Origin of the sequence: Herbaspirillum sp. WGmk3, assembly GCF_023952535.1 — a bacterium.
Taxonomy (GTDB): Bacteria; Pseudomonadota; Gammaproteobacteria; order Burkholderiales; family Burkholderiaceae_D; genus Herbaspirillum; species Herbaspirillum huttiense.
Window position 1 is genome coordinate 230453 of sequence record NZ_JAKYWT010000006.1, and the last position, 56420, is coordinate 286872.

The 56420-nt window shown below is 63.5% G+C and carries 50 protein-coding genes (1 of these 50 cut by a window edge); 18 read left to right on the top strand and 32 right to left on the bottom strand.

The features are described from left to right. Positions 1–507: 507 nt before the first annotated feature. Positions 508–2619, bottom strand: a complete 2112-nt coding sequence (locus MKD49_RS22265) for a TonB-dependent siderophore receptor (protein ID WP_252697398.1) — start codon at positions 2617–2619, stop codon at positions 508–510. A gap of 383 nt (positions 2620–3002) precedes the next feature. Here MKD49_RS22265 and groES point away from each other — a divergent pair, with 383 nt between their 5' ends. Together groES and groL are read left to right on the top strand one after the other, a co-directional pair. After that, entirely contained in the window at positions 3003–3293 is a 291-nt protein-coding gene (gene groES, locus MKD49_RS22270) for a co-chaperone GroES (protein WP_008115200.1), read from the top strand. Between the two features lie 143 nt (positions 3294–3436). Continuing rightward, entirely contained in the window at positions 3437–5086 is a 1650-nt protein-coding gene (groL, locus tag MKD49_RS22275; RefSeq protein WP_134221484.1) for a chaperonin GroEL, read from the top strand. A 254-nt stretch (positions 5087–5340) separates the two neighbouring features. On the opposite strand, the gene MKD49_RS22280 is transcribed toward groL, so the two are convergent. The 3 genes from MKD49_RS22280 to MKD49_RS22290 form a co-directional block, all read right to left on the bottom strand. After that, positions 5341–6549: a porin gene (locus MKD49_RS22280; RefSeq protein ID WP_252697399.1), complete on the bottom strand. Its 1209-nt coding sequence runs from the start codon at positions 6547–6549 to the stop codon at positions 5341–5343. Between the two features lie 227 nt (positions 6550–6776). Next, positions 6777–7034 (bottom strand): type II toxin-antitoxin system YoeB family toxin, encoded by a 258-nt coding sequence (locus tag MKD49_RS22285; protein ID WP_121044516.1) that lies wholly within the window; start codon positions 7032–7034, stop codon positions 6777–6779. Continuing rightward, complete coding sequence (locus MKD49_RS22290) at positions 7031–7273, bottom strand: type II toxin-antitoxin system Phd/YefM family antitoxin (RefSeq protein ID WP_034333913.1); 243 nt, start codon at positions 7271–7273, stop codon at positions 7031–7033. Before MKD49_RS22290 ends, MKD49_RS22285 begins: the two co-directional genes overlap by 4 nt. Before the next feature lie 420 nt (positions 7274–7693). On the opposite strand from MKD49_RS22290, the gene MKD49_RS22295 reads away from it, so the two are divergent. From MKD49_RS22295 to MKD49_RS22305, 3 genes are all read left to right on the top strand, one after another. Then, the gene (locus MKD49_RS22295) at positions 7694–8731 is read left to right on the top strand and encodes a methionine ABC transporter ATP-binding protein (RefSeq protein WP_039789977.1); all 1038 of its coding nucleotides are present in this window, start codon (positions 7694–7696) and stop codon (positions 8729–8731) included. Next, positions 8721–9374, top strand: a complete 654-nt coding sequence (locus tag MKD49_RS22300) for a methionine ABC transporter permease (protein ID WP_034333917.1) — start codon at positions 8721–8723, stop codon at positions 9372–9374. The genes MKD49_RS22295 and MKD49_RS22300 overlap by 11 nt, the downstream gene beginning before the upstream one ends. 63 nt (positions 9375–9437) lie before the next feature. Continuing rightward, complete coding sequence (locus tag MKD49_RS22305; RefSeq protein WP_134221481.1) at positions 9438–10235, top strand: MetQ/NlpA family ABC transporter substrate-binding protein; 798 nt, start codon at positions 9438–9440, stop codon at positions 10233–10235. Between the two features lie 153 nt (positions 10236–10388). Here the strand turns inward: MKD49_RS22305 and ylqF are convergent, their stop codons facing one another. Together ylqF and MKD49_RS22315 are read right to left on the bottom strand one after the other, a co-directional pair. Then, positions 10389–11345, bottom strand: a complete 957-nt coding sequence (ylqF, locus tag MKD49_RS22310; protein WP_083859647.1) for a ribosome biogenesis GTPase YlqF — start codon at positions 11343–11345, stop codon at positions 10389–10391. Positions 11346–11485: 140 nt separating this feature from the next. Further along, positions 11486–12916, bottom strand: coding sequence for an MFS transporter (locus MKD49_RS22315; RefSeq protein ID WP_252697400.1), 1431 nt, complete (start codon positions 12914–12916; stop codon positions 11486–11488). A 191-nt stretch (positions 12917–13107) separates the two neighbouring features. Between MKD49_RS22315 and MKD49_RS22320 the strand changes: the two genes are divergently transcribed. Continuing rightward, entirely contained in the window at positions 13108–14007 is a 900-nt protein-coding gene (locus MKD49_RS22320; RefSeq protein ID WP_209579727.1) for a LysR family transcriptional regulator, read from the top strand. Positions 14008–14122: 115 nt separating this feature from the next. Here MKD49_RS22320 and MKD49_RS22325 read toward each other — a convergent pair whose 3' ends face one another. Next, on the bottom strand, positions 14123–15064 hold the full coding sequence (locus tag MKD49_RS22325; protein WP_034333926.1) for a histone deacetylase family protein: 942 nt from the start codon (positions 15062–15064) through the stop codon (positions 14123–14125). A 215-nt stretch (positions 15065–15279) separates the two neighbouring features. Here MKD49_RS22325 and mltB point away from each other — a divergent pair, with 215 nt between their 5' ends. The 3 genes from mltB to MKD49_RS22340 all read left to right on the top strand — a co-directional run bounded on the left by mltB (position 15280) and on the right by MKD49_RS22340 (position 19909). Then, positions 15280–16443, top strand: coding sequence for a lytic murein transglycosylase B (gene mltB / locus MKD49_RS22330; RefSeq protein WP_252697401.1), 1164 nt, complete (start codon positions 15280–15282; stop codon positions 16441–16443). Positions 16444–16542: 99 nt separating this feature from the next. After that, positions 16543–18714 carry a TonB-dependent siderophore receptor gene (locus tag MKD49_RS22335; RefSeq protein WP_252697402.1) on the top strand — a complete coding sequence of 724 codons (2172 nt, stop codon included), beginning with the start codon at positions 16543–16545 and terminating at the stop codon, positions 18712–18714. Positions 18715–18736: 22 nt separating this feature from the next. Continuing rightward, positions 18737–19909: a phosphotransferase enzyme family protein gene (locus MKD49_RS22340; RefSeq protein ID WP_252697403.1), complete on the top strand. Its 1173-nt coding sequence runs from the start codon at positions 18737–18739 to the stop codon at positions 19907–19909. 116 nt (positions 19910–20025) lie between these two features. Here MKD49_RS22340 and MKD49_RS22345 read toward each other — a convergent pair whose 3' ends face one another. After that, positions 20026–20568 carry a YaeQ family protein gene (locus MKD49_RS22345; protein WP_034333929.1) on the bottom strand — a complete coding sequence of 181 codons (543 nt, stop codon included), beginning with the start codon at positions 20566–20568 and terminating at the stop codon, positions 20026–20028. 166 nt (positions 20569–20734) lie between these two features. Between MKD49_RS22345 and MKD49_RS22350 the strand changes: the two genes are divergently transcribed. Together MKD49_RS22350 and MKD49_RS22355 are read left to right on the top strand one after the other, a co-directional pair. Next, positions 20735–21334, top strand: a complete 600-nt coding sequence (locus MKD49_RS22350; protein WP_252697404.1) for a DUF1415 domain-containing protein — start codon at positions 20735–20737, stop codon at positions 21332–21334. Between the two features lie 338 nt (positions 21335–21672). Further along, complete coding sequence (locus MKD49_RS22355) at positions 21673–22023, top strand: hypothetical protein (RefSeq protein WP_088754773.1); 351 nt, start codon at positions 21673–21675, stop codon at positions 22021–22023. Positions 22024–22236: 213 nt separating this feature from the next. Here MKD49_RS22355 and cysM read toward each other — a convergent pair whose 3' ends face one another. Next, a complete protein-coding gene (gene cysM / locus MKD49_RS22360; RefSeq protein WP_034338429.1) occupies positions 22237–23139 on the bottom strand; it encodes a cysteine synthase CysM in 903 nt (300 codons plus the stop codon). A gap of 264 nt (positions 23140–23403) precedes the next feature. Here cysM and MKD49_RS22365 point away from each other — a divergent pair, with 264 nt between their 5' ends. Next, complete coding sequence (locus MKD49_RS22365; protein WP_252697405.1) at positions 23404–25056, top strand: isovaleryl-CoA dehydrogenase; 1653 nt, start codon at positions 23404–23406, stop codon at positions 25054–25056. A 10-nt stretch (positions 25057–25066) separates the two neighbouring features. On the opposite strand, the gene MKD49_RS22370 is transcribed toward MKD49_RS22365, so the two are convergent. Next, positions 25067–26917, bottom strand: coding sequence for a hypothetical protein (locus MKD49_RS22370; RefSeq protein WP_252697406.1), 1851 nt, complete (start codon positions 26915–26917; stop codon positions 25067–25069). Between the two features lie 201 nt (positions 26918–27118). Here MKD49_RS22370 and MKD49_RS22375 point away from each other — a divergent pair, with 201 nt between their 5' ends. After that, on the top strand, positions 27119–27487 hold the full coding sequence (locus MKD49_RS22375; protein ID WP_252697407.1) for a hypothetical protein: 369 nt from the start codon (positions 27119–27121) through the stop codon (positions 27485–27487). On the opposite strand, the gene MKD49_RS22380 is transcribed toward MKD49_RS22375, so the two are convergent. After that, entirely contained in the window at positions 27481–28311 is an 831-nt protein-coding gene (locus MKD49_RS22380; RefSeq protein WP_252697408.1) for a helix-turn-helix transcriptional regulator, read from the bottom strand. The two genes, MKD49_RS22375 and MKD49_RS22380, sit on opposite strands and share 7 nt — an antisense overlap. Before the next feature lie 88 nt (positions 28312–28399). On the opposite strand from MKD49_RS22380, the gene MKD49_RS22385 reads away from it, so the two are divergent. Then, a complete protein-coding gene (locus MKD49_RS22385) occupies positions 28400–29641 on the top strand; it encodes an MFS transporter (protein WP_305882138.1) in 1242 nt (413 codons plus the stop codon). A gap of 105 nt (positions 29642–29746) precedes the next feature. Here MKD49_RS22385 and MKD49_RS22390 read toward each other — a convergent pair whose 3' ends face one another. From MKD49_RS22390 to MKD49_RS22435, 10 genes are all read right to left on the bottom strand, one after another. After that, on the bottom strand, positions 29747–30403 hold the full coding sequence (locus tag MKD49_RS22390; RefSeq protein ID WP_209579742.1) for a PEP-CTERM sorting domain-containing protein: 657 nt from the start codon (positions 30401–30403) through the stop codon (positions 29747–29749). 125 nt (positions 30404–30528) lie between these two features. Continuing rightward, positions 30529–32349: a methyl-accepting chemotaxis protein gene (locus tag MKD49_RS22395; RefSeq protein ID WP_034338452.1), complete on the bottom strand. Its 1821-nt coding sequence runs from the start codon at positions 32347–32349 to the stop codon at positions 30529–30531. Positions 32350–32891: 542 nt separating this feature from the next. Then, positions 32892–34175 (bottom strand): MSMEG_0569 family flavin-dependent oxidoreductase, encoded by a 1284-nt coding sequence (locus tag MKD49_RS22400; RefSeq protein WP_252697409.1) that lies wholly within the window; start codon positions 34173–34175, stop codon positions 32892–32894. 49 nt (positions 34176–34224) lie between these two features. After that, positions 34225–34512, bottom strand: coding sequence for an MSMEG_0570 family nitrogen starvation response protein (locus tag MKD49_RS22405; protein ID WP_252697410.1), 288 nt, complete (start codon positions 34510–34512; stop codon positions 34225–34227). After that, positions 34505–35701 carry an MSMEG_0565 family glycosyltransferase gene (locus MKD49_RS22410; RefSeq protein WP_252697411.1) on the bottom strand — a complete coding sequence of 399 codons (1197 nt, stop codon included), beginning with the start codon at positions 35699–35701 and terminating at the stop codon, positions 34505–34507. The genes MKD49_RS22405 and MKD49_RS22410 overlap by 8 nt, the downstream gene beginning before the upstream one ends. Then, positions 35702–36703, bottom strand: coding sequence for a sll0787 family AIR synthase-like protein (locus MKD49_RS22415; RefSeq protein WP_252697412.1), 1002 nt, complete (start codon positions 36701–36703; stop codon positions 35702–35704). It abuts the gene before it with no gap. Then, positions 36700–37260 (bottom strand): MSMEG_0567/Sll0786 family nitrogen starvation N-acetyltransferase, encoded by a 561-nt coding sequence (locus MKD49_RS22420; RefSeq protein WP_252697413.1) that lies wholly within the window; start codon positions 37258–37260, stop codon positions 36700–36702. The genes MKD49_RS22415 and MKD49_RS22420 overlap by 4 nt, the downstream gene beginning before the upstream one ends. Before the next feature lies 1 nt (position 37261). Further along, a complete protein-coding gene (locus tag MKD49_RS22425; protein WP_121044812.1) occupies positions 37262–38344 on the bottom strand; it encodes an MSMEG_0568 family radical SAM protein in 1083 nt (360 codons plus the stop codon). Further along, the gene (locus MKD49_RS22430) at positions 38301–39383 is read right to left on the bottom strand and encodes a Nit6803 family nitrilase (protein ID WP_252697414.1); all 1083 of its coding nucleotides are present in this window, start codon (positions 39381–39383) and stop codon (positions 38301–38303) included. The genes MKD49_RS22425 and MKD49_RS22430 overlap by 44 nt, the downstream gene beginning before the upstream one ends. A 15-nt stretch (positions 39384–39398) precedes the next feature. Then, positions 39399–39881, bottom strand: a complete 483-nt coding sequence (locus MKD49_RS22435; protein WP_006463016.1) for an MSMEG_0572/Sll0783 family nitrogen starvation response protein — start codon at positions 39879–39881, stop codon at positions 39399–39401. A gap of 443 nt (positions 39882–40324) precedes the next feature. On the opposite strand from MKD49_RS22435, the gene MKD49_RS22440 reads away from it, so the two are divergent. Then, positions 40325–41719, top strand: a complete 1395-nt coding sequence (locus MKD49_RS22440; RefSeq protein WP_034338469.1) for a PLP-dependent aminotransferase family protein — start codon at positions 40325–40327, stop codon at positions 41717–41719. Positions 41720–41900: 181 nt separating this feature from the next. After that, the gene (locus MKD49_RS22445) at positions 41901–43115 is read left to right on the top strand and encodes an HD-GYP domain-containing protein (protein WP_252697415.1); all 1215 of its coding nucleotides are present in this window, start codon (positions 41901–41903) and stop codon (positions 43113–43115) included. 35 nt (positions 43116–43150) lie between these two features. On the opposite strand, the gene MKD49_RS22450 is transcribed toward MKD49_RS22445, so the two are convergent. The 9 genes from MKD49_RS22450 to glpD all read right to left on the bottom strand — a co-directional run bounded on the left by MKD49_RS22450 (position 43151) and on the right by glpD (position 52758). After that, positions 43151–43300 (bottom strand): hypothetical protein, encoded by a 150-nt coding sequence (locus MKD49_RS22450; protein WP_166675037.1) that lies wholly within the window; start codon positions 43298–43300, stop codon positions 43151–43153. Positions 43301–43446: 146 nt separating this feature from the next. Continuing rightward, positions 43447–44928 carry a glycerol kinase GlpK gene (glpK, locus tag MKD49_RS22455; protein WP_252697416.1) on the bottom strand — a complete coding sequence of 494 codons (1482 nt, stop codon included), beginning with the start codon at positions 44926–44928 and terminating at the stop codon, positions 43447–43449. Positions 44929–45139: 211 nt separating this feature from the next. Next, complete coding sequence (locus MKD49_RS22460) at positions 45140–46888, bottom strand: ABC transporter substrate-binding protein (RefSeq protein ID WP_034331199.1); 1749 nt, start codon at positions 46886–46888, stop codon at positions 45140–45142. Between the two features lie 105 nt (positions 46889–46993). Further along, positions 46994–47278, bottom strand: coding sequence for a DUF2160 domain-containing protein (locus tag MKD49_RS22465; RefSeq protein ID WP_252697417.1), 285 nt, complete (start codon positions 47276–47278; stop codon positions 46994–46996). Positions 47279–47280: 2 nt separating this feature from the next. Then, positions 47281–48099, bottom strand: coding sequence for a carbohydrate ABC transporter permease (locus tag MKD49_RS22470; RefSeq protein WP_088754752.1), 819 nt, complete (start codon positions 48097–48099; stop codon positions 47281–47283). Further along, on the bottom strand, positions 48092–48982 hold the full coding sequence (locus tag MKD49_RS22475) for a carbohydrate ABC transporter permease (protein ID WP_252697418.1): 891 nt from the start codon (positions 48980–48982) through the stop codon (positions 48092–48094). The genes MKD49_RS22470 and MKD49_RS22475 overlap by 8 nt, the downstream gene beginning before the upstream one ends. Positions 48983–48985: 3 nt before the next feature. Continuing rightward, positions 48986–50074, bottom strand: a complete 1089-nt coding sequence (locus tag MKD49_RS22480; RefSeq protein ID WP_252697419.1) for an ABC transporter ATP-binding protein — start codon at positions 50072–50074, stop codon at positions 48986–48988. A gap of 1 nt (position 50075) precedes the next feature. Beyond that, positions 50076–51176, bottom strand: a complete 1101-nt coding sequence (locus MKD49_RS22485) for an ATP-binding cassette domain-containing protein (protein WP_252697420.1) — start codon at positions 51174–51176, stop codon at positions 50076–50078. A 49-nt stretch (positions 51177–51225) separates the two neighbouring features. Beyond that, positions 51226–52758: a glycerol-3-phosphate dehydrogenase gene (glpD, locus tag MKD49_RS22490; RefSeq protein ID WP_252697421.1), complete on the bottom strand. Its 1533-nt coding sequence runs from the start codon at positions 52756–52758 to the stop codon at positions 51226–51228. A gap of 402 nt (positions 52759–53160) precedes the next feature. Between glpD and MKD49_RS22495 the strand changes: the two genes are divergently transcribed. After that, positions 53161–53919, top strand: coding sequence for a DeoR/GlpR family DNA-binding transcription regulator (locus MKD49_RS22495; protein ID WP_252697422.1), 759 nt, complete (start codon positions 53161–53163; stop codon positions 53917–53919). A gap of 382 nt (positions 53920–54301) precedes the next feature. After that, the gene (adhP, locus tag MKD49_RS22500) at positions 54302–55327 is read left to right on the top strand and encodes an alcohol dehydrogenase AdhP (protein ID WP_121044585.1); all 1026 of its coding nucleotides are present in this window, start codon (positions 54302–54304) and stop codon (positions 55325–55327) included. An 86-nt stretch (positions 55328–55413) separates the two neighbouring features. Here adhP and MKD49_RS22505 read toward each other — a convergent pair whose 3' ends face one another. Next, complete coding sequence (locus MKD49_RS22505; RefSeq protein WP_252697423.1) at positions 55414–55722, bottom strand: HigA family addiction module antitoxin; 309 nt, start codon at positions 55720–55722, stop codon at positions 55414–55416. Between the two features lie 119 nt (positions 55723–55841). Beyond that, on the bottom strand, positions 55842–56420 hold the final stretch of the coding sequence (locus MKD49_RS22510; protein ID WP_252697424.1) for a DASS family sodium-coupled anion symporter. 927 nt of this gene lie beyond the right edge of the window; only the last 579 of its 1506 coding nucleotides appear in the window; its start codon lies beyond the right edge, outside the window; the stop codon is at positions 55842–55844.

A 56420-nucleotide genomic window follows, 5' to 3' on the forward strand; every position in this document is an offset into this window, starting at 1 on the left:
GCCTCCCAGTCGCTGACCGGTTCTTGCTTGCGGACTCTGCTACTGCAAAAACCGAGCCATGCCTTGCAGCATCGCCACTCGGGCGCTTTCCCCAGGGGCATCCCCGGATAAAAAGGGACGGAGCCACAGCAGGCAAGCGGCCCGGCCGCAGCGCCAGGCCAGGCGGGGCAGTTCCTCCATTACACCGCCCCGCCGGGCAGAATACACCGTAATGGTGCGGCTGGGAGAGCGAGTTCCGTGCCAACGCAGCGCTTCATTCATATCGCACGTTTTATGCACTTTTTTGAATCGGGATGCGAAGGAGTGCACCAATAAGGGTGGGGAAATAGCAGAAAGCTGCACTTGTAACGAGGCTGGCTCGGGGTGCCAGCCTCATTCCCAGGGATCAATTCTCGTATTGCGGGAATTAATCTTCATTTGACCCTGGATCCGGGACCCTGCTTGCGGAAGCGCCAGATGAACGATGGCCGCGGTGGCCTGTGCGCGATTTCATTCATCCCGGCACGGTCAGAATGTGTAACGTCCTTGGACATACAAGGTCCGCGGCGCACCGACCAGCTTGCCCAGATTGCCATCCACGGTACGGGTGAAGTAGCGCCGGTCCAGCAGGTTGTTGACGCCCGCGGTGAGGTCGAATCCCTTCTTGCCCGGCACCTTCCAGCTCCCCTGCGCATTCCAGAGACGCACGCCCGGGATTTCTCCGATGCTGCCGTCAGCGCTTTCGGCGACGGTGTTGGCTTCATCGGCAAACTGTCGGCCCTGGTGCGTGGTCGACAGGTTGAGCGTCCAGGGACCGGTTTGCAGGCGCACCCCGAGCGTATCGGTAGTGCGTGCATAGAACGGCAAGTCCTTGCCCGGATTGCTGCCTGACTTCTGCAGGGCGCGGGTGTAGGTGTAGTTGGCGAAGACCGACCAGCCTTTCAGGGGGCTGTCCGGAGCGAAGGCATAGTCCATCGCCAGTTCGACGCCATCATGCTGGGTGCGGCCGATGTTGCGGAAGACGTTGGGCGTCGTTCCCTGCACCGACACGATCTGGTTGTCAAAATTGATGTGGAACACCGTGGCTTCGGCGGAGGCCTGTGCGTTCTTCCAGCGCACGCCGCCTTCCATCGTCCGGGCCAATTCGGGGGACAATGGATTGGCGGAAGACATGGTGTTGAGTTGCGAGTTCTGCACCACGCCGAAGGAGGTGTTGTAGTTGCTGAACAGGGTCAATTGCTCCGTGAGCAGATAGGCCAGGTTGATCGAGGGCAGCAGCTTGTCGTTGGCCACCTCGTAAGGATCCTTCTTGCCCATTTCGTAGCGGCTTGACCGCACCTGTTCGAAACGCAGGCCTGGCGTGATGCGCCATCTGCCGAATGCAATCTTGTCGTCGATGTAGCTGGCATGGGCATCGGTACTGTTCTGGAACTGGGTGAATCCGCTCAGCGCGCCGGTGCGGACCGCTTCGTTGTAGATGTTGTCATTCCCGCGCTCGCGGATGGTGCGGTAACCCACGGTGACATCGTGCGTAGTGCCGCCCCAGGCGAATCGCTGCGTGTAGCGGGGTTCGATGCCCAGCGTTTCATAGTTGCGCGGCTGATGCGAGAGGCGCACGCCGGTCACGTTGATCAAGCTGCTCTGGCGGGTCGCCTGGTTGAAGTAGGTCCGGATCTCCAGCTCCTGATGATCCGACAGCGTATTGAGGTAACCGACGTCGAAGCCTTTGCGGGTACCGCTCCAGTTGTCGCGCTGGCGGGTGTTCTGGAACGGGTCGGCGGCGTACTGCGCGGTGGTGAGGCCGCCCGGCGTGCGGCTCAGCACGTCGTAGTAATTGAACTTGGCGTGGAGTTCGGAACGCGGGGAAATTTCGTAGCGTATCTTCAGCGCAAAATCGTTGAGATGTTCATCGCTCTTGTCGCGCCATCCGCTGCCGTCCTGGCCCGAGTACAGGAAGGCCATGCCCAGGCCATTGTCGCTCTGGCCGCCGGCAAAGGCGGTGTACTGCGCATTGCCGCCACCCTTGCCGTAGCTGTTGTAGCGCACCGAGGCATCACCCGAAATGCGCTCGCTGGCGGGAATGGAGCGCGTCTTGAAATTGATGATGCCGCCCACGTTCTGTGGGCCGAAGCGCACCGCGCCGCCGCCACGGATGACGTCGATCGATTCGATGTTGTTCAGGCTCAGGGGCGCAAACGAAAGCTGGGGCTGGCCATAGGGTGCCACCGACAAGGGGATGCCATCCAGCAGGACGGTGGAGCGCGGCGAAAAGCGTCCGGTCAGACCGCGCACGCCGATGTTCAAGGCAATGGCGCTGCCGGAGGTACCGGCGCTGTCGCTGGACTGCACGCCGGGAATGCGGCGCATCACCTCGCCGATGCTGACGGCGCCGGTGCTGTCGATCTCCTGCTTCTTGACCACGGTGCGGGCACCGGGATAGGTCTTCACGCTGCTCTCGAAGCCAGTGCCGAGCCAATCGCTGCTGACCTGGATCGGTTCCAGCCCCGCCGGCCCGTCGGGCGCCGCGGACTGCTGCGCCATGCCGGCCAGCGGGAAGCCGAGCATCACGAGCGAGGCAAGGGTTGAGGTGGCGATACGCAGATCGCGTGCATGGTTGAAAGGGGCCTGATTGTTCTTCATTGCATTTCGGTCCAATAAAAATACTGGCGAACCTCCGCCGTTCATTTCTTATAAAAAAGGCTCTTCCGGACTGATCCGAAAGAGCCGCAATAATAATGATTCGCATTCTATTTTTTACATATTCAGAGCCATGCCTGCATTTCTCTTAACTGGCCTCGAATTTTTTGAGTGCCGGTGCGCGGACCAGGCGCGCAAACACGGCAATTGACGCCTTGAAAATTCCCCAACCCATCCCTATACTTAGCACTCGTCACGGCAGAGTGCTAACAGCGCCGCCGGGCGCAATCCCCTTTTTCATGCGGTGACGTCTGCTGCATTTGGAAGAAAACCGTTGCAGGCATCGCCGCAATCAATGCTAACTTATTGAAAATTAAGGAGTTCTCATGAATCTTCGCCCTTTGCACGATCGCGTTATCGTCAAGCGCCTCGACCAGGAAACCAAGACTGCTTCCGGTATCGTTCTGCCTGACGCAGCGACCGAAAAGCCGGACCAAGGCGAAGTCCTGGCCGTCGGCAACGGCAAGATCCTGGAAGATGGCAAGGTCCGTCAACTGGCCGTGAAGGTCGGCGACCGCGTTCTGTTCGGCAAGTACTCCGGCCAGGCCGTGAAGATCGATGGCCAGGAACTGCTGGTCATGCGCGAAGAAGACCTGTTCGCCGTCGTCGAGAAGTAATTCGGCATCCGGCCTTCCTTTTCCTTCTATATAGATAGAGAAAACGTGAAGGCCATCGGCAACAAGACAGCAGCCGGTGCTCCCTGAATCTTCAGGCCCGAGCCCGGCGACATGAACTGAACCGAATTTCTGGAGAATCCAACATGGCAGCAAAGCAAGTTATTTTCGGCGATGAAGCACGCGCCAAGGTCGTCAACGGCGTCAACATCCTGGCCAACGCAGTCAAGGTCACCCTGGGCCCCAAGGGCCGCAACGTTGTGCTGGAGCGCAGCTTCGGCGCCCCGACCGTGACCAAGGACGGCGTTTCCGTCGCCAAGGAAATCGAACTGAAGGACAAGCTGGAAAACATGGGTGCCCAGCTGGTCAAGGAAGTCGCTTCCAAGACCTCCGACAACGCCGGTGACGGCACCACCACCGCAACCGTGCTGGCTCAAGCCATCGTGCGCGAAGGCTTCAAGTACGTCGCCGCAGGCTTCAACCCGACCGACCTGAAGCGCGGTATCGACAAGGCTGTCACCGCCATCGTCGGTGAAGTGAAGAACCTGGCCAAGCCCACCACCACCTCCAAGGAAATCGCTCAAGTCGGCTCGATCTCGGCCAACTCCGACGCGGACATCGGCGACATCATCGCCAAGGCCATGGAAAAGGTCGGCAAGGAAGGCGTCATCACCGTGGAAGACGGCAAGTCGCTGGAAAACGAACTGGACATCGTCGAAGGTATGCAATTCGACCGTGGCTACCTGTCGCCGTACTTCATCAACAACCAAGAGAAGCAGATCGTCGCTCTGGACAATCCCTTCATCCTGCTGTTCGACAAGAAGATCTCCAACATCCGTGACCTGCTGCCGGTGCTGGAACAAGTCGCCAAGGCTGGCCGTCCGCTGCTGATCGTGGCTGAAGACGTCGAAGGCGAAGCCCTGGCTACCCTGGTGGTCAACAACATCCGTGGCATCCTGAAGACCGCTGCCGTCAAGGCTCCTGGTTTCGGCGACCGCCGCAAGGCCATGCTGGAAGACATCGCCATCCTGACCGGCGGCCAAGTGATCGCCGAAGAAGTCGGCCTGACCCTGGAAAAGGCTACCCTGGCTGAACTGGGCCAAGCCAAGCGCGTTGAAATCGGCAAGGAAAACACCACCATCATCGACGGCAACGGCGAAGCCGCTGGCATCGAAGCTCGCGTGGCAATGATCCGCACCCAGATCGGCGAAGCGACCTCCGACTACGACCGTGAAAAGCTGCAAGAGCGCGTGGCCAAGCTGGCCGGCGGTGTTGCACTGATCAAGGTTGGCGCTGCCACCGAAGTCGAAATGAAGGAAAAGAAGGCCCGCGTCGAAGACGCCCTGCACGCTACCCGCGCTGCTGTTGAAGAAGGCGTCGTGCCTGGCGGTGGCGTGGCCCTGCTGCGCGCTCGCGCCAACGTCAAGGACCTGAAGGGTGACAACCCGGATCAGGAAGCTGGCATCAAGATCGTGCTGCGCGCCATCGAAGAGCCGCTGCGCCAGATCGTCTTCAACGCCGGCGACGAGCCGTCGGTGGTGGTGAACAAGGTGCTGGAAGGTTCGGGCAACTTCGGCTACAACGCTTCCAACGGCACCTACGGTGACCTGGTGGAACTGGGCGTGCTGGATCCGGCCAAGGTGACCCGTTCGGCGCTGCAAAACGCTGCCTCCGTGGCCAGCCTGATCCTGACCACCGACGCCCTGGTGGCCGAAGTGACCGAGGACAAGCCGGCCGGCATGCCTGGCGGCATGGGTGGTATGGGTGGCATGGGCGGCATGGACGGCATGATGTAATTGGCCTTCCGGCTGCGGGCCATGCGTCGCATGGCCTGTGCTGCAAGTAAAAAACCCGCATCAGCGATGATGCGGGTTTTTTGTTGGGCGGCGATCGGAGCGGAGCCGGAGTGCAAGGCTTCCTCCCCGATCTCGCGCAACTGAGTTGACCGAGCATCGACCTCACAAAGGTTTCTGCATAAAAAAAAGACCCGCATCCTTGCAGATGCGGGCCAAAACATCGGGCTCCCACGAGCCCGATGCAGTGCCAGAACTTAGAAGGTGTGGCTCAGGCCGGCGTTGATGCCGGTCTGACTGCGATCACTACCTGGTACGCGGTCGCTGGCCAGGCCAACGCTGTACATGTCGGACGTACGCAGGTTGCGGATGACGGCATAGGTAGAAGTGCGCTTGGACAGGTCATACTTGGCACCCAGGTTGATCTGCACCATGCGGCCATCGACGGTGCGAACGAACTTGGCGCGGGTGTATTGCAGGCTGCTGATCAAGGACAGCGACGGCGAGATCCGATAGTTCACGCCCAGGTCCAGCGTCTGGCTCGACTCGTTGTTGGCACCGCCGATGGTGTAGTCGCCCTTCTCGACAGCGTCGTAGCGCTCGATCTTCTTGTTCGGGTCGGTCCAGGCGGCAAAGCTGTCGAACTTCGGATCGAAGCTGCGACGCGCTGCCGTCAGCGGCAGCTTCACGCGCGAATACGAACCATACACACGCGCCGGGCCGAACTGATAGGCAGCAGCCAGGGTCCAGGTCTTCAGGCAGGTGTCGCCGTACTTGCCGCCACCGTTGCAGGCTGCCGCGCCGTTGACATCGCTGGCGGACTTGCCGCCCATCTTGCTCTGGAAGTAGCCCAGGCCGATGTTCAGCGGACCGTTGGCATAGGTACCGCCCAGGCCGAAGGACTGACCGGCACCGGTATTGCCGGCTTGCTCACCGAAGCCATAGATGACGCTACCGGTGAAACCGTTAAAGTTCGGGGTGTTGTAGCGGATGGAGTTGTTGACGCGCTCGCCGTTGGTACGATCCAGGTTCAGCGAATGAACACGGCTGACCACGCCACCGAAGTCGCCCGGGGAGGTAATGCTGCCCACGTCATCCAACACATCCTTCTGGCGACCGACCAGCACCGTACCGAAGTTGCCCGACAGGCCCACGGTCGCCTGACGGCCCCACAGCAGCTTGCCCTGACCCGCTTCGCCGGTATCGACACTGAAACCGTTCTCGATGGTGAACAAGACCTTGATGCCGCCACCCAGGTCTTCCACGCCCTTGACGCCCAGGCGCGAACCCTTCATCAGGCCGGAATCGAGCGCCATCTGGCCGCCCGTATCCTTGCCGCCGGTGGAGATCTTGTTGGTGTAGGACAGGCTGGCGTCGACCGCACCGTAGATGGTCACGCTGCTCTGCGCGTGCGCCGCGCCGCCGAAGGCAGCCAGCACGGCCAGGGCCAGGATGGACTTTTTCATAGAGTACTCCGTAGTGGTTTGATTGCTGTTGATTGGAGGGTGGACATCACCTTGCGACGAGGGCACCACCCAGGCTTCTGAAAGAAACATCAAGAAGTCACGGCAAATCTAAACCGACTTTTATTTCTCAAATGAATCATTCCTTGAATTGCTATGCTTTATAAGACTTTTCTGTAGCTTTATAGCAACCAATGTCGCGCATAGAGGTCAACGGATTTTGTTGTCCATCAGTAATGAAACCGGCACTGATGAATCACCAGCCTGCCCGCCACCAACTCGATGACGAGCCGGTGTTCACCCTGCACGCGCACCGCGTAAAGTCCGGGCAAGCGCAGGGGCAAGGCCACCCGGCGGGCCGATGGAATGCAAGCTCCTTCACTTAGTCGTCGCATCAAATGAAGTAATTGACGTGCAACCCGGCGGTCATGGCGACGCCACCAGGCCAGGTCCTCGCGCGCCAGCGGGGTCATCCAGAGCGGGGTCAAGGCTGCTCCTTCAGCGGCAGCAGTTCGGCGCGCAGCTGCAACAGGCTGCACAGCAGGCGTTCGGCATTGAGATCGTTGCCCAGCAGGTGCAGGGCTTCCTGCACTCCGCGCCAGACCGGTTCGCGCACCAGCACCAGGTTGTCGGCACCCGCTCGGGTGAGGATGACTTCATCGATATCGGCCAGCTCCAGCAGCGCGTCGAGGCGCTCGGCCAGGTCAGTGACAGGAAAGGCATACATGGGGAGGATTCCGGGGCTGGATCCGGCGCGCTGCAGCACGCCGGACAAAAAATTCAGGAAGATAAGCCCTGGCACCGTCACTGACGGCATTCAGTGAAAAAATGAGGTGAACGACAAAACTTATTCGACAACTTTCTCGCTCAACATCGAGTCAAGGTCGTCTCCCCGGACCGGGCCCACCGTGCAAATCGCCCCGCAAAGCCGCTCTGCACGCGGGTTCCCGCCGCATGCTAAGACGCGCCGGTTATATGCATAGGCGAAAATTTATTTTCCCTATATAACCTTGCCGCCTTAAAATAGCGCCTTCTTATAAAAATATTGATGGCAGTGGAGACCTGAGGTCCTGACCCGCCCGCAGCGTCCCACGATGCCGCGCTGGCGTCGGCACCCGGGGGCCCGCTGCCATTCTTCTTTTCCATCATGATCGAAATACAAGCTGTCACCCAGCGGTTCGGCAATGTCGAAGCGGTGCGCAATGTCGATTTGTCGATCCGCAAGGGCGAGATCTTCGGCATCATCGGCCGCAGCGGCGCGGGCAAGAGCACCCTGGTGCGCACCCTGAACCTGCTGAATCGTCCCACTTCCGGACGTATCGTCCTCGATGGCCAGGACCTGACCTCGCTGTCGTCCTCCCAACTTCGCGAAGCGCGCCGTGGCATCGGCATGATCTTCCAGCACTTCAACCTGCTCTCCTCGCGCAGCGTCTACGACAACATCGCGCTGCCGCTGGAACTGGCCGGCAAGAGCAAGTCGGAGATCGCCGCCAAGGTCGAACCCTTGCTGGAGCTGGTCGGCCTGACCGCCCTGCGCGACCGCTATCCGGCACAGATTTCCGGCGGCCAGAAGCAGCGCGTGGGCATCGCCCGCGCCCTGGCCAACGATCCCAAGGTCCTGCTCTCGGACGAAGCCACCTCGGCGCTGGACCCGGAAACCACCCGCTCCATCCTCGAACTGCTGCGCAAGATCAACAAGGAGCTGGGCCTGACCATCGTGCTGATCACGCACCAGATGGAAGTCATCAAGCAGATCTGCGACCGCGTGGCCGTGATGGAAGCCGGCCAGGTGATCGAACAGGGCGAAGTGCTGGAGGTGTTCCGCCAGCCGCGCCATGAAGTCACCCGCGCGCTGATCGGCGACGTCATCGCCCACGAGCTGCCCAAGGGCGTGCTGGCCCGTCTGCGCGAACGCCTTGCGCGTGCCGACGCCGGCCAGGGCACCGACCACCTGTTCCGCTTCGCCTTCACCGGCAACGATGTGGACCAGCCGCACCTGTCGGAAGCGGTGCGCCGCTTCAACCTGAATTTCAACATCCTGCACGGCCAGATCGACGAGATCCAGGGCCAGGCATTCGGTTCGCTGGCGATCCTCGCCAACGGTACCCAGGACAACATCAACCAGGCCATGCAATACCTGCGCGAGCAGGGCGTGGTCGTCGAGGAGCTCAACCATGTCATCTGAACTGATCGATCTGTTCGTCAGCTCCTTCGGCGAGACGCTGATGATGGTGGTGATCTCGGGCGTGGTCGGCTCACTGCTCGGCATTCCGCTCGGCATCGCCCTGCACATCACCGAATCCAAGGGCGTGCTGCCCAACGTCGCCTTCAACCGCATCGCCGGCCTGCTGGTCAATGCGGTGCGCTCGACGCCCTTCATCATCCTGCTGGTGGCGGTGATCCCGATGACGCGCTTCTTCGTGGGCACCTCCATCGGCACGGCCGCTGCCATCGTCCCGCTGACCATCGCCGCCGCGCCCTTCATTGCGCGCCTGGTCGAGACCGCCCTGCGCGAAGTCGATCACGGCCTGGTGGAAGCGGCGCAAGCCATGGGTGCGACCACCTGGCAAATCATTTACAAGGTCTTGGTGCCTGAAGCATTTGCTGGTATCGTCGCCGGTCTCACGATCACCTTCGTCAGCCTGGTCGGTTATTCGGCCATGGCCGGTGCCATCGGTGGCGGCGGCCTGGGCGACCTGGGCATCCGCTACGGCTACCAGCGCTTCCTGCCGGAAGTGATGCTGGCCGTGGTGCTGATCCTGATCGTGTTCGTCCAGCTGGTGCAATCCCTGGGAGACCTGCTGGTCCGCAAGCTCAGCCACCGCTGAGCGCAGTTACTACAAAAAAACGGCAGCTATCCGCTGCCCACCTCAATGCTCGAAAGGAAAGTCATGAAGCGTCGTCAGTTGATTCAATTCATCGCAGGCCTGGGCCTGGCCGCCGGCCTGGCCTGTGCTCCCGCCATGGCCGAAGACCAGATCAAGATGGGCGTGACCGCCGGTCCGCACGCCGAGATCATGGAACAGGTCAAGAAGCTGCTGGAAAAAGACGGCGTGCAGATGAAGGTCATCGAATTCACCGACTACATCCAGCCCAACGCCGCGCTGGCCGCCGGCGACCTGGACGCCAACTCCTACCAGCACCAGCCCTACCTGGATGCGCAGATCAAGGACCGTGGCTACAAGTTCGTGAGCGTGGGCAGCACCATCACCTTCCCGATGGGCGTGTACTCCAAGAAGATCAAGTCGCTCAACGACCTGAAACAAGGTGCACGCGTGGGCGTGCCCAACGATCCGACCAACGGCGGCCGCGCCCTGCTGGTGCTGCAAGCCAAGGGCGTGATCAAGCTGAAAGCCGATGCCGGCCTGAAGGCAACCCCGCTGGACATCGTGGAAAACCCGAAGAAGATCAAGATCATCGAACTGGATGCCGCCCAGCTGCCGCGTTCGCTGGATGACTTCGACGCTGCCGTCATCAACGGCAACTACGCTGAATCGGCCGGCCTCTCGCCGACCAAGGATGCGATTGCCGTGGAAGCCTCCACCGGTCCCTACGCCAACGTGATTGCCGTGCGTACCGCCGACAAGGACAAGCCCTGGGTCGCCAAGCTGGTCAAGGCTTACCACAGCCCGGAAGTGAAGAAGTTCGTGCTGGAAAAGTACAAGGGTTCCGTGATCACCTCCTGGTAATCCGCAACGCCTGACTTGCCTGCATCAAGGAAAAGGCCAGCTCATCGAGCTGGCCTTTTTCATTGGGCGGGAATTTTTCGCTTGCCGGTAATCCCTCAAAAACTTAGTTTTTGACCTCCGGTTTCTAAGTTTTCCGGAAAGCAAAACTTAGATTCAACGCCCCCGGTGATCCGGAGCGTCTCGCCAGTCGTAATCCTCGTCGTCTTCCTCGTCATCCTCGGCCTGCAGGGCATCGGGATTGTCGGTGGACTGATAGGTCGCCAGCAGCTCGGCACGCGACTGCGGCGTTTCCAGCGAGATGCGGCCCAGTGCGCCGCTGCGGTAATCCTGCAGGAAGGTGTGTGCGGCCTTCTCGAAATCGTACTCGCCGCCCTTGAGACGGAAGCCGCGCTTGGCTGCCACGCCCTCCACCACCGCCACGCCATCCATGCCTTCGGTATTGAAGCCATAGCGCGCCTTGAGCAACTGCGGATAGCGCTGCAGCAGCAGGTCGGCCAGGAAGGTCGCCACTTCCTCTTCGATCAGCGCATTGCTGCCCACCGCATGGCTGGCCGCCAGCATCAGGCCGTCGCTGGGATGCTCGATCTTGGGCCAGAGCATGCCGGGGGTATCGGTGAGCACCATGTTATTGCCCAGGTAGAGACGCTGCTGGGTCTTGGTCACGGCCGGTTCATCACCGACGGCGGCCACGCGCTTTTTCAGCAGCGCATTCATCAGGGTCGACTTGCCCACGTTGGGGATGCCCATGATCATCATGCGCAGCGGTTTCAGGGCAGTGCCGCGATGCGGTGCCACCTGAATCGCCAGCTTGGGCACGCGCGCCACATCGGACGGCTTCTTGCAGGACAGGGCCACGGCCGTGACGCCCTTCTGGCTGTTGTAGTAGTCGATCCAGGCTTGGGTGGCCACCGGATCGGCCATGTCGGTCTTGTTCAGGATCTTCAGGCAAGGACGCTGGCGCGCATTGCGCAGCTGCTCGATCATGGGATTGCAGCTGGCCTGCGGCAGGCGGGCATCGACCACTTCGATGACCATATCGACTTTTTCCATGCTCTCCGCGGCCTTGCGGCGGGCGGAGTTCATGTGACCGGGGAACCATTGGATGGACATGCGGAGCTTCTTTCTGATGCGTATTTCGTTGAAGGCGCTATTTTACGGCCCTGCCCCGCCAATCCCTAACAAATCCCCAAGAAAACGGCCTGCCGCGCACAAGTCGGGGCAGGCCGTTGGACGGGGAACAACACCCGCGCTCACGCGCGGCGCGCCACCCATTGCTCCTTGACAACACCCACGAAGCGCCACACCAGCCACAGGGCGACGCCATAAGCCAGCGCCATCACGCCGAACGCCAGCGGATTGCGCAGGCTCCAGCCCGCCACGCTGTGCAGGATCGCGCCCATCAGGGCCACGCCGACCAGGGCACCGATCTGGCGATTGGCATTGAGCGCCGCCGCCGCACTGTTGGCGTGGGCCTTGCCGGCCACCTGCATGACCACCGTGGTCATGGAAGGAATGGCGGTACTGATGCCCAGGTTGGCCGCCGCGCATACCAGGGCCAGCAGCCAGTACGGCGTCTCGGGACGGAAACTCATGGCCACGGCGGTAAAGACGGTCCCCACCGAGAGGCCCAGCAGCAGCGGCACACGCGGCCCCCAGTGGGCGGCCATGCGGCCTGACATCAGGTTGCCGAAGAAGACCACGGCCATCATCGGTACCAGTTGCAGCCCGGTCTGCAGGGCATCCGCGCCGCGTCCCTGCTGCAGGAACAGCGCCAGGTAGAACAGGTTGCCATAGACGCCGAAGTTGATGAGGAAGCCGATGCCATTGGCCGCCGCAAACTGCGGCGTGGCAAACAGCGCCTTGGGCAACAGCGGCGCAATGCCGCGCAGTTCATGGCGCACCAGCGCCACGGCGGCCAGCACCGCCACTGCCAGCGCCGCCAGGATGCGCGGAGAGGCCCAGCCATACACCGGTCCCTGGATCAGCACGAAGGAAATCCCGGCCAGCATCACCACCCCGGCCAGGTGGCTGAACAGATGCAGCGCACGGGCGTGCCCGACGACTTGGGGAATGAGCTTGCGCGCCATCAGCAAACCCAACAGGCCCACCGGCACGTTGATGAGGAACACGCTGCGCCAGCCCAGCCAGTGGATCAGCACGCCGCCCAGCAGCGGCCCGGCAGCAGCGGCCAGGCCCACGGTCGCCGACCAGACGCCCAGCATGCGGGCACGCACGCGGTCATCCTCATACACGTGTGTGAGCAGGCTCAGCGAACTGGGCATGAAGAAGGCCGCGCCCAAGCCCTGCAGCAGGCGTGCCGCAATCAGGAAGGGGCCGTTGGGTGCAGCCCCGCACAGCAGCGAGGCCAGCACGAACAGGAACAGCCCGGTCAGATAAAGCCGCCGCGCACCGAAGCGGTCGGCCAACGCGCCGCCCACCAGCAGCATGGCGGCGAAGGTCAGCGTATAGCCATCGACGATCCACACCAGCATCGACAAGGGTGCATCCAGGCTGGTGGAAATATTGGACAGCCCGACGTTGACCACCGTCACATCCAGCATGGCCATGACGAAACCGATGGCCAGGGCCACCAGCGGCAGCATGCCGGCATGCGGGGCGGCATCGGCAAGGGGAGGTGCCAGCACCGAGGCTGGCGCACGAGGGCATTGTGTGGAAGACATGGCAACAGGACTTTCTGCACGCAGGGTGCGAGGGAGAACCGCAATCCCGCGACCGGAGAAGACCGGGGCGGGGTTGAATGGGGCAGATTCTAGGCTTGGGCAGTGATGCAATAAAGAGGTATAAAATCAGCGCGCTGATGCAAATTTGCATCACGTCTTCACTGAATCCCCTCTTGCAGCAAAGGCACATCATGGATTGGGACAACGCCCGCATCTTCCTGGCCATCTATCGCGTGGGCACCTTGCGCGGGGCCGCCGAACATCTGGAGATCGACCAGGCCACCGCAGGCCGCCGCCTGGCCGCACTGGAAAGCTCGCTGGGTGCGCGCCTGTTCCTGCGCACGCCCAGCGGCTATGTGCCCACCCCGGCGGGCGAACTGGCGGCTGCTGCGGCTACGCAGATGGAGCAAGGCGCGGAACAGCTGCAACGCCAGATGCAGGGCATGGATGAACGCCTGTGCGGCGTGGTACGGCTGGCGGCCACCGACATCACGGCGCGCCATTTTCTGTTACCGGCCTTGCACCGGCTGCACCAGGAGCATCCGAAAATCCGCGTGGTGCTCTCGACCTCCACCCAGCTCACCAACCTCACCAAGCGCGAGGCCGACATCGCCGTGCGTACCGTGCGCCCGGATGCGCCGGACCTGATCGCGCGCCATCTGAAACGGCTGCATACCGGCATGTATGCCTCGAAAGCCTATGTGAAAAAGCGCGGCCTGCCCGACCCGGGCACCGGCCTGAAGGGACATGACGTGGTGATCTATCCGCGCAGCGTCTCGCCCAGCAAGTCCGAGCAGATCTGCGGCGAATCCATCGCCCACGCCAACGTGGCCATGGAAGTGAGTACCGGGCTGGTCATGGTCGACAGCCTGCAGGCGGGTTTCGGCATCGGCGAACTGCCCACGCATGTGGGCGACAAGGCCAGCGGCCTGGTGCGCATCTGGCCGCAGCGGGCCGAGCCTTACGACATGTGGCTGGTGCTGCACAGCGACCTGAACCGCACGGCACGGGTGCGCGCGGTGGCCGATGCGATCATTGCGGCCTATGAGGCCTATGAACCCTATGAGGCAAATGCGCCTGCAGAGGTTTGAGGAAGCATGCAGCGGGCGGCGGACAGACTGCCCCCTGTGCATAAAAACAAGGCGCGACAAAAACCTTAGTTTTTATCGCGCCATTACTTAAAAACGCCTGTGGAAAACCTAACTCTCATTCCAGGTCGGCCAGCACCTTCAGGTGAGCCACCACACTGCGCCCCAGCGCAGAGAGGTTGTAGCCGCCCTCCAGGCAACTGACGATGCGGCCTTTGGCGTACTGGTCGGCGATCTTCATGATCTGCCGCGTCATCCAGGCGTAATCGGCTTCCACCAGGCCCATCTGGCCCATGTCATCCTCGCGGTGGGCATCGAAACCGGCCGAGATGAAGATCATCTGCGGCTGGTGCGCATGCAGCGCCGGCAGCCATTTCTCGGTCACCAGCTGGCGCACCGCACTGCCATCGGAATAGGCCGGCACCGGCACGTTGACGATGTGCGATTCGGTCGGCCCGTCACCCGAGAAGGGATAGAAGGGATGCTGGAAGAAACTCACCATCAGCACCCGCGGATCATGGGCAAAGATGTCTTCGGTGCCATTGCCGTGATGCACGTCGAAATCGATCACCGCCACCCGTTCCAGCCCGTGCACGTCGATGGCATGCCGCGCCGCCACCGCCACGTTGTTGAACAGGCAGAAGCCCATGGCCTTGGCGGGCGTGGCGTGATGGCCCGGCGGACGCACTGCGCAGAAGGCATTGTCCAGTTCGCCGGCCAGCACCGCATCGGTCGCGGCCACCGCCGCGCCGGCCGCGCGCAGGGCGGCTTTCCAGCTGTGCTTGTTGAGCAGGGTGTCGCCATCGACGGAGTGATACGACTGCCCCGACAGGCTCAGGGCATGGCTGTGCTCGCGCACGTAATCGACGGCGGCGGCAGTATGCACGCGCTCCAGTTCGGCCGGATCGGCCAGCGGGGCTTCGCGGCGGTCGAGGAACTGATCGATGCGGCTCAGGATCAGCTGGTCTTCGATCGCCTCGAGACGAGCGGGCGTCTCAGGGTGCCAGTCACCCATTTCATGGCGCTGGCAATCGGCGTGCGTATAGATGGCGGTAGTCATTCTTGCTCTTGTTGCAATCTCGTTGCGATCTTGTTGCGATGATATTGCCACCCGGCAAACACCAGGCTGGCCGGGTTGTCTCCTCGGACTAGTGTACATTGGCTGTCGCCTATCGTGGTCAAAGCCGCGTCGGCATCATGCACCAGCGCAGGGCGCAGCGGCCGATGCGGTATACTTGCACGCTTGTCTGGCCTCCCCTGCTGCTCATCCTGCTCATGCCCATCTCCCTGCCTCGCCTGACCGCCCTCGCCTCCGCCCTGCTGATCTCCACACTGTGTGCCTTGCCGATGACCGTGCAGGCGCAGGACGGCAAGCCTGTGGAAAAGAAAACCCAGAAAAAGGCGGTGGACAACAAAGACAAGAAGGCAACAGAGAAGAAAGCCAAGCCGCAGGCCAAGAAGAAAGTGGCCGCTGATGACCAGGGCGAGTTCGTCAACTTCAACGAGTGGAAGGATGTCGCCCGCTTCATGGACGAGATGGCCGACCGCAACCAGTTCCAGCGCAGCGATCTCAACGCCCTCTTCGCCCGGACCCGCTACGTGGACAGCGCCATCCAGCTCATCAAGCCGGCCCCCAGCACCAAGCCCAAGAACTGGGCGGCCTACCGCGCGCGCTTCGTGGAACCGGTGCGCATCAATGCCGGTGTCGATTTCTGGAACACCTATGGCGTCGCGCTGGCCCGCGCCGAGGCGCAATACGGCGTGCCCATGGACATCATCGTCGGCATCATCGGCGTGGAAACCGTCTACGGCCGCAACACCGGCAACTTCCGCGTGATGGATGTGCTGACCACGCTGGCCTTCGACTACCCCAACACCCCCAACCGTGACGCGCGCATGGCCTTCTTCCGGGGCGAGCTGGAAAACACCCTGCTGCTGGCGCGCGAGGCCGGCATCGATCCGATGTCCTTGCGCGGTTCCTATGCCGGGGCCATCGGCTGGCCGCAGTTCATGCCGGGCAGCATCCGCGAATACGCGGTGGACTTCGATGGCGATGGCAAGATCGACCTGCGCAATTCGCCGGTGGACGCCATCGGCAGCGTGGCCCACTACCTGGCCGTGCACGGCTGGCAGCGCGGCGAACCGGTGGCCTTCCCGGTCGCGGTCTCGAATGACAACCGCCAGTGGGAAGCCATGCTCAACCAGGGCCTGGAAGCCAAGTACACCGTCGAGGAACTGCAAGCGGCCGGTATCTCCACGTCCGCCCTGCCGGCCGGCCTGCGCTATGGCCTGGTCGACCTGCAGAACGGCACCGGCCCGACCGAGTACTGGGTGGCCACCAACAACTTCTACGCCATCACGCAGTACAATCGCAGCTACTTCTATGCGATGTCGGTGGCCGATCTTGGCCGTGCGGTCGCGGCGGCACGCAACCGCTGACCTGCCGTCTCGCCCACCCGGATTCACCCTTGATGGCACTGTTGATGAGGGAGCGCGCACTGCGTGCTCCTGCTCCTTTCTTTCCACGATAGAACCACGATGAAACGCATTGCACCCCTGGCCTCCACGCTCATGCTGACGCTGGCCGGCACCTCGCTCGGCCTACCGGCCATCGCCCGTGCGGCCGACGCCGCCGACGACAAGGGCGAGTCCCTGCCCACGGTCAACGTCACCGCCAGCGGTACCGGCCGCGACGCCGGCCGCGTGCGCTCGGCGGGCGTGGCCGGTTTCGACGATGCGCCGCTGATCGATACGCCGGCCTCGGTGGCGGTGGTCACTGCCGCGCAGATGCAGGACCAGCAATCGCGCCTGCTCTCGGATGTGGTCAAGAACGATGCGTCCATCAACGAGAACTATGCGCCGGTCGGTTACTACGAAAACTTCAGCATTCGCGGCATCACGCTGGACCCGGCCAGCGCCTATCGCATCGATGGCCTCACCGTGGCCGGCGAGCAGACCATCGCGCTGGAAAACAAGGAGCGCGTCGAATTCCTCAAGGGGGTGGCCGGCCTGCAGGCCGGTGTGAGCAGCGCGGGCGGCATCGTCAACTACGTGACCAAGCGTCCGGCCGATGTGCGTTCGATCACGCTGGGGACCGACTCCTATGGATCGCGCTATCTGGCCACCGACCTGGGCACGCTCTTCGGTGAACAGAAACAGTTCGGCCTACGCATCAATGCCGCACATGAAGACATCCACTCCTACGTCAACAATGGCGATGGCTGGCGTGACTTCGCTTCGCTCTCGGCAAGCTGGGCGCTGTCGTCGAAGACGCTGGTGCAGTTCGATGCCGAATACCAGCAGAAGGCCCAGCACTCGGTGGCCGGGTACCAGCTGCTGGGCGGCACCACGCTGCCCTCGGGCGTCTCGCCCAGGACCATGCTGACGCCCCAATCGTGGGCGCAGCCGGTGCGTGACAGCTCGCTCAACTATCGCCTGCGCGTGGACACGGATTTCAATGCGGACTGGCATGGTTACGTGCAGGCGGGCCGCAGCCGGGCCGTCATCGATGATTACCTGGCCTTCCCTTATGGCAGCGGTGGCGGGGCATCCTCGACGTTTGCGGCCAATGGCGATTTCGATGTGTATGACTATCGCGTGCCCAATGACGAACGTCGCAACGATGAAGCGCAGGCGGTCATGATCGGCAAGTTCGCGACCGGCTGGCTCAAGCATGAGCTGACCATGGGCGTGGCCATGTCGCGCCGGGTGGTGGATAAATCGGATGGCATCAGCGTGCTGGTCGGCAGTGGCAACATTTACAGCGGAACGCCTGCACTGGCACCGGCCACCGATGTGCCCGGCGCGGCGTATCGCAATCTGGACAGCCGCCAGAAAGCCCTGTTCTTCAGCGACCGCCTGCAATTCTCCGAGCGCTGGCAAGCCATTGCCGGGGGCCGACAGGTGTGGCTCAACGAGCAGGCCTTCGCTTCGGACGGCAGCGTCACCCGTGCGACTTCGCGCAACCTGTTCCTGCCGCAACTGGCGCTGATCTTCAAGCCGCTGCAGAACGTCTCGCTCTACGGCAGCTATGCCGAGACGCTGACGCTGGGCACGTCTGCGCCCTTCTGGGTCAGCAACTTCCCGACCACGCTGCCGCCCTCCGTGGCACGTCAACTGGAAGCCGGCGTGAAATATGACGTCTCGCCGGACATGGCGCTGACCGCTGCCGTATTCCGCATTCGCAAGGCCTACGAGTACCAGCAACCGGACAACAGCAGCAGCGGCTTCACCTATGTCCAGCACGGCCAGCAAACCAACACCGGCCTCGAACTCGGTGCCAGCGGCAAGCTCACCCCGCGCCTGGCCGTCGGTGCCAGCGTGACGGCCACCCGCGCGCGCGCCAGCGATACCGGCACTGCTGCCTACGATGGCCAGCAAGTGGTCAACGTACCGCGCCTGCGCAGCAGCGTCCATGCCGACTATGCCCTGCCGGGCGTGGAAGGCGTGAACCTGATGGGCAGCTGGCTCTACAGCGCCAGCAAGCCCGCTACCCGCGACGGCAGCGTGAGTCTGCCGGCGGTGCATGTGTTCAATGCCGGCCTGCGCTACAAGCTGCGCATCAGCGGCCACACCGCCACCTTGCGCGCCAACCTCGACAACGTCTTCGACAAGCGTTACTGGAAGGATGCCGGCCAGTACCTCGGCGACGGCTATGTGCACCTCGGCGCGCCGCGTACCGCGCGGCTGTCGCTGCAATATGATTTCTGATCTGCCGCCCTGCTGAGTCGCCATGGACGCCGCTTCCCATCATCTCACCCGCGTCATCAGCCACGGCATGGGCGTGGAGCCGGTCATCTCCGACTGGCCCGCGCTGACCTCGGCCGAGGTGGCGCGCGTGCTGCGCCACTATCCCGACGTGGGCCAGCCGCTGCGGCTGGAGTGGCACAGCCCGCGCCCGTTCTCGGCGGCCTGCGTGATGCAGACCGAGAGCGGCCCCATCATTGTCAAACGCCATCATGCGCGCGTGCGCGATGTGGCGGCGCTGGCCGAAGAACATCGCTTCGTCGCCCACCTGCAGGCGCGCGGGCTGCCGGTCAGCAGCGCGCTGGCCACCCGTGAGGGCGCGACGGCACTGGCCGATGAGTACTGGACCTATGAGGTCTTCCCGCTGGCACCGGGCGTGGATCTGTATCGGGAAGCAATGTCGTGGACGCCCTTCACCAGTTGCGCCCATGCCCGCTCAGCGGGACAGATGCTGGCCCGGCTGCACCTGGCCTCGGCAGGTTACGATGCGCCGGCACGTCCGGCGCGTCCGCTGGTGTCGAGCTTCACCATCTTCTCGCAGGAAGATCCGGTCCGTCCGCTGCAGCATTACATCGAGCAGCGCCCGGCCATTGCCGACTATCTGGAAAACCGTCCCTGGCGCGGTGAAGTGGCACAGCACCTGCTGCCCTGGCATGCCGCGCTCAAGCCGTATCTGGATGAATTCGTCCCGCTGTGGACGCACAATGACTGGCACGCCTCCAACCTGCTGTGGAGCGATGCCACGCACGAAGCACAGGTGCAGACCGTGCTCGATTTCGGTTTGTGTGACCGCACCTGCGCCCTGCACGACCTGGCCACGGCGATCGAGCGCAACATCGTAGAGTGGCTGGCCATTCCGCAACGTGCCGTGCAGTTGGTCCACCTCGATCTGCTGGATGCGATGCTCGATGGCTATGCCGCTACGCTGCCTCTGACGGCACGCCAGATGCGCGCCCTGGCGGCATTGCTGCCGCTGGTGCATGCCGAGTTCGCGCTGGCCGAGCTGGATTATTTCCACGGCGTCACGCAGTCGCCACAGAATGCCTCGCTGGCTTATGACACCTACTTCCTCGGCCATGCCGACTGGTTCCACTCCGAAGAAGGGCAGCGGCTGCTGGGGCATCTGGAACAACGCGCGCAGGCGCTGGAAAAAAACTAAGTTTTTGCTTGCCGCAGATTAAAAAAACGCGTCCGGAAAACTAAGTTTTCGGACGCGTTTGTTTTGTCAGCCGAGACTGCTGTGCTACTTGCTGACCCGTTGCATCAGGCAAGGTATCAGGCAAAGTCCTTCACCGTTTCCGGCTCGATCAACACCATGTTCTCATTGGCACCGAGCCAGATTTGTCCATCCTGGATCGTGCATTGCAGCTGCATGGTGCGCTGGGCCAGCGCCGCCAGGGCCTGGCTGGCTTCGGCCGGGATGTTGATGACCTTGAGGTTCTTGGCGCGGTCGACGCGGCTGCCGGTCTGGCCCCACCAGATGTGCGAGGTGCTGCTGTAGCTGTAGACCAGCACCTTGTCGGCACGGCCACAGGCCTTGAGGATGGCACGGTCATCCGGCTGGCCGACTTCCACCCACACTTCGATGGCACCGGTCAGGTCCTTCTGCCACAGGTCCGGCTCGTCGGTATCGGACAAGCCCTTGCCGAAGGCCAGCGCCTCGCTGGCATTGAGGGCGAAGGCCAGCACGCGGATCATCATGCGCTCGTCGGTCTCGGAGGGATGGCGGGCGATGGTCAGTGCGTGCTGCTGGTAATAGTGCCGATCCATATCGGAAATCTGCAGGTCGGCCTTGAAGATGGTGGATTTGAGCGCCATGGGAATCTGTTCGTGCAAGGGAAAGGCGGCCCGGCGTGGCGGGCTGCCGTCAAAGGTTGGCAAGCATAGCCGATCTGGCGCGGCTGTGGGCGTTTGTGATGGGACAGATCAAGCCGGTGGCCTGTCACCGTGGCTGCCCCCGCCATGGCCGTGCGACAATGCCTGTATGAGCACTTCTTCACCTTCCCTTGCCCCTTCCCTGACAACTCCGAGCGACGACGCTGTCGTGGCGCTGACACGCGCCTGGCTGGAACAGGCCGTGATCGGCCTGAATCTCTGTCCATTTGCCAAGTCCGTGCATGTGAAGAATCAGGTCAGATACCACGTCAGCCGGCAGCAGGATTGGAATGATCTTTCTGTTGAGCTAGAACAAGAACTGAGCTTTCTGGCAAAAGCCGACCCGGAACAGGTCGACACCACCCTCTTCATCCTGCCGCTCGCATTAGCCGATTTTCACGAGTACAACGATTTCCTGGACTGGGCCGATCGCCTGCTGGAAAGAATGGAGCTGGACGGGGAATTGCAGATCGCCAGCTTCCATCCGGATTACCAGTTTGCCGACGCGGGACCGGACGATATCGAGAACTACAGCAATCGCTCGCCTTTTCCCATCCTCCATCTGTTGCGAGAAAGCAGCATCGACCGGGCGGTGGCTGCCTACCCCGACGCGGCCGCCATCTTTGAGAAAAACATGGCTACCTTGCGCAATCTGGGGCTAAGTGGCTGGAATATGCTTCCATTTGTCGTATCAAAAGAACAACAATAGCAACTGCGCAAAAAATCCTGTTAATATCTGTTACAAATTCGAAAATGAGTTTCTGCAACTATTGTGGAATAGAATTTTCTGACTGCATGAAAAATGTGCAATTATTTCTATATAGACATAGAATTATTGTTGTGCTGCTGCTTCAGGCGCACTAGGTCAGAGAACAGAGAACTTGAACCGTGTTGTTTTGAAGCCGTTCTTTGATAGGGCTTTCGATATCTTGCAGAAAGAGGCAACGCCTTCTCGGATAACGTCAGTCGCGTTTTGCAGTTTTACAAACAATTAATGCATAGGCGCAATGCCTTCCACAAACATCTGCATAATGGAACGTCCCGATCATGAATACCCACGATACTGCTGAATCCAACTCGATCACCGATCACGTCAACTACGATCCCAACCATCTGCTCGATGCGCTGATCGAAAAGCTGCATCTGAAGAATGATGCCGCCCTGTCGCGCGCGCTGGAAGTGGCACCGCCGGTGATCAGCAAGATCCGTCACCGTCGCCTGCCGGTGGGCGCATCGCTGCTGATCCGCATGCACGAGGTGAGCGAACTGTCGATCCGCGAACTGCGCGAACTGATGGGCGACCGCCGCGAAAAATTCCGCATCAGCGACAAGCAGTTCAAGCCGAAGCCAGGCGCAGCGCCCGGCGCACCGGCACCGACTGGCGGCACCCCGGAGTAATCCGCTTCTGTCCGGCAGCATCGCCCCCGCGGTGCTGTTGCTGAGGCAGAGCTTGAGGAAAACTTAATTTCCATACGGAAAAAACTAAGTTTTCCTTGCGCCCGACCATATAAAAAACGGAGCCATCGGCTCCGTTTTTCATTGCATCCTGTTGTGCGCACCGTGCGCATCGTGCGCGTCCGCTGCTGCGGACCACGCACTGCCTTCACCGCCTCAAGCCGGGAACACGCCAGTCGACAGATAACGATCCCCGCGATCGCACACGATGAAGACGATGGTCGCATTCTCCAGCTGATGCGACAGGCGCACCGCAACTTCACAGGCCCCGGCTGCGGAGATGCCGCAGAACAGGCCTTCCGTCACGGCCAGCTTGCGCGCCATGTTTTCGGCATCGGCCTGGCTGACGGATTCCACCTGGTCCACGCGGGAGCGGTCAAAGATCTTGGGCAGGTAGGCTTCCGGCCACTTGCGGATGCCGGGAATGGACGAGCCTTCTTCCGGCTGCGCGCCCACGATCTGCACCTGGGCATTCTGTTCCTTGAGGTACTGCGACACGCCCATGATGGTGCCGGTGGTACCCATGGCGCTGACGAAGTGGGTGATGCTGCCCTTGGTATCGCGCCAGATTTCCGGACCGGTGGTCTCATAGTGCGCCAGCGGATTGTCGGCATTGGCGAACTGGTCGAGGATCAGGCCTTCGCCGTTCTTCTGCATCTGTTCGGCCAGGTCGCGGGCGTATTCCATGCCGCCGCTCTTGGGTGTCAGCACGATCTTCGCGCCATAGGCGGCCATGCTCTGGCGACGTTCTTCGGAAAGATTTTCCGGCATCAGCAACACCATCTTGTAGCCGCGCATGGCCGCCACCATCGCCAGGGCGATGCCGGTATTGCCGCTGGTGGCTTCGATGAGAGTATCGCCGGGCTTGATCTGGCCGCGCGCTTCGGCGCGGGTGATCATCGAGTAGGCGGCACGGTCCTTGACCGAACCGGCGGGATTGTTGCCTTCGAGCTTGCCGAGGATGAGGTTGTTGCGGCGCTTGGCTTCTTCGCCGCCGATGCGCGGCAGCTGGATCAGCGGGGTATTGCCGATGGTGGATTCGATGGTCGGATAAGACATCTGCTTGGCTTCCTTGCGCAGCCGTGCGCAGGCACGGGGCGATCTTTGGTCGAAAGGGGCATTCTAATATGACTCCACCGCATGTGCCGGCGGCGCGGCCTAACAAGATGCTTATAAGGATATAGCCAAATCATTTAAAGGAATGTTGCCCTGTCCGCCCATCGACGATGCCCTACACTGTAGTGAACGGTAGTGAACACGCCCCCATCACAACTCCAACAGGGCGTACTCATCGGCAAGCGGCTGCGCAACCATGGAGACGACATGCACACCCATGACATCACCAATCAGGTCCCCGACCTGTGCGACTACAACCTCTACCGCAGTGACCTCGCCCTGAGCGAAGCGGTACAGCGCGAAGGCGCACACTGGCACGACTGCACCCTGGCCAGCCAGGGCGAGCTGCTGGGCCGGGCCGAGATGCGTGAACTGGCCACGCTGGCCAACACGCACACGCCGGTGCTGCACACGCATGACCGCACCGGCCATCGCATCGACGTGGTGGAATTCCACCCGGCCTGGCATACGCTGCTGGAACAGCTGCGCCGCGCCGGCCTGCATGCGCTGCCGTGGATGCAGCCGGGCGATGGTGCCCACGCCGCGCGCGCCGCCGGCTACTTCCTGCATGCGCAGATCGAAGCCGGTTCGCTCTGCCCGACCACCATGACCTTCGCCGCCATCCCGGTGCTGCAGCAGGAACCGGCGCTGTTCGAACAATTGCGCAGCCGCCTCTTCTCGCGCGAGCACGACGGGCGCGACCTGCCGATCACGCAGAAGCGCTCCATCCTGATCGGGATGGGCATGACCGAAAAACAGGGGGGTTCCGACGTGCGCAGCAATGCCTCCATCGCCATGCCGGCCGATCCGCTGGAAGACGGGCGCGGCAAGGCTTACCTGCTCTCCGGTCACAAGTGGTTCTTCTCGGCACCGATGTGCGATGCGCACCTGATGCTGGCGCGCACCGAGAACGGCCTGTCCTGTTTCTTCGTGCCGCGCTGGCTGCCGGATGGCACGCGCAATCCCATCCTGATACAGCGTCTCAAGGACAAGCTCGGCAATCGCTCCAACAGCAGCAGCGAAGTGGAATTCGAGGAAGCCATGGGCATCATGGTCGGCGAGGATGGCCGCGGCATTCCGACCATCATCGAGATGGCCAACCACACGCGCCTGGATTGCATCATCGGCAGCGCCGCGCTGATGCGGCAGGCCTTGGTGCAGGCCATCCACCATGCGCGCCACCGCAGTGCCTTCGGCCGCCGGCTGGCCGAACAGCCCATCATGCGCGCCGTCCTGGCCGACCTGGCCCTGGAGAGCGAGGCCGCCACCCTGCTGATGCTGCGCGTGGCGCATGCCTTCGATGCGCCCGATGATCCATTGCAACGCGCGTGGAAGCGCATCGTCACGCCCGCCGCCAAGTTCTGGATCTGCAAGCGCGCGCTGGAATTCACCGGTGAATGCATGGAAGTCTGGGGCGGCAACGGCTATGTGGAAACCGGTCCGATGGCGCGGCTCTATCGCGAAGCGCCGGTCAATTCGATCTGGGAAGGCTCGGGCAATGTGATGTGCCTGGACGTCCTGCGTGCCATCAGCCGCGAGACCGAAGGCTTCGCGCAACTGCTGATGGCACTCGACGATGCGGCCAGCACCCATCCTGCGCTGGCACAGCGGGTGCGCTCACTCAAGCAGATGCTGTCGGCAACGGAGGAAGAACGGGAAGCCTGTGCCCGGCGTCTGGTACAGCAACTGGTGCTGGCCCTGCAGGGCATGCTGATGGCGCACCATGCCCCGGGCGGATCGGCCGATGCCTTCCTGGCCAGCCGCGCCGACGGTGATGGTGGACGTGTCTACGGTACCCTCGGCGGCACCAGCCTGGCGGCGCAGCAAGCCATCCTGCAGCGCGCCTGGCCCGACGCATGAGGCCACTGTCTCAGCCCGGCAGCGAGGGCATCAACGGACTGCGCTCGGCCCACGCCACGAAGAGTTTTCCACGGCGTGCGCGCACGCGGCGCTTCTTCATGGCGGAGTAGACCAGCTCGGCCAGCGTGCGCTGTTCGGCCGGGCTCATGGTCAATGACATGCGATACATGCGCAGCAGCATCAGGGCATTGTTCATGAAGGCGTTGTCGGCAGCATCGCTGCGCGCCAGCGCCGCCATCTGCGCGGCCAGCGTGAGCGTACGCGTGCCCTCGGCGGCGGCTTGCGCGGGCTGGCGCAGCCACTGCGGTTCCTGATCCTGCAAGGCAATGCGTTCGAGCACCATGCGATAGGAGGCTTCCAGTTCGCCGGACTCGCCCAGGCTGTCGCCGATGGCCACCCCGGCCAGTCCGGCCAGCAATTTTTCCAGCGCGCTGAAATTGCTGGCATGGCCGCTCAGTTCGCCATCGCGCCAGCCACCGCCGGCAGGGTCCAGCAGCCAGGCCAGGAAACCATGATCGAGTTGCGTCTGGCTGGCCGCACGGCTGGCCAGCAGACGGCGCGCGATCACGGCCTCTTCGCTGCTCATGCGCGCGGCATGCGACAAGACCTGTTCCACCGCCTCCATGCCGCCGTCTCCCGACTGGCCCACGGCCGCCAGGCCCGCCGCTGCGGCACGCCAGCGGCGATAGGCCGCCAGGTCGCGCGCCAGGGCATCGATGTCTTCCAGCGCCATTGCATGCGACTGCGCATAGGCGTAGGCCTCGGCCAGGAGGCGGCGATCCCCATAGGCGAGGAAGTCACGTGGATTGGTCCCTGCCGCAGCACGGCGCACCGGGGAGGGCTCGTCCTCGCGGCGCGTGACGCCGAAGACGCGTTGCAGCAGCACCAGATAGGCGCTGTCCTGCGCCGCATGGGCGCTGTTGCTGATCTGAACCAGATCGGCCAGGCGCGGTGCGGCGGCGATCAGTTCGGCCAGCGAGGGGCCGAGACGGGGCAGCATCAGTCCGCGAATCACGCCGCCGGCCAGCGCCAGCGGACCGAGCGGCAGCACCAGGGTTTCCAGCATGCGCGCCAGGTCGGCTTGTTGTTGCGGCGGTAAAGCATTCGGCGAGGAAGGCGACTGCAACTGGTAGAGATCGAGATACTGCTGCAGCAGTTGCGCGTAGTTGTCCGGATAGGCGGTCTGCTCCAATGCAGACAAGCTGGCATAGAACACCAGCGCCGCCGTGATGACCGGCTTCCAGTCACCGCTCTCCAACGCGCGCTGGAACACCGGTGCCCAGTACTTCTGATCCAGCGAAGTGCGCTGGTTGGCCGCTGCGTAGCGCTCGTTGGTGGTGTAGGCGCCGCTCTCGTCATAGACGATGGCCGACAGCTCGGCGCGCGACATGTAGGTAAACGGATTGTCCGCGCGTCCATACAAGGACTCGGTGGCCTGGCGTGCCTGGCGCAGCCGCTGCGGATCATTCGACGGTGGCAGCTCGGCATCGGCGGCCGCAATCGCATCGGCCCCGCGGCGCGCGGCCACCAGCCGTGCTTCGATCGCAAAAAGCGTGTCACGCGTGATCGGGCGCGCGGCATCGATGAGGGTCTTCACCACGCCTTGCATGGGACTGGCCTGGGCCGCCTCGGTCGAATCGACCGCCGCCGTGGTCACGCTATCGACCGCCGTGGCCAGGGCCGCCATCAATTTGCCCTGGGCCGACAGCGACAGCGTCACGCCTTCTTCGGGCAGCGCGGTGACGGTCGCCACGGGCGCGCCCGGCGGCGCAGCATTGGCCTCGTTGCGCGGCTGTTGTTGCTGGGCCAGTTGCGTGAGCGCATCGCGCGCCGTGATGGCCAGATCGGTTTCCATTGCCATGTCCACTCTCCTGGTTCGGAGTTCTCATGACTTGATTACGGTAAAAGATCGGCAATCTTTACACTTGCAAACCGGCATCATCCAGGCGGGACGCGGCGTCTCGGGCGATTGAGACGATTGCGGCGAACGTGGCGGCTCAGGATTTCTCCGATGCGCAGGTGCATGGCGAAGCGCTACATTAGGGCGGAACAGGAGAATCTCATGAACAAGACCCATGCCGTCGTCGCGCTGCTGGCGCTGATGCTGACCTGGCAAGCAGCCCGCACCGAGCGGGCCCTGGCCGCCAATGCCGGTGCGCTGGATATCTCGGTAGTGGTGGCGGAGAAGTGCCGCGTCGATTTTTCCGAGGGCAGCGCCGATTTCTTCCAGGTCTGTTCCGTCGGCGAAGGCGCAGCCAATGAACGCGCCCAGCAGATCATGGGGGCCGTCACGGCCCTCGCCCCGCAGGATGATCCCTACTTCCTGGAGCGTGACCCGCAGCGTCCCGAGCGCGCCGCAGGGGCCGACCGCGCGCAGGCTTCCGCGCCTGCGCTCCGGCGTGGGCCCAAGGTGGTGGTCATCAACTACTGAGCGGGTGAGTCCAGCGTGATGCGCCGCCGGTCCTGGCGCGGCAGGTAGTGATTGGGCGAGCTGCGCAGAGCCTTGCGGAACATGTTGGAAAACGCGCTCTGGCTGCGATAGCCCAGTGCCTGCGCCACCACCCCCACGGCATCCCCGCGCGCCAGCCGCACCAGCGCTTCGCTCAGGTGCACCTGCTGCACCCAGTGGCGAAACTGCAAACCCGTTTCCTTCGGAAACAGCCGGATCACCGTGCGCACGCTGGCCCCGCCCATCCCGGCCCAGTCGGCCAGCGAAAACTGCCGCCCGGGATCGTCCAGAATGGCTTCGCAGATGGCCTGCAGGCGACGGTCGCGCGGCCACGGGATGGCCACCGGAATGGCCGGCGCACGGGCCAGTTCCGACAGGATCAGTTCGGCCACATGGCCGGCCCGGCTGCGCGGCGCATACTCGCGCGGCTCGGCCAGCAAGGCCAGAATCAATTCGCGCAGCAGCACCGACACTTCCAGCAGCCGGCATTGCGCGCCCAGCGCCTGGCCCTGCCGCTCCTCGATGTAGAGGGTGCGCATGCTCACGCGCGTGAGCATCAGGATCTCGTGCTCCACCTGTGGCGGCACCCACAACGCCCGCTGCGGCGGTACCAGCCACACGCCTTGCGGGGTGCGCACCTGCATCACCCCGTCCACCGCATAGAGCAGTTGGCCACGCCGGTGCGAGTGCGCCGTCAGCAGGTCGCGCGCCGACAGCTCGCGGGCAAAGGCCACCACGCTGCTGGGCAGGTGCTGGAAGGCATCCACTTCGGCGCTGGGGCAGACGGAAGTCAGGTGGGCACGCATGGCATTTATTCGACAACAAGTGTCATCAGCATGAATAGGTGCCAATGATACGCTTCGGGTCTTCCTCGTGCTTGCCATCCCCGACACCATGACCAGTGCCACCGACTCCAATGCCACCCTGCCTTCCGGCGCGACGGCCTCCACCGATTCTCCTGCGGCCATCGCCGCCCAGCCGCTGGTGATGAGCATCATCCTGGCCTGCGGCGGCGCGCACCTGATCAATGACATGATCCAGGCGCTGCTGCCCTCGATCTATCCCATGCTCAAGACCGGCTACGGGCTCACCTTTACCCAGGTCGGGCTGATCACGCTGACCTTCCAGGTCACCGCCTCCCTGCTGCAACCCTGGATCGGCATGTATACCGACCGCCATCCCCAGCCCTGGCTGCTGCCCACCGGTGCCGTGGCCACCCTGGTCGGCATCGTGCTGCTGGCGCTGGCGGGCAGCTTCACTGCCTTCCTGCTGGCCGCCGCCCTGATCGGCATCGGCTCCTCGACCTTCCACCCGGAAGCCTCGCGCATCGCGCGCATGGCCTCCGGTGGCCGCTTCGGCCTGGCCCAGTCGACCTTCCAGGTCGGCGGCAATGCCGGTTCGGCCTTCGGCCCGCTGCTGGCGGCGGCCATCGTGGTGCCGTATGGCCAAGGCAACGTGGCCTGGTTCGTGCTGCTGTCGGTGCTGGCCATCGTGGTGCTGTCGCGGGTGTCGGCCTGGTATCGCGGCCATCTCGCCGCCAACAAGGGCAAGGCCAGGCCGCGTGCGGCGCAGGCACTGCCGGCGGCTACCGTGCGCCGCGCGCTGGTGGTGCTGGCGCTGCTGGTGTTTTCCAAATACTTCTACATGGCCAGCTTCACCAGTTACTTCACCTTCTACCTGATCGAACGCTTCCAGATGTCGGTGGCCTCCTCGCAGCTGTTTCTGTTCCTGTTCCTGGGCGCGGTGGCGGTGGGCACCTTCGTCGGCGGCCCGATTGGCGACCGCATCGGCCGCAAGCTGGTGATCTGGATCTCGATCCTGGGCGCCGCGCCCTTCGCCCTGATGCTGCCGCACGCCAACCTGTTCTGGACGGCCGTACTGTCGGTGGTGATCGGACTGGTCATCTCCTCGGCCTTCGCCGCCATCGTGGTCTATGCGCAGGAACTGGTGCCGGGCAAGGTCGGCATGATCGCCGGCGTGTTCTTCGGTCTCATGTTCGGCTTCGGCGGGATCGGCGCGGCCCTGCTGGGCCATCTGGCCGACCTCTACGGCATCGCCTGGATCTATGGCCTGTGCGCCTTCCTGCCGCTGGCGGGCGTGCTGACGGTGCTGCTGCCGGATGTGCGCGAGCGTTGAACTTCACAAATCCGCTGCTCCACAAGACAAAAAAAAACGCGCTGGCCCGCAAGCCAGCGCGTTTTTCTTCCTATGTCGCGCCTGCTGGCGCAGCCACTAACCTGATCAGGCCGCAGCCAGCGGCGCTGCGGCGGCAAACTTGCTGCGGCGACGCATGGCCATCCAGCCCACCACGGCCAGACCGGCCAGCAGCATGGCATAGGTCGAGGGTTCCGGGACCGCCGCCACGTTGCGCAGCGCAGCGTTGGAGGTGAACAGGGTCACGTTGGAGAAGGCCGGTATCTGGCCGCCGTTGTTTTTCCAGTTGATGGCAAAGGTGCCGCTCTGGGTCTGGCCGGCAGTCAGCACCAGATTGTCAAAGAGGAAGGAACCGGTGGCATTGCCGGCGTGGATGCCCAGCACCAGGTCCATCTGCAGGCTCTTGCTGGAGGTGATGGTCCAGGTGCCGGTCTTGCTGCCGCTGGCCAGGCTGAAGCTCAGCGTCAGGTTGGAACCCAGCACCGGATTGGTGGAACCCGACAGCGCGCCGGTCGAATCCACCTTGCCCAGCAGGTTCCAGGTGCCGCCACCGAAGGAACTGCTGAACAGCGAGCTGTCGCCATTGGGGCCGGACTGCGCATTGCCGGTCGACCAGACGAAGTTGTTGGCCTTCTGCCCGGCCAGGGTCACGTCATTGATGCTGGCAGTGCCGGCGCTCGCACCCGGGGCTGCGACCGCGATTGAACTGGCTACCAGAAGGATGGCTGCAATCAGGGCTTTCATGGGGTTCCTCTTTGTTGTCGAATTGATATCTTTACAGGTTCGATTTTAATCAAACGACAACAAAAAGTTTAGCTTTTTTTACAACTAGTTGTTATTTCAACCACAATTTCTTACTGGTGTGAAATTCATTGCCGTGCTGCATCCCGCAAGCGGAACAGGGCCACCACTTCCGCCAGGCGCGCTGCCTGCTCCTGCAGTTGCTGCGCCCCGGCGGCGGCCTCTTCCACCAGTGCCGCGTTCTGCTGCGTGGCCTGATCCATGTGGGCCACGGCGTCGTTGGTCTGCTGGATCCCCTGGCTCTGCTCGCGGCTGGCGGAGGTGATCTCGGCCACCACGTCGCTGACCTTGCGCACGCTTTCCACCACGCTGCGGATGGTGCTGCCCGCTTCGCTGACGGTCTGCTCGCCGGCGCGTACCTGCTCCACCGAATCGCCGATCAGGACCTTGATCTCCTTGGCGGCCGTGGCCGAACGCTGGGCCAGCGAGCGCACTTCCGATGCCACCACTGCAAAGCCGCGTCCCTGCTCGCCGGCGCGGGCCGCTTCCACCGCTGCATTCAGGGCCAGGATATTGGTCTGGAAGGCGATACCGTCGATCACGCTGATGATGTCCACGATTTTCTGCGAGGAGGCATTGATGGCGCTCATGGTCTGCACCACCTGCTCCACCATGGCACCGCCACGGCCGGCGATCTCGGAGGCGGACTGCGAGAGCGTATTGGCTTCCTGGGCATTGTCGGCGTTCTGGCGCACGCTGGAGGTCAACTGCTCCATGGCGGCGGCGGTCTGCTCCAGCGAGCTGGCCTGCGATTCGGTACGCTGCGACAGGTCCATGTTGCCGCTGGCGATGTCGCGCGTGGCGGCATGGATGGTGTGGCTGGCTTCGCGGATGTCGAGCATGACGTGCTCGACCTTGTCGACGAAGCGATTGAAGGCGGCACTGATGCGGCCCAGCTCATCGGTACTGCCGTGGGTATCGAGGCGGCGGGTCAGGTCGCCATCGCCATCGGCGATTTCTTCCAGCGCACGCTGCACCACCGACAGGCGGCGCAACACGCGCGAGATCAGGGCACCCAGCACCAGCGCCGCGAGGATGGTCACCAGCACGGCCATGACGCCCGAGCTGGCCAGCATGGCGGTCAGCGAAGCCAGCGCATCGGCGCGGTCCACCGCCACCACCAGCAGCCAGTCGGTGCCGGCCACACGGGCAGCGAACAGCATCTGCTGGCGGCCATCCAGGGCCAGTTCCTGATGGCTGTTGGCGGCCATGGCGGCGGCCAGCGATTGCGGGGTGATGGCGGCATCCAGGTCCGACAGCGGCTTCAGGCGCAGCTTGTCATTGGGGTGGGCGATGATCTTGCCGCCCAGGTCGACCAGGAAGGCGTAGCTGTTGGGAGTCGGCTTGATGGCCACCACGTCGGCCACCACGCTGTCGAGCAGCACGTCGGCTGCGGCCACGGCAGTGACCTGGCCATCCTTGCTGATGGCTTCGGCAAAGGTCACCAGCAGCTTGCCGGTACTGGCGCTGGTGTAGGGCGCGGTCAGCACCGGTCCTTTGCTGGAGGCGGCCAGTTGGTACCAGGGACGCTTGGTCGGATCGTAGTCGGGGGCCCGGTTGCGCTGCTGCGAGAACACCGCGTGCTTGTCGGCATAGCCGATGTAGGCCAGGTCGAAGCCACCGGCGGTCTCGGCCGCCTTCACGAAGGGCAAGGGCTCGGCGGCATCGGCCGCCTGCTTGATGGAAGACACCACCAGTTTGCGGGCGTCGGACCATTCGGCAATGGCAGACGCCTGGCTTTGCGCCAGCTGGGCCATCTGGCCATCCAGCGCGCTCATGGTGCGCGATCGCGCCGTGAGGAAGTTGGTCAGCACGATGGCCAGCATGGCCAGCACGACGATGCCGGCACAGAGGGCGATGAGTCGGGTACGCAGGGAGGAAGATGTCATGATGTGTGGATCTGGAAAAACTGTGGATGATCGGCAAACGCCGGCCCCGGCCACAGCAAGGCTGCGGTCGGACCTGAAGGCGGATGGAATGTCGTTATGACCCCGGTCTGGCCGGAGTGCAGGGAATGGTGCCGTCCGCAGTCATGAGCCCGGCCGCTGCCGTGGCTCGCCCCGTTCTGATGCGGATGACGCCATGTCGGATCCTTCCCCCGTTGTAGTCACGCGATCCGATTGATTGCAAGCGTAACAGCGGGCGATGCGGGCGTTTCACAAAATCGTGAAGTTCCCGGCACATGCAGATGAAGTGATGCGCGCATGCCACGTTGCCATGCGGAAACGCCCACCCTGCTTGCCGCACGGCGGGCGCTGCACTTTTCTTGCGATTTAAGTCTGGCTTAATTTTCGGGGCCTAGAGTACGCACATCGGGATCTCCTCTTTCCCCTTGTCCGCTGCGACGACATCCAGCGGATCTTTCAGCCCGTCCCTCCCCCGGACGGGCTTTTTTTCGTGACGGCGCGCTTGGCCAGTGTTCCGGGGGCTCTCAGGCCGCCTGCGACAGGTCCGGCTGACCAGCCTGCGCCCGCAGCGCACTGATGTGATCGAACAGGTAGCGGGCATCGCGGTCGATGCCCGAGAAGCGGCCCGAGCCCCAGGTGTATTGCCAGGGCAGGCCGAGGAAATACAGACCCGGTGCAGCCGTCACGCCGCGCTCATGGCCGGGGTAGCCGCGCCCGTCGAAGATGGGTTCGGCGATCCAGCTGAAGTCGGTACGGAATCCGATGCACCACACCACGGCCGAGACACCCCGTGCGCGCAGGTCGAGCGTGCGCACTTCCTCAGCGGGCGGCTGCCAGACGGGCACATAGCGGGCCTCCGTCGGGGCCTCGATCTGCTGCGCGGCGATGAACTTGTCGATGCTGTCCTTGATGCTTTCGGAGACTGCATCGGCCTCGTCGAGATAGCCCTTGAGGCCGCCACCGAAACGCACCACCTCGCCCTCCAGCGTGTCGAACTTGCCGTAGAGCTGCATGCCTTCCAGGGCGAACTTGCGCAGGTCGATGTCGCGCCCGCCATCCCGGCCCGTGACGTAGTGATTGGTCTTCTCGCGCACCCCGGTGCCCAGCGGATGCTGGTCGACCGGCAGGTCGTAATACTTCATCTTGTCCAGCCACTCCACCACATCCTTGCCGCGATAGGTGCGCGCCACGCGCGGAGCTTCACCCACGCCCAGATGCACGCGCCGGCCGGCCAGGTGCAGGTCCTCGGCGATCTGGCAGCCGGACTGGCCGGTGCCGACCACCAGCACTTCGCCCTCGGGCAGCGACTGCGGATTGAGATACTGGCTGGAATGGATCTGCACGATATCGGCAGGCAGGCGCTCGGCCGCGCGCGGCACCACCGGGATGTGGTAACCGCCGACGGCCACCACCACCTGGTCCGCCGTGTAGGCGCCATCGCTGGCGCTGAGATGCCAGCGCTCCCCCACGCGCCACAGCTTCCCGACCGTCACGCCTTCGCGCACCGGCGGCTGGAAGCTGGCCACGAAACCATCGAGGTAGGCCACGATCTCGTCCTTCTTCATGAAGCCATAGGGATCGTCGCCGCGATACGGATAGCCGGGCAGGTTGCATTGCCAGTTGGGCGTGACCAGGCAAAAGGTATCCCAGCGTTCATGCCGCCAGGCGTGGCCGACCTGGTGTTTTTCCAGTACCACGTGATCGATGCCGGCTTGCTTCAGGTACCAGCTGATCGACAGGCCGGCCTGGCCGCCGCCGATGATGATGACGCTATGGTGGCGCGCCGCGCCTGAGACTTGGTTGGACATGGTGTACCTCGTGCAGTGATGTCGTGTTGGATAAGGCGTGATGGAGCGATCAGGGCATGAAGGACTCGACCCTGACCACCGGATCGGCATTGGCCTCGAAACGGGCCGCCATCTCCTCGATGCGGCGCAGCTGGTCCAGCGCCGAGGAACAGGCGAAGCCGTATTTCGCCCGGACCCGCTCGCTGCCGATGTTCAAGGCCGTGGCGCTGCGCTGAACAAAGTCGGCCAGCGCGTAGCTGCGTCCCTCCTCCAGATGTTCCTTGACCACCAGCGAGGGGGAATAGCAGTCGGTGACGGTGTCGTCCGGCCAGCGGACACGAAAGTGCATTTCAGGCATGGTGTTCCTCTTGGAATGACGCTGCCACGGGCTGGCAGCGGATGAAATCTGCATACAGCTCCACATGCCGGCGTGCCGAGCGCTGCCACGAGAAACGCGCACAGACTTCCAGGCCTGCCGCGATCAGGCCAGGCCGCGCCGCCGGCGCCAGCGCATGCGCGATGCCGGCGGCCATCGAGGCCGGATCGTGCGGATCGACCCAGGCACAGCAATCGCCATCGAGGTATTCCGTGAAGGGCGCGATGCGCGACACCACCACCGGTACGCCACTGGCCATGGCCTCCAGCACCACCAGCCCGAAGCCTTCCTTCAGCGACGGAAAGACCAGCACATCGGCGCAACGGAACAGCGACGGCATGTCGGCATCGTCTACTTGCCCGAGGATGCGCACGGCGTCGGCCGGCAAGGCGGCGGCCGCCAGCTCGGCCTGGAAAGCTCGCTGATAACCGGCATGATCCAGCACGCTCGCGCCCCCGGCGATGACCAGTTGCGCCTGCGGATAAACGCGGCGCAGGCGCACGAATGCCTGCAGGATGCCCAGCGTATTCTTGCGTGGCTCCACGCCGCCCACCGCCAGCAACAGCGGCTTGCCGGTCAGGCCCTGCGAGCGCCGCACGGCCTGGTCACGCGGATCCGGCCGGGGCGAATGGCGCAGCATGTCGACGCCGTTGGACACCAGCTCGGCGCGCACGCCATGCTCGCGCTGCAGGATGTCCTGCCAGGTGCGGCTGACGCACAGCAGCCGGTCGGCCATGCGATAGCCGCGTTCCTGCCAGGCATGCAACTGCGGATCATCGAACTGGTCGAGGTGATGGACGGTGCGCACGTAGCCCCGGATCACGCCCCGCTCCACCAGCGTGGCCAGTGCATTGGCGCTGATGGAATCCTGGGCGTGACAAAGATCGAAGGCGTGCATGTCGGTCTGCTCAAAGCAGCGCAGGTAGTCCTCGATACGCTGGCGCACCATGCCGACGACACCCTCGCACTGCACCGGCCCCGGCACCGGATGGAAGGTGCAGGCTGCCGGACGGAACAAGCCCTTGCCGCGCGCATCCGGCGCAAACAGGCTGACCTCATGGCCAAGCGCCTGCAGACCCTCGGCCAGTTGCAGGGCATGCACCACGCCGCCGCGCGGATTGACGGAGTGGGTCAGCATGGCGATGCGCAGCGGTGTGCGTGACGTCTCCATTCATGCCTCCCGGCGCGGACCGCAACCGATCAGCGCTTCCTCAGCCAGGTTCCAGAAGGGCAAACGCTGTCCGTGCCAGCACAGATCGAGCTGGCGGCTGTCATCGATGCGGCCGATGGATGCTGCCGCAATCCCGCGCGCAGCAAAGCGGGCCAGCACCTCCGGCAGGTCATCATCGGCCACGCTCAACAGGAATCCATAACTGGGAAAGGCGCTCAGCCAGCGCTGGAAATCGACACCAGGCGGACACGGTATGGCCTCCAGATCGATCACCGCGCCCTTGGCGGAGCACTCCAGCAGCATCAAGGCGGTGCCGACCACGCCGGCCATGCTGATGTCCTTGGCGGCACGCGCCAGCCCCGCTTCGGCCAGTGCGGGCAACACTTCGAGGTCGCCGCGCAGACGTTCGGCAGGAGCGCCAGTACTGGCATTCCAGTAGGCATACGGTTCCTGGAAGCGCCCGCGCAGATCGATGGCGGCCACCAGGTGTTCACCGCTGCGCGCATCAAAACTGGTCAGCAGGCGCGTGGCCCGGCCGATGATGGAGACGGAGAGCTGCTCGCGGTCGTTGCGGCGATTGCTGTGGCCGCCCACCAGCGGCACTCCATAGACGCGCGCGCCCTCGGCCAGTCCGTCGAGGATGGGCCGCGCGGCCTCGCCACCACGGCTCCACAGGGCATCGACCACCGCCAGCGGACGTCCGCCCATGGCGTAGATGTCGCTGACGTTGACCATCACGCCGCAGTAGCCGGCAAACCAGGGCTGCTGTTCGACGAACTCGTTGAGGAAACCTTCGATGGCAAACAGCAGATAGCCGTCGCCATCCGGAATGGCCGCGCAGTCGTCGCCTACGGCCAGCGTATGGCCCTGGTGCTGCATGGCCGGGGCCGGCGGCAGCGCCTGCATCACGGCATCGATATCGCGCTTGTGCGCGATGCCGCGCGAGGCACGCAGGGTCTCGATGATCTGCGCCAGCGTGGGCGAACTGTCGCGCGCATTCATGGCGTGCGCTCCTCGCGGCCCACGACGAAACCGACATCGCCATCGCTGATCGGTGGATAGAACGACAGGTCGGCCTGCATCAGGTGATGCGGCAGACCATGGACTTCAATCTCTGCCAGCGTATGCCAGTGCAGGCGGTGGAACAGCGGCGCATTCTGGCTCTGCACCTGGGCCAGGAAGGTGTGGCAGCCGTGCGCATGCGCGGTGCAGACGGCCAGCCGGATAAGACCGCTGCCGACTGACCCGACGCGGCGCGCATGCCGTGCCACGGCCAGCCGCGAGCCATGCCACACGCCTGGCGAAGATTCATGGATTCGCACCGTTCCTATGATTTCCCGCCAACCCTCATCGCGCTCCAGAACGGCCACGATGGGCATGGCGATGGCATCGGTAGCGTCGCCATCGTCCTCCTGAAATACGTTCTGTTCGGCGCAAAATACGGCACGGCGCAGGCGGCGCGCTGCTTCGCGCTCCACTGTCTCCAGCGCCAGCTTGATGCGCACGCCCCGGGCCAGGATCTCGGGGGCCAGCGATGCGTGTTCGGCGACGTCGCTCATCTCACTTCCTTTCGAACGAAGACAGCGAAGAGCAGGCACCGCACTTGCCGCACCCGGCCTTGGCATCGCCCGATCGCATGCCGGCGTGCTCCAGCATGGCCGCCAGCGGTGCCAGCAGGCGGCGCATGGCGACGGCATCCGGCGAGGGATGGTCTTCCAGCGGCGTGCCCGAGATCGGTACAAACGGCACCACGAAGGGATACACGCCCAGCGCGATGAGCTGCTCGCTCATTTTCAGGATGGCCTCGTCGCTGTCGCCCAGGCCGGCCAGGATGTAGGTGCTGACCTGCCCGCGCCCGAAGACCTCGACGGCAGCGGCGAAGGCTTCCATGTAGCGCTCGACAGGTACGGTGGCCTTGCCGGGCATGATGCGTTTGCGCACTTCCGGCGTGACCGCTTCCAGATGCATGCCCAGGGTATCGATGCCGGCATCGGCCATGCGGCGGAACCAGGCATTGTCGTCCGGCGGCTCGCACTGGCCCTGGATCGGCAGGTTCACCGCCGACTTCACGCCGAAGGCGCTTTCGCACAGCAGCTGCGCGCCGCGATCGGTGGCATTGGGCGTGCCGGTGGTCATGACCATATGCTTGACGCCATCGAGCAGCACCGCCGCGCGCGCCACCTCGCCCAATTGCTCGGGGGTCTTGCGCAGGATGGTGCGGCCGGCCGCCAGCGACTGGCCGATGGCGCAGAACTGGCAGGACTTGCGGCGGCTCTCGTAACGGATGCAGCTCTGCAGGATGGTGGTGGCCAGCACATCGGCGCCATGCAGCGTGGCGATCTTGCCGTAGGGGATGCCATCGAAGGTCTGCATCTTGTAGAAGCGCGGCTGATGCGGGAAGGACACCACGCCCACCTCGACGCCATCGCGCAGGATGCGGGCAGCGCCATCGGCACCCGGCTGCGTGGCCACGTAGGGCGAGGACCAGGCCCCGGCGGTATGCACCGGGATCATCACGGTGTGGCCATCGACGGTCACCGCCTTGTGATCCGACGGCCCTGCCCCGCCCCGGCGGCTCTGCGCGCCGGCAGCGGGATCGTCAAGACGCAGTCCCAGGGACTGCAGTTCCGAGATCAGCTCCACGGCCGCCTTGCGGCTCGGGCGCTGGGGATGCAACTGGATGACGGCTGTCTGCATGAGGGAACCTCGCGGAAGGATGAGTGACGGGAGCAGGCTGTTCGGCCGGGAACAGCGAGGACATGGGAGACGTGCGGCGATCATCGATCACCAGGTGCAGCAGTTCCGGGCGCGCATAGTGGCCCACCGAATCCATCATGCGCTTGCGCTTGGTGACCAGCTCCATGTCGAGGTCGGCCACCAGGATGCCTTCGCCGCTGCGCAGGGGCTCGGCCAGCAGCTTGCCTTCGGGCGACACGATGGCGGTACAGCAGCCACCGCGCAGCGCCTTCTGCGCCTGGGGATCGGGCTCGATGGCGGCGATCTGTTCATCGCTGAGCCAGCCGGTGGCATTGATGACGAAGCAGCCCGATTCGAGGGCGTGATGGCGGATGGTCACCTCCATCTGGTCGGCAAAGATCTGCCCCACCATGGAGCCGGGGAATTGCGCGCAGTGGATTTCCTCGTGCTGCGCCATCAGGCTGTAGCGCGCCAGCGGGTTGTAGTGTTCCCAGCAGGCCAGTGCACCGAGACGGCCGACGGCGGTCGGCACCACCTTCAGGCCGCTGGCATCGCCCTGGCCCCAGATCATGCGTTCGTGATAGGTCGGCGTGATCTTGCGGCGCTTCAGCACCAGCGTGCCATCGGCATCGAAGACCAGCTGCGCGTTGTAGAGCGTGCCGTGGTCGCGTTCATTGACGCCCAGTACCACCACCGTCCCGTGTTGGCGAACGGCGGCGGATACGGCCTGGGTCACGGGACCGGGCACCGTCACGGCGCGCTCGTAGAGCAGCAGGTGTTCCGGCCCCGAAGCGAAGGGCGGCCGCACGAACGAGAAATACGGATAGTAGGGAACGAAGGTCTCCGGGAAGACCACCAGTTGCGCACCTTGGGCCGCAGCATCGGCGATGGCCTGGCACACCTTGGCCACGGTGCCGTGTTCGCTGTCGAGGTCGGGCGCGATCTGCACCGCCGCCGCCCGTACCGTTCTCTTGTGCATGCTCATGGGCCGCCCTTCCGCTTACAGGGTCCAGGTGTCGAGAATGAAGGCGTTGTCGCGACGATGCAGCAGCACCAGGTCCAGCACGTCCAGCGGATTGATGGGACGGATGCCCGGGATCAGCGAGGGCTCGCCATGGCCGTACAAAGCCTGCAGCGCGAAGCGGCAGGCGTAGACCTTGCCACCCTCTTCCATGAACTTGACGATCTGCTTGTTGAAGTTCTGGTGACCGGGAAAAGCCTCATCCCCCAGGGTCGGGAAACCGCGCTGCACGCCCAGGGTCACGCCGGGGCCATAGAGCAGGATCGAGGTCTCGAAACCCTTGCGCTTCAGGCGCGTGGCCTGCAACAGATTGACGAAACCGATCGAGCCTTCGAATGCCACGGTGTGGAAGGTCACCAGCGCTTTTTCGCCCGGCTGGGCTTTGACGTCTTCGAATACCTTCTCTTCATAATCCACCAGGAAATCGCCGGGGGCGTGGGCTGCTTTGGTGACTGCGGGCATGGTGATACTCCTCTCGATTGCTGTGGGTCGGCACTTGGGGAAGTGGTCCGGCGACCTCGCCGCGACGCTGGCATTGAATGCATCAGGCGTGCCACCGGCACCCCGTCAATGCAGGAATTGACTGCATAAAAATCCCGTCAATCTCTCCACGCGAAGGCGCAGGCCAGCATCGGTGCGGCTTGGCGAATCATGATCGGCGAGGTGTTTTTTGACCCTGGCGAAGCAATCCATTCAATCGCTCCATACAATTCGCCAACACCGCGCAAACCCGCTTGCACTCTGGCGCGGCGAGATGTGTTGAGTTGGTGCGCAAGGGTGCGCGACGTGATGCACGACGGTGCAATTGGCGACAACCGCGGCGGCGATTGGATGGAATGCAACTTGCATTCAATGAGATGTTTCGATGCAGTCAATATTGAACGCCGGCAATCAAGGAAAGCACCATGTCCAAGCACAGCAGCGTATGGGTTCCCAAGTTGAAGAAGGGCGGCGGCCCGCTCTATCTGGCCATCGCCAATGCGATTGCCGAGGATGTCGCCACCGGCCACCTGCAACCCGAACAGCGTCTGCCGCCGCAGCGCAAGCTGGCCGAGTTGCTGGACCTGGACTTCACCACCGTGGCCCGCGCCTATACGGAAGCGCATCGGCGCGGCCTGGTGGATTCGGTAGTGGGACGCGGCACCTTCGTCTGCGGCAAGCGGCGGCCGCGCATTCCGCGCGTGACCGAAGGCCGGCCCAACGTCGACATGTCGATGAACATGCCGCCCGAGCCGGAGTCGCCGGAGCTGATGGAGTTGATGCAGGCGGGCTGGAACAAGGTCAACGGGCGCCTGCGTGATCTGCTGCGCTATCAGGATTTCGGCGGCTCGACTGAGGATCGTGAGGCCGGCGCGCTCTGGCTGCGCCGGCGCGCGCTGGTGGTGGAACCGGAACGGGTGCTGGTGACGCCGGGCGCACAATGTGCGCTGCTGGCCATCCTGACCATGCTGGTCGGACCGGGCGGCGTGCTCTGTTGCGAGGACGTGACCTATCCCGGCCTGCGGGCGCTGGCCGGCCATCTCAACATCAAGCTGGTCGGCTTGCCGATGGACAACGAGGGCATCGATGCCGTGGCCTTCGCCGGTGCCTGCGCGCAATATGCGCCCAAGGCGCTGTACTGCAATCCCACCCTGCTCAATCCGACCACCTGCACCACCTCGCTGTCACGCCGCCAGGCGCTGGTGGACATTGCACGCCACTATGAAGTGGCCATCATCGAGGATGACGCCTATGGGTTCCTGCCCCGCGCAGCGCCACCGGCCATCGCCAGCATCGGCAGCGAGCTGACCTACTATGTGACCGGCCTGGCCAAAAGCGTAGGCGCGGGTCTGCGCATTGCCTACATGGTGGCCCCCGACGCTGCCGCCGCCGCGCGCCTGACCGCAGCCCTGCGCGCCACCACGGTGATGGCCTCGCCGCTCACCTCGACCCTGGCCACGCACTGGATCCGCGACGGCGTGGCCGACCTGGCGCTGGCCAACATCCGCAAGGAATCGATGGCGCGGCAGAAAATCGTGGCCCGCATCCTGCCCGAGCACAGCTATGCCTCGGAAGCGGAGGCCTTCCATCTGTGGCTCAAGCTGCCCGGCGGCTGGCAGGCCAGCAGCTTTTCGGCGCAGATGCGCAGCAACGGCGTGGCCGTGGTGGGCGTGGACGCCTTCTCGGTGACGGCGGCCCCGCTGCAGGCGGTACGGGTGTGCATCGGCGGCATCGCCAGCCGCAGCGACCTGCAGCACGCCCTGGGCCTGATCCGCAGCACCCTGGCCGAGCAGCCGCTGATCAAGCCGGCGGTGGTCTGAGCGGCCCGTCCGGGGCGAAATTGGCGAAATTGCAACAAGCAGAATCTTTCACATATGGTCATGCATATGAGATCATTAACGACCGGCAATCCTGACCGCACTGCCCTCGGCGCTCCACCGCCTGCGGCCCAGGGATGCCACGCCAACCCGTTCCCCGGTGCGCCGGAAAGATGTTCGAGAAATGTTGAAAAAAATTAAAACGGAGGATCTGGTCCTCGGGATGTATTTCTGCGGCTTCGAAGCGGCCTGGCTGGACCATCCGTTCTGGAAGAACAAGTTCCTGCTCAAGAACGAAGCTGACCTCAAGCAGGCGCATGCCAGCGGCATCGAGCACTGCTGGATCGATCCGGAGCGCGGCCTGGATGTGGCCGAAGCGGCTGCCGAGACCGGGCAGGATGAAGCCGCAGCGCCCGCCGAGCCGAGCCCCGAACTGCCGCCCGGCCCCGACATCGACACCACCCTGCTGGACGCCGAAGCCCTGCGCGAGAACGCCAAGAAGGCGACCAAGGCCATGTTCAGCGAAGCCCGGCTGGGCAAGGCGCTGGACATGGAGCGCTGCGTCACGGTGGTGGAAGAAATTGCCGGTGCAGTCCTGCAAAGCCCGAATGGCACACTCAGCGTGCTGCGCCTGAAGCTGGCCGATGAATATACCTACCTGCACTCGGTGGCGGTTTGCGCCCTGATGGTGGCCTTGGGCCGCACCCTGGGCCTGGATGAGACGGCCTGCCGCGAAGCCGGCCTGGGCGGCTTCCTGCACGATGTGGGCAAGGCCTTCCTGCCGCATGACCTGCTCAACAAGCCGGGCAAGCTGACCGACGAAGAATTCACCCAGATCAAGAAGCACCCCGAGCTGGGCTACAAATACCTGAGCCAGGACCCCAACGTGCCCGATTACGCGCGCGATGTCTGCCTGCACCATCACGAGAAGATGGATGGCCACGGCTATCCGGAACTGCTGCGCAGTGGCCAGATCAGCCTGTATGCGCGCATGGCGGCGATCTGCGACGTGTATGACGCGCTCACCTCGGACCGTCCCTACAAGCGAGCCTGGGACCCGGCCGAAGCGATTTCCAGCATGGCGTCCTGGACCGGCCACTTCGACCGCGCCATGTTCCTGGCCTTCGTCAAGACCCTCGGCATCTATCCGGTGGGTTCCATCGTCAAGCTGGAATCCGGCCGCTCCGGCTTCGTGATCCGCCAGAATGCGCAGGACCTGACGCGGCCGGTACTGAAGGTGTTCCGCTACAACGACGACATGGAAATGAGCGACACCGAGATCCTCGACCTCATGGCCACGCCCGAAGCCGATACCATCGTCGCCCGTGGCGGCGAGGAATGGGCGCGCCTGAGCCATCTCGATACCATGCGCATGCTCAGTACGGGCACGCCCTCCTGAGTCTGAGCCTGAGCCCGCTGACCGGTCCGGCCTGATCAGGCCATCCCCAGCACCGTCATGAAGTGACGCCCGTGTGCCTCGTGCGAGGCCGCGGGCACGCTGATGTCACATGCCATCAGGAAGGTGGTGGCAGCCTCGATGAAGCCATCGGCCAGTTGCATCGCGTCCAGCAGCAGGTGTTCCATGATCCGCTCCTTGTCTCATGCCCGGCAGCGGGATGCGCCGGGCTTGAGAGGATCATGGCGCAGTGTTGTTATCGTCCTGTGTCAAAAGGCGTGCGCCCTGTTTCAATTGAAACCGGCGGAACCAACGCCCCCGTTCCGAGAGCGCCTCAACCTGCACTGACCTGCCGAATCGCCGCTTCCCACGCGTGGATACGCTCCTGCGCCTGCTCGCGCGTGAAGCGCGGCTCGAAGGTACGCTCCATGCGCCACTGCGCGGACAGCTCCGACAAATCACGATAGACACCGGTGGCCACTCCGGCCAGATAGGCCGCACCCAGCGCGGTGGTTTCGGTGACCTGGGGACGGATCACCGGAATGCCCAGCAGATCGGCCTGGAACTGCAGCAGCAGGTTGTTGGCCGCCGCCCCGCCATCCACGCGCAATTCGGTGATGGGCGAGACCGCATCCTTGACCATCGCATTGAGCAGGGCAGTACTCTGGAAGGCAATCGATTCCAGCGCCGCACGGGCGATGTGGGCCACCGTGCTGCCCCGGCTCAAGCCGACGATGGCGCCCTTGGCACCCGGGTTCCAGTAAGGCGCCCCCAGTCCGGTGAAGGACGGCACGAACACCACGCCCCCCGAATCTTCCACCGTGCAGGCCAGGCCCTCGACGTCGGTGGAAGTCTTGATGGCCTTGAGGCCATCGCGCAGCCACTGCACCACGGCACCGCCGATGAAGACACTGCCTTCGAGCGCATATTGTTTGCGTTCATCGACCTGGCAGGCAGCGGTACTGATGAGGCCGTTGTGCGAAGTGGCGCACTGGTCGCCGGTATGCAGCAGCATGAAGCAGCCGGTACCGTAAGTATTCTTGGCCATGCCGGGACGCACGCAGGCCTGGCCGAACAGCGCCGACTGCTGGTCGCCGGCGATGCCGCCGATCTTGACCGCCGCGCCCAGGTGCCGCGCATCGATCTCGCCATAGAGGTGGGCCGAGGCATGCACCTGCGGCAGCATCGCGGCGGGAATATCGAGCCATTGCAACAGCTCTTCATCCCAGGCCCCGGTGTGGATATTCCACAGCATGGTGCGCGAGGCATTGGACACATCGCTCACGTGCTGGCGGCCCCCGGTCAGGTTCCAGACCAGCCACGAATCGACGGTGCCGAACAGCAGTTCGCCCCGTTCGGCACGCGCACGCAGGCCGTCGACATTGTCGAGGATCCAGCGCAGCTTGGTGCCGGAAAAATAAGGATCGAGCACCAGCCCGGTCTTCTTCTGGATGGCCTCGCCCAGGCCACGGTCACGCAGCGCCGCGCAGACCACTTCAGCGCGGCGGTCCTGCCAGACCACGGCGTTGTAGACCGGCTTGCCGGTGGCGCGCTCCCACACCACGGTGGTCTCACGCTGGTTGGTGATGCCCAGGGCGGTCAGTTCTTCGGCCTTGATGCCGCTTTGCGCCAGCACCTTCTGTGCCGTCTGCAACTGGCTCTGCCACAGGTCCATGGGGTCGTGCTCGACCCAGCCCGGCTGCGGGAAGATCTGCGGGAATTCCTGCTGGGCCGTGGCGACGATGGCGCCACTCTGGTCGAAGATGATGCTGCGCGAGCTGGAGGTACCCTGGTCGAGGGCGAGCAGATAGGCCATGATGATTCCTTGCAGACGACTGAAATACTAAAGTTTGAAAATGGAATAACACATTCCTGCGGGCCGCAACCGCAATCCAGATGCGGCCATTCTCGGGAGAGACTAAGGTTCAACCCGAAACCAAGTCAACACGCACCCGATCAACGTGAAGACGCCACCCCGACACCGGCCGGGATGGCGTCATCTCACGCGTGATGGCGATCAGGCTGCATCAGCGGACGCGGCCATCCTTCCAGGCTTGCAGCAGCTTGTCGTAGGGGATGGTCTCGCCCTTCGGCTTTTCGTTGGCCAGCTTGGCCCACGGTGCGCCCTTGTCGGACAGCCAGGTGGCCGGATCCTTCTTCGGATTCAGCTTGGGCGCGCACTGCTTCATGCCGGCGCGCTGCAGGCGGGCCATGATACCGTCCATTTCATCGGCCAGATTGTCCATGGCACCTTGCGGGGTCTTCTCGCCGGAGATGGCCGAGGAGATGTTCTTCCACCAGATCTGCGCCATCTTCGGATAGTCAGGCACGTTGGTACCGGTCGGGGTCCACGCCACCCGGGCCGGGCTGCGGTAGAACTCGATCAGGCCACCGTACTTGGCAGCGTTCTTGGTGAAGTAGTCGGAGCGGATGTCGGAGTCACGGATGAAGGTCACGCCGACGATGGACTTCTTCAGCGAGACGGTCTTGGAGGTCGTGAACTGCGCATACAGCCAGGCTGCGGCCATCTGGTCGGGCGGGGTGCTCTTCAGGAAGGTCCACGAACCGACGTCCTGGTAGCCGTTCTGCATGCCGTCCTTCCAGTACGGACCGTGCGGGCCGGGGGCCATGCGCCACTTGGGCGAACCGTCGGCGTTGACCACCGGCAGGCCCTGCTTGGTCATGCTGGCGGTGAAGGCGCTGTACCAGAAGATCTGCTGCGCGATGTGGCCTTGGGCAGGCACCGGGCCGGCTTCGGAGAAGGTCATGCCCAGCGCTTCGGGCGGAGCGTACTTCTTCATCCAGTCCAGATACTTGGTCAGGGCGTAGACCGCTGCAGGCGAGTTGGTGGCACCGCCGCGCGAGGTCGAGGCACCGACCGGGGTGCACTTGTCATCGGCCACGCGGATACCCCACTCATCGACCGGCAAGCCGTTGGGCAGGCCCTTGTCGGCGGCACCGGCCATGGACAGCCAGGCATCGGTGAAGCGCCAGCCCAGCGACGGATCCTTCTTGCCGTAATCCATGTGGCCGAAGACCTTCTTGCCGTCCAGTTCCTTGACGTCATTGGTGAAGAAGGCGGCGATGTCTTCGTAAGCCGACCAGTTCTGCGGCACGCCCAGTTCATAGCCGTACTTGGCCTTGAACTTGTCCTGCAGGTCCTTGCGCGCGAACCAGTCGGCGCGGAACCAGTACAGGTTGGCGAACTGCTGGTCGGGCAGCTGGTAGAGCTTGCCGTCCGGCGCGGTGGTGAAGCTGGTACCGATGAAGTCCTTCAGGTCCAGGCCGGGGTTGGTGTATTCCTTGCCGGGGCCGGCCATGTAGTCGCTCAGCACCACGGTCTGGCCGTTGCGGTAGTGAGTACCGATCAGGTCGGAGTCGTTGACCCAGCCGTCATAGATGGACTTGCCCGATTGCAGCGAGGTCTGCATCTTCTCGACCACGTCGCCTTCCTGGATCACGTCGTGGATGACCTTGATGCCGGTGATTTCCTCGAAGGCCTTGGCCAGGGTCTTGGATTCATAGGCGTGCGTATCCAGGGTCTCGGAGACCACGTGGATTTCCTTGACGCCCTTGGCCTTGAGCTTGGCGGCGGCGTCGATGAACCATTGCATCTCGGTGACCTGCTGTGGACGCGACAGCGTGCTGGGCTGGAATTCCGAATCCACCCACTTCTCGGCGGCCTTGATGTCGGCCCAGGCATTGCCCGCGATACCGGCCATGGCCATGGCGGCGGCCAGCACGGTCAGTTTGATTTTCCGCATGTTCTGCATCATGTCTCCTCGTCACCTTCCCCTGAGTTGGCGTGCCGGGTAGGGAAGGAGAATCCCCGGACGTCCATTGTGATTACAGATCTGTTGCCTGCTGCCTGAAAATTCGTCTTAGCCCTTGCGCATGATCAGCACCAGCGCCACGAAACCCAGCGCCGCTGCATACCACTGGTCCATATCGGTCAGTCCGACCCAGGCCAGGTTGATGTAAGCGGCCGTGAGCAGCCCGATGAACAGGCGGTCACCGCGCGTGGTGCGCATGGGCAAAAAGCCCTTGCGCTCGATGGTCGGCGAGCGGATCTCCCACACCGTCATGCCGATCAGCATCAGCACCACGCAGACGAAAAAGATCGCAACCGGTGGCGTCCACGACATCCACGACAAAGCATTTCCCATGATCACACTCTCCCCATTGCGAAGCCCTTGGCGATGTGGTTGCGCACGAACCAGATCACCAGGGCTCCCGGAACAATCGTCAGCACGCCGGCCGCGGCCAGGATGCCCCAATCCATGCCCGCCGCCGATGCGGTACGCGTCATGATGGCGCTGATGGGCTTGGCGTTGACCGAGGTGAGCGTGCGGGCCAGCAGCAGTTCCACCCAGCTGAACATGAAGCAGAAGAAGGCCGTCACGCCCACGCCTGACTTGATCAGCGGCAGGAAGATGCGCAGGAAGAAACGCGGGAAGGAGAAGCCATCGATATAGGCCGTCTCATCGATCTCGCGCGGCACACCCGACATGAAGCCTTCCAGGATCCACACCGCCAGCGGCACGTTGAAGAGCATGTGCGCCAGCGCCACCGCGATGTGCGTGTCCGACAGGCCAATGGTCGAATAGAGCTGGAAGAACGGCAGCAGGAACACCGCCGGCGGTGTCATGCGGTTGGTCAGCAGCCAGAAGAACATGTGCTTGTCGCCCAGGAAGCGATAACGCGAGAAGGCATACGCGGCCGGCAAGGCCACCAGCAGCGACATGACCGTGTTCATGGCCACGTAGATGATGGAGTTGATGTAGCCCGAATACCAGGACGGATCGGTGAAGATCGTCTTGTAGTTGTTCAGCGTCGGCGCATTGGGCCAGAGCGTGAAGACCGACAGCGTCTCCTCGTTGGTCTTCAGCGACGTGTTCAGCAGCCAGTACAGCGGCACCAGCGTGAAGGCGATGTAGACCAGCATCACCAGGGTGCGGGTGAAGGTCTTGTCCTGGGTCTTATTCATGTTGGCCACCCGAAGCATTGGCGTTGTTGCCGGCGCTCTGCATCCAGTTGTAGAGCACGAAGGACAACAGCAGGATGATGAGGAAGTAGATCAGCGAGAAGGCGGCAGCCGGACCAAGGTCGAACTGGCCCACGGCTTTCTGCGTGAGGTACTGGCTCAGGAAGGTGGTCGAGTTGCCGGGACCGCCGCCGGTGAGCACGAAGGGCTCGGTGTAGATCATGAAGCTGTCCATGAAACGCAGCAGCACCGCGATCACCAGCACGCCGCGCATCTTGGGCAGCTGGATGAAACGGAATACCGCCCAGCGGCTGGCACCGTCGATCTGCGCCGCCTGGTAATACGCGTCCGGAATCGAACGCAGACCGGCGAAGGCCAGCAGCGCCACCAGCGGCGTCCAGTGCCACACGTCCATGAGCAGCACGGTCAGCCAGGCGTCCACCGGATTGGATGCGTAGTTGTAATCGATGCCCAGCACGTTCAGCAGGTGGCCACCCAGCCCGATGTCGCCACGGCCGAAGATCTGCCAGATGGTGCCGACCACGTTCCATGGAATGAGCAGCGGCATGGCCAGAATCACCAGCGTGGCGGAGGATTTCCAGCCCTTGTGCGGCATGGCCAGCGCCAGGCCGATGCCCAGCGGCAGCTGTACCAGCAGCACGCAGAAGGAGAAGATCAGCTGGCGCAGCAGGGCCGCATGCAGCTCGCTGTCGCGCATGACGTCGCGGAACCAGTCCAGGCCCACGAAGACTTTCTGTTCGGGGCTGATGATGTCCTGCACCGAATAGTTGACCACCGTCATCAGCGGAATGATGGCCGAGAAGGCCACTGTCAGGAAGACCGGGAGGATGAAGAACCAGGCCTTGTTGTTGTAGGGCTTGTTCATGGCTTAGCGTCCAATTCTCTCGTCGTTGCTGAAGTAGATCGTCTCCGGCTTGGCCAGTCGCAGCCACTGTGCGCCGGTGGCGATCTTCAGTTCGGGCGCCACGCGCGCCTTCACGCTCATGCCCTCGAACTGCGCGGTCACCAGCTGGCTGGTGCCCAGATGCTGGACCTGAGTGACCTCGGCACTGACGGCACCGGCCGTACCGGGTGCGGCCAGCTCGACGAATTCGGGACGGATGCCCAGCTTCAGCTCACCGCTGCTGTTCTTCAGGGCCTGCAATTGCGCGGCCTCGACCTGCAGGCGCTGTTGGCCCAGCAGGACCGCATCGCCCTCCACGCGCACCGGGCAGAAGTTCATGCCGGGGCTGCCGATGAAGTAACCGACGAAGGTGTGATCGGGGCGCAGGAACAGCGCCTCCGGCTTGCCCTGCTGCACCACCTTGCCCTCGGTCATGACCACCACTTCATCGGCGAAGGTCAGCGCCTCGACCTGGTCGTGGGTGACGTAGATGAGGGTCAGCTTCAACTGGTGATGGATTTCCTTGAGTTTCTGGCGCAGCTCCCACTTCATGTGCGGATCGATCACCGTCAGCGGTTCATCGAAGAGGATGGCCGCCACGTCCTTGCGCACCAGGCCACGGCCCAGCGAAATCTTTTGCTTGGCATCGGCCGAGAGACCGGCGGCGCGCTGCTTGAGGTCGCGGGTCAGGTCGAGCATCTCGGCGATCTCGCGCACGCGCGCCTGCACTTCGCGCTCGGCGATCTTGCGGTTGCGCAGCGGGAAGGCCAGGTTGTCGAACACGCTCATGGTGTCGTACAGGACCGGGAACTGGAACACCTGCGCGATGTTGCGATCGCGGGTGGCCATGCGGGTCATGTCGCGGCCATCGAAGAGCACCTGCCCTTCGGAAGGCTGCAGCAGGCCGGAAATGATGTTCAACAGCGTGGACTTGCCGCAGCCCGAGGGGCCCAGCAGCGCATAGGCGCCGCCGTCTTCCCACACCATGTTCATGGGTTGCAGGGCATAGTCCTTGAGGCTGGCCGGGTTGCCACTGTAGGCGTGGCCCAGGTTCTTGAATTCGATGCGGGCCATGTCAGCGGGTCTCCAGCGGGGCGCTCAGCAGGCGTCCCTGTGTATCGAACAGGAAGGCCTTGGCGGCGGCGATGCTCACTTGCACCGTGCTGCCGATGGCCACTTCATGCACGCCCGACAGCTGTGCCACCAGGGGCACATCGCCATGGCGCAGGTGCAGGTAGGTTTCGGAACCGGAGAGTTCGGCCAGGGTCACGCTGCAGCCCAGGCTCACGCCCGGTGCAGTCAGCGCCTCCAGGCGCACGTCATTGCAGCGGATGCCCAGCTTGCAGGGCTGGCCTTCCGACAGGGACAAGCTGCGTCCGGCGATCTCCAGCACGCTGCCATCGTTCATGCGGATGGCAGCCACGCCCTGGCCGGTGGAGATGGCCGTGGCGTCCAGCAGGTTCATCGGCGGATCATTGAAGATCGCTGCCACGCGGGTGGAGGCCGGGCTGTTGAACAGCTCCAGCGTCGGCGCGAATTGCAGCAGACGGCCCTCGTGCATCACGGCGGTGTGGCCGCCCAGCAGCAGCGCTTCCTGCGGCTCGGTGGTGGCGTAGACCACGGTGGTGCCGCCGGTGGCGAAGAGCGAAATCAGTTCGCTGCGCAATTCCTCGCGCAGCTTGTAGTCGAGGTTGACCAGCGGTTCATCGAGCAGCACCAGCGGGGCGCGCTTGATGAGCGCACGCGCCAGCGCGCAACGCTGCTGCTGGCCACCGGAGAGTTCCAGCGGCAGGCGTTGCAGCAGGTGGGTGATGTGCAGCTTGTCGGCGATTTCCTTGACGCGCTTGCTGATCTCCTGCTCGGGCTGCTTCTGCAGGCGCAGCGGCGCGGCGATGTTCTCGAACACCGTCAGGCCGGGATAGTTGATGAATTGCTGGTACACCATCGCCAGGTTGCGCTCGCGCACCCCCACGCCGGTGACGTCCTGGCCATCGACCAGCACGCGCCCTGCGGTGGGCTTGTCGAGCCCGGCGATGATGCGCATCAGGGACGTCTTGCCGGCCTGGGTCGGGCCCAGCAGGACGTTGATGCCGCCTTTGGCGAGATGGAGGTCAAGCGGGTACAGGTGCGTTTCGGCACCGACCGTCTTGGCCACTTGTTTCAGTTCCAGGGTCACGCTGTCTCCTCGCTACATTTTTGATTGATCTGGTATGCGGTGACCTGGCTCAGTGGGGCGTGGCGTCCGGCAAATTCGCCAGCCACGCCTCCAGCCGTCCTCTGTGCTGCGGCCCGCAGTGCAGGCCCAGCTTGCTTCGCCGCCACAGGATGTCATCCGCACCGCGCGCCCACTCGTGTTGCACCAGGTAGCGCGCTTCGGCCTCGTAGAGGCCCGGTGTCAGTTCTTCGCCCAGCGCCGCCAGGCTGTCGGCCTGGCCGATGATCTGGTCCACGCGTGAACCATAGCTGCGCGCATAGCGATGGGCCAGCCCGGCCGGCAGCCACGGAGTCCGCGCCTGCAGCTTGCGCAGGTAAGCATCGAAGTCGTAGCGCGCCACCATCTTGCCGGGCTGTTCCAGGTCGCCGCCGGGCAGCGGCGCACCGGCCGTCCACGGCTGGCTCGATGCACCCAGGTGCGGGGCCAGCATGGACAGCGCTTCTTCGGCCAGCTTGCGATAGGTGGTGATCTTGCCGCCCCAGACGTTCAACATGGGCGCACCGGCATCGTCGCATTCGAGCAGGTAGTCGCGCGTGATGGCCGAGGCATTCTCGGCGCTGTCGTCCAGCAGGGGACGCACGCCCGAGTAGGTCCAGACCACGTCTTCCTTGCCGATCTGGCGCTTGAAGTAGCGATTGGCCATCTCGCAGAGATAATCGATTTCTTCCGCATCGATCTCGACCTTGCCGGCATCGCCGTGGTATTCGAGATCGGTGGTGCCGATGAGGGTGAACTCTTCCTGATAGGGAATGGCGAAGATGATGCGCTTGTCCGGGTTCTGGAAGATGTAGGCGTAGGGGTGGTCGAACAGGCGCTTGACCACAATGTGGCTGCCCTTGATCAGGCGCAGGCTGCGCCCGGTCTTGGCCTGCGGCACCGACTGCGCAAAGCGCGCGGCCCAGGGACCGGCGGCGTTGACGATGGCGCGGGCACGCACTTCTTCCTGTTGCACGCCGCTGGCGTGCTGGTGTTCCAGCACCGCATGCCAGGTATCGCCTTCGCGGCGGGCGCTGATGCACTTGGTGCGGGTGAGGATGCGGGCACCGCGTTCCTGGGCATCCATGGCGTTCAAGACCACCAGGCGCGCATCGTCGACCCAGCCGTCGGAATAGACGAAGCCCTTGCGATAGTCGCCCTTCAACGGCTGCCCGCCCGGGTGGCGGGCAAGGTTCGCGCCTTCGGAGGCGGGCAGGATCTCGCGCTTGGCGAGGTAGTCGTACATGAACAGGCCGGCGCGGATCATCCAGGCCGGACGCTGGTTGGCGTCGTGCGGCATGACAAAGCGCAGCGGCCAGATGATGTGCGGTGCCGAACGCAGCAGGACTTCGCGTTCCTGCAGGGCCTTGCGCACCAGCTTGAATTCGTAATATTCGAGGTAGCGCAAGCCGCCGTGGATGAGCTTGGTGCTGGCCGAGGAGGTATGCTGGGCCAGGTCATGCTGCTCGCACAGCAGCACGCGCAGGCCGCGTCCGGCCGCATCGCGCGCAATGCCTGCGCCGTTGATGCCGCCGCCTACCACCAAGAGATCATATTCGAGCGTCATTCGCCGCTTCTCCGTATTGGATCCGTATGGGTTCCGGGTTGTAACTGTATTGGTGCCGTAGCAAAACTGTACTGGCCGCGCCAATGACACCGTACTGCTGTCGGGGCTGCCACTGTATTGCTGCCGTGTTTTCGCTGTATTACTGCCGTATTGGTGCCGTGTTGGTGCCGTGTTGCTTGTGTGCGGTAACCGTATTGCCGTCTCAGCGGTTCCGCTGTGTTTGCGTGCAACAGCTGCCGGGCCAACCCCGCACTTTCCCGGGAGTTGCCAATGCACCGTAAGATAAGCGACATCCCGAAAGTAAATCAACAATTATTTGTTGTTTTATGTTCGTTTATGTTTTTTAATGTTCATATCCAATCTAAATTGTTTCCCAAAAATCAACGGATTTCGATCACCTCCATGCTCAATCCCAGGCAACAGACGCTGCTGGAATGCGTTCGCAAGCACGGCACCATTTCGGTGGAAGAGCTGGCCCACCAGTTGAACGTGACCACCCAGACCGTGCGCCGCGACGTCAAGGCGATGGTCGATGCCAGTTTGCTGGCGCGTTATCACGGCGGGGTCGGGCTGCTGTCCTCGACCGAAAACATTGCCTATCCCGAACGCCAGGTCATGCATGCCGACGCCAAGCGCCGCATCGGCCGCACGGTGGCGGCGCGGGTGCCGGATGGCTGTTCGCTGATCCTGAACCTGGGCACGACTACGGAAGAGGTGGCGCGCGCCCTGCAGCAGCACAAGAACCTGCACGTGGTGACCAACAACCTGAACGTGGCCAATTCGCTGGCCAGCAATCCGGCGCTGGAGGTCATCATTGCCGGCGGCGTGGTGCGCGCGCGCGATCGCGGCATCGTGGGCGAGGCCACCATCGATTTCATCCGGCAGTTCAAGGTGGACATCGGCATCATCGGCATTTCCAGCATCGAGATGGATGGCGTCTTGCGCGACTTCGATGCCCGTGAAGTCAAGGTCGCCCAGACCATCATCGAACAGTCGCGCCAGGTCTGGCTGGTGGCCGATGCCAGCAAGTTCGGACGGCAGGCGCTGGTGAAGATGGCGCACCTGTCGCAGATCGACGTGCTCTTCACCGATGCCCCGCCCCCGCCGGAACTGGCGACCCTGCTGGCGGAAACCGATGTGGAAGTGGTGATCGCGAAGTAAGGACAAGCAGCCAGGGCAACCCCGCTGAACATCCACAAACCGTTCGGACTGAGTAGGCCCTTCAGGGCCGTATCGAAGGCGCTGCGCGGGTGGCACGATCAATGCGCTGACAGGCTTTCATGATTCTTCGACACGCTCAGGAGCGGCTTCGATACGCGGCTATGCCGCTACTCAGCACGAACGGTCAGCAGAGTCGCAAACAGCTCAACAACATCGAGTTTTTCAACGATGGGCGACATGGATCAATCCATGCGCAATCATCGATTGTCGTCGTGCGGCACGCGGAGGATATTGACGCTTGCAGGCAGGAACAACAGTTGGCCATTGCAGCACAAGGCCGCGTCCTGCCCTGGCATCCCGTTGATCCCCCCGAGGAGTGCATATGACGCAAATGATGAAAGCGGCCGTCGTCCGCGAATTCGGCAAGCCCCTGTCGATTGAACAAGTGCCTGTTCCCACGCCTGGTCCGGGCCAGATCCTGGTCAAGTTCGAAGCCAGCGGCGTCTGCCATACCGACCTGCACGCCGCCCATGGCGACTGGCCCGTCAAACCAACACCCCCGTTCATTCCCGGCCACGAAGGCACCGGCTACGTCGCTGCGCTGGGCGCTGGCGTGAAGCACGTCAAGGAAGGCGACCGCGTCGGCGTGCCCTGGCTGCATACGGCCTGTGGCTGCTGCTCGCCCTGCCGCACCGGCTGGGAAACCCTGTGCGCCGAACAACAGAACACCGGCTATTCCGTCAACGGCAGCTTTGCCGAATATGGCCTGGCCGATCCCAACTTCGTCGGCCACCTGCCCGCTGGCCTGGACTTCGGCCCGGCAGCCCCCGTGCTGTGCGCAGGCGTGACCGTCTACAAGGGCTTGAAGGAAACCGAGGTGCGCCCCGGTGAATGGGTGGTGATCTCCGGCATCGGCGGCCTGGGCCACATGGCCGTGCAATATGCCAAGGCCATGGGCATGCACGTAGTCGCTGCCGACATCCACGAAGACAAACTGGCGCTGGCCAAGAAGCTGGGCGCAGACCTGACCGTCGATGGCCGCGACCACAATGCGGTGGCCGAAGTCCAGCGCATCATCGGTGGCGCCCATGGTGCGCTGGTGACGGCGGTGTCGCCCAAGGCGATGGAACAGGCGTTCGGTTTCCTGCGTGCACGCGGCACCATGGCACTGGTGGGCCTGCCACCGGGCGACATCAGCCTGCCGGTGTTCAATACGGTGTTGAAGCGCATCACCGTGCGCGGCTCCATCGTCGGCACGCGCCAGGATCTGGAAGAGTCACTGGTCTTTGCGGCCGAAGGCAAGGTGGCGGCGCACTTTACCTGGGACAAGCTGGACAACATCAATGCCATCTTTGCGCGCATGGAAGAGGGCAAGATTGATGGGCGGATTGTGCTGGACTTGAAGTAAGCAGTCCCGGCGTACGCAGAACTTTGACGCAATAAAAAATGACGGCTTCTCGGGAAGCCGTCATTTTCGTTGAAGCCGCTGCCTGCTCAAACCGGGCTCGGCTCCTTGGGTTGCCACTGCTTGATACCAGCGAGCACATCACGCATCTTTTCACGCGCGACTTCGGTGTCATACGCGACTTGCGCGCGCAGCCAGTATCCGGCGGAGAGGCCGAAGAAGCGTGCGAGTCGCAAATCGGTATCGGCTGTCACGGCACGCTTGCCATTGACGATCTCGCTGATGCGCAATTGCGATACGCCGATTTCCTTGGCCAGGCGGTATTGGGTAATACCGCAGGGCTTCAGAAATTCGATCTTGAGCAATTCGCCGGGCGATACAGCCCTGATCTCTCGCATGATGCCTGTCTCTCGGAAGTAACGAAGGGAGCAGCATTCTGCCCGAGCCGAATCACGAAGCGAAGCAGCATCGCGAACAACTGATGACAATCTGGCTTCGCTTCGATCTCACCGCACTTTTACCAATACCCCAACACCTTCCACCAAACCATCCCAACGGTAGCAAACACCAGCAATTCCACCACCGCCATCACGAAACCCACGCCCCACCACTTGCCCATGGAGACGTAACCGCTACCAAAGATGATCGGCGAAGTGCCAGTAGCGTAATGCGTCAGCGTCATCATCACGCCCGAGCCCGCGGTCATCATCAGCATGAAGGGGACCACGTACTGCGGCGGCAGCAATTGCGCGCCCACCGTGAGGAAGGCCAGCATCATCGCGCTGATGTGCGCGGTGGTGCTGGCGAAGAAGTAATGCGACAGGACGAAGACCAGCAGCAGCACTGCAGCCACCGCGATCCAGCCCATGCCGCTGGCCACGATGGCGGCCTTCATGCCTTCCGAGAACCAGGCCACCACGCCGGTCTTGTTCAACTGCTCGGCCAGCATCACCAGGGCGCCGAACCACACCAGCGTATCCCACGCGCTCTTTTCCGAGAGCACATCATCCCAGTCAATCGTGCCGGTGATGATGAGCACGAACAATCCAACGAACGCCACCACCGTGGGATCGAGCGTGAAGGCCGCCCCCAGCAG

What these genes read in the sequence shown, in the direction of transcription:
- cysM (WP_034338429.1), bottom strand. Translation starts at nt 23,139, where the DNA reads ATGTCTTATCCGACCATCGAATCCACCATCGGCAATACCCCGCTGATC.
- MKD49_RS22460 (WP_034331199.1), bottom strand. Translation starts at nt 46,888, where the DNA reads ATGATGCAGAACATGCGGAAAATCAAACTGACCGTGCTGGCCGCCGCC.
- mltB (WP_252697401.1), top strand. Translation starts at nt 15,280, where the DNA reads ATGCCCATCTCCCTGCCTCGCCTGACCGCCCTCGCCTCCGCCCTGCTG.
- MKD49_RS22435 (WP_006463016.1), bottom strand. Translation starts at nt 39,881, where the DNA reads ATGCCCGCAGTCACCAAAGCAGCCCACGCCCCCGGCGATTTCCTGGTG.
- MKD49_RS22300 (WP_034333917.1), top strand. Translation starts at nt 8,721, where the DNA reads ATGTCATCTGAACTGATCGATCTGTTCGTCAGCTCCTTCGGCGAGACG.
- MKD49_RS22405 (WP_252697410.1), bottom strand. Translation starts at nt 34,512, where the DNA reads ATGCCTGAAATGCACTTTCGTGTCCGCTGGCCGGACGACACCGTCACC.
- MKD49_RS22375 (WP_252697407.1), top strand. Translation starts at nt 27,119, where the DNA reads ATGAACAAGACCCATGCCGTCGTCGCGCTGCTGGCGCTGATGCTGACC.
- MKD49_RS22290 (WP_034333913.1), bottom strand. Translation starts at nt 7,273, where the DNA reads ATGTATGCCTTTCCTGTCACTGACCTGGCCGAGCGCCTCGACGCGCTG.
- glpK (WP_252697416.1), bottom strand. Translation starts at nt 44,928, where the DNA reads ATGGCCTATCTGCTCGCCCTCGACCAGGGTACCTCCAGCTCGCGCAGC.
- MKD49_RS22340 (WP_252697403.1), top strand. Translation starts at nt 18,737, where the DNA reads ATGGACGCCGCTTCCCATCATCTCACCCGCGTCATCAGCCACGGCATG.
- MKD49_RS22480 (WP_252697419.1), bottom strand. Translation starts at nt 50,074, where the DNA reads ATGGCCCGCATCGAATTCAAGAACCTGGGCCACGCCTACAGTGGCAAC.
- groL (WP_134221484.1), top strand. Translation starts at nt 3,437, where the DNA reads ATGGCAGCAAAGCAAGTTATTTTCGGCGATGAAGCACGCGCCAAGGTC.
- MKD49_RS22305 (WP_134221481.1), top strand. Translation starts at nt 9,438, where the DNA reads ATGAAGCGTCGTCAGTTGATTCAATTCATCGCAGGCCTGGGCCTGGCC.
- MKD49_RS22440 (WP_034338469.1), top strand. Translation starts at nt 40,325, where the DNA reads ATGTCCAAGCACAGCAGCGTATGGGTTCCCAAGTTGAAGAAGGGCGGC.
- MKD49_RS22380 (WP_252697408.1), bottom strand. Translation starts at nt 28,311, where the DNA reads ATGCGTGCCCACCTGACTTCCGTCTGCCCCAGCGCCGAAGTGGATGCC.
- MKD49_RS22420 (WP_252697413.1), bottom strand. Translation starts at nt 37,260, where the DNA reads ATGAGCGACGTCGCCGAACACGCATCGCTGGCCCCCGAGATCCTGGCC.
- MKD49_RS22320 (WP_209579727.1), top strand. Translation starts at nt 13,108, where the DNA reads ATGGATTGGGACAACGCCCGCATCTTCCTGGCCATCTATCGCGTGGGC.
- glpD (WP_252697421.1), bottom strand. Translation starts at nt 52,758, where the DNA reads ATGACGCTCGAATATGATCTCTTGGTGGTAGGCGGCGGCATCAACGGC.
- MKD49_RS22475 (WP_252697418.1), bottom strand. Translation starts at nt 48,982, where the DNA reads ATGAACAAGCCCTACAACAACAAGGCCTGGTTCTTCATCCTCCCGGTC.
- MKD49_RS22355 (WP_088754773.1), top strand. Translation starts at nt 21,673, where the DNA reads ATGAATACCCACGATACTGCTGAATCCAACTCGATCACCGATCACGTC.
- adhP (WP_121044585.1), top strand. Translation starts at nt 54,302, where the DNA reads ATGACGCAAATGATGAAAGCGGCCGTCGTCCGCGAATTCGGCAAGCCC.
- MKD49_RS22465 (WP_252697417.1), bottom strand. Translation starts at nt 47,278, where the DNA reads ATGGGAAATGCTTTGTCGTGGATGTCGTGGACGCCACCGGTTGCGATC.
- MKD49_RS22325 (WP_034333926.1), bottom strand. Translation starts at nt 15,064, where the DNA reads ATGACTACCGCCATCTATACGCACGCCGATTGCCAGCGCCATGAAATG.
- MKD49_RS22430 (WP_252697414.1), bottom strand. Translation starts at nt 39,383, where the DNA reads ATGAGCATGCACAAGAGAACGGTACGGGCGGCGGCGGTGCAGATCGCG.
- groES (WP_008115200.1), top strand. Translation starts at nt 3,003, where the DNA reads ATGAATCTTCGCCCTTTGCACGATCGCGTTATCGTCAAGCGCCTCGAC.
- MKD49_RS22345 (WP_034333929.1), bottom strand. Translation starts at nt 20,568, where the DNA reads ATGGCGCTCAAATCCACCATCTTCAAGGCCGACCTGCAGATTTCCGAT.
- MKD49_RS22450 (WP_166675037.1), bottom strand. Translation starts at nt 43,300, where the DNA reads ATGGAACACCTGCTGCTGGACGCGATGCAACTGGCCGATGGCTTCATC.
- MKD49_RS22410 (WP_252697411.1), bottom strand. Translation starts at nt 35,701, where the DNA reads ATGGAGACGTCACGCACACCGCTGCGCATCGCCATGCTGACCCACTCC.
- MKD49_RS22445 (WP_252697415.1), top strand. Translation starts at nt 41,901, where the DNA reads ATGTTGAAAAAAATTAAAACGGAGGATCTGGTCCTCGGGATGTATTTC.
- MKD49_RS22265 (WP_252697398.1), bottom strand. Translation starts at nt 2,619, where the DNA reads ATGAAGAACAATCAGGCCCCTTTCAACCATGCACGCGATCTGCGTATC.
- MKD49_RS22395 (WP_034338452.1), bottom strand. Translation starts at nt 32,349, where the DNA reads ATGACATCTTCCTCCCTGCGTACCCGACTCATCGCCCTCTGTGCCGGC.
- MKD49_RS22400 (WP_252697409.1), bottom strand. Translation starts at nt 34,175, where the DNA reads ATGTCCAACCAAGTCTCAGGCGCGGCGCGCCACCATAGCGTCATCATC.
- MKD49_RS22415 (WP_252697412.1), bottom strand. Translation starts at nt 36,703, where the DNA reads ATGAATGCGCGCGACAGTTCGCCCACGCTGGCGCAGATCATCGAGACC.
- MKD49_RS22280 (WP_252697399.1), bottom strand. Translation starts at nt 6,549, where the DNA reads ATGAAAAAGTCCATCCTGGCCCTGGCCGTGCTGGCTGCCTTCGGCGGC.
- MKD49_RS22505 (WP_252697423.1), bottom strand. Translation starts at nt 55,722, where the DNA reads ATGCGAGAGATCAGGGCTGTATCGCCCGGCGAATTGCTCAAGATCGAA.
- MKD49_RS22385 (WP_305882138.1), top strand. Translation starts at nt 28,400, where the DNA reads ATGACCAGTGCCACCGACTCCAATGCCACCCTGCCTTCCGGCGCGACG.
- MKD49_RS22335 (WP_252697402.1), top strand. Translation starts at nt 16,543, where the DNA reads ATGAAACGCATTGCACCCCTGGCCTCCACGCTCATGCTGACGCTGGCC.
- MKD49_RS22350 (WP_252697404.1), top strand. Translation starts at nt 20,735, where the DNA reads ATGAGCACTTCTTCACCTTCCCTTGCCCCTTCCCTGACAACTCCGAGC.
- ylqF (WP_083859647.1), bottom strand. Translation starts at nt 11,345, where the DNA reads ATGTCCATCCAATGGTTCCCCGGTCACATGAACTCCGCCCGCCGCAAG.
- MKD49_RS22365 (WP_252697405.1), top strand. Translation starts at nt 23,404, where the DNA reads ATGCACACCCATGACATCACCAATCAGGTCCCCGACCTGTGCGACTAC.
- MKD49_RS22495 (WP_252697422.1), top strand. Translation starts at nt 53,161, where the DNA reads ATGCTCAATCCCAGGCAACAGACGCTGCTGGAATGCGTTCGCAAGCAC.
- MKD49_RS22370 (WP_252697406.1), bottom strand. Translation starts at nt 26,917, where the DNA reads ATGGCAATGGAAACCGATCTGGCCATCACGGCGCGCGATGCGCTCACG.
- MKD49_RS22470 (WP_088754752.1), bottom strand. Translation starts at nt 48,099, where the DNA reads ATGAATAAGACCCAGGACAAGACCTTCACCCGCACCCTGGTGATGCTG.
- MKD49_RS22390 (WP_209579742.1), bottom strand. Translation starts at nt 30,403, where the DNA reads ATGAAAGCCCTGATTGCAGCCATCCTTCTGGTAGCCAGTTCAATCGCG.
- MKD49_RS22315 (WP_252697400.1), bottom strand. Translation starts at nt 12,916, where the DNA reads ATGTCTTCCACACAATGCCCTCGTGCGCCAGCCTCGGTGCTGGCACCT.
- MKD49_RS22295 (WP_039789977.1), top strand. Translation starts at nt 7,694, where the DNA reads ATGATCGAAATACAAGCTGTCACCCAGCGGTTCGGCAATGTCGAAGCG.